We start from the raw sequence: 57,671 nt of genomic DNA on the forward strand, positions 1-57,671 counted from the left end.
CTTCATGCCTCATTCTCTCAAGAGTTGAGGCCTCCACGAAACCCGGTGCGATTCACCCCATCAACCACACTCCTGTTTTGGCAAGTGCGCAGCACGCGCAGCACGCGCAGGCCCATTAAGGGCCGAAGGCGTCAGGGATCAAAGCCGGATGGCCGCGACTCGGTATGAGGCGCGGGGCGCAGCACGCGAACCCGACGGCGGAACGCCGGGACGCACGGGGATTGCAGGCGCATGTCACTGCTCTCAACAGTGTCACATGACACTATTTATATAATGCAGAGGTGGAACATCAGATATGCTCATCGCTGAAATTCAATCATTTCGTATGCGCTCGTCCCTGACAATGTGCGCATTGGAGGCCAAATGTTCAGTCACGTTACTGTCGGAACCCAGGACCTTGAGCGGGCGGGCCGCTTTTATGATGCGGTGCTCGCCCCGCTCGGATTGAGGCAACGTGTCGTCACACCTGACGACGGCCCCCCGGCGCTCTGCTGGGTGTCCGGCGTCACGCCGCTGCCTCGCTTCTACGTCTATATGCCGCGCGACGGGTTGCCAGCGACGGTGGGCAACGGCAGCATGGCCGCTTTCCTGGCGCCCACTGCCGAGGCGGTGAAAGCGTCCTGGGCCTCCGGGCTGGCGAATGGCGGCACGGATGAAGGGGCACCAGACGAGCGGCCGCACTATGGCAAGGGCTACTTTGGCGCCTATCTGCGCGATCCCGATGGAAACAAGATCCACGTCGTTTATCGCGGCGACCTCCACCCGCATGCGGAACGGCCGCTGCTTTAGGAACACGTTCGATGATCACCAGCCAAATTGGGCTTGTCTACGACACCGATTTCCTCGCGACGGCCGCATTCCGCCCTTGTACTGGCGGCCTATACGGACCAAGGTTCTAGGCAGTGTTTATCTTCTCTACCTGGCGTTTCGAGCAGGCCGATCTGCTATGCGACAGACTTCCGACGTGATAAGAACGCAGACCGGACAGCCGCCCCCCACGCTACCCAATCAATCACACACCTGTTTTGGCAAGTGCGCAGCCCGCAAACCCGACGGCGGAACGTCGGGACGCACAGATACTGCGATCAGGCTTTCTCGTCAGGTTGCCGCTGTTCGATCTGCAACTGCGCTCGCTGGGTTGCCTGCTGCAATCGCTCCACCAGCACCGCACGCGGCGGCAAGGTGGTCAGGTACTCGGCAACGTGAATGCCAGACTTGTCCAACTCCAACAGTTCGATCTGTTCAGACTTCTTGCCCGTGCAGAGAATAATGCCCAGCGGCGAGGCTTCTTCCGGTTCCCGCTCGTGTTTGTCGAGCCAGCGCAAGTAAAGCTCCATCTGCCCCTTGTAGGCTGCCTTGAACTCGCCAACCTTCAATTCCACCGCTACCAGCCGACGCAGCTTACGGTTGTAGAACAGTAGATCAAGATGGAAATCATCGCCGTCGATCTGGATACGCTTCTGCCGGGCGACGAAGGTGAACCCGACGCCCAACTCCAACAGAAAGGATTCCATTTCGCGGATGATTGCTGCTTCCAGATCACCTTCCTGCCAGGTGTCGCGTAACCCCAAGAAATCAAGGATGTAGGGATCACGCATGACCAGCGCTGGCGACATACGTTGTGCATCACGCATCGTCGCCAGCTCTTGGGCAATCAACTCCTCCGGCTTCTTGGAAAGTGCCGTGCGCTCGTACAGCATCGAGTCAATACGCTCGCGCAGCGTGCGCACGCTCCAGCGTTCGGCACCGGCCATCTGCGCGTAGTAGTCTCGCTGCATCGGCTCCTTGAGGGCCAGCAGCAGGACGAAGTGCGACCAGCTCAATTGTCGCGACAGTGTCGCGACAATTGGCTCATCCGGGAAAGTGACGGCGAATTTGACCATCCGGCGCAGGTTTTTCTCTCCGAACCCACGCCCATAGTCCAGAGAAAGTTGGGCGGCCAGGGTCGGCAGGATTTCTTCACCGTACCCGGCCCGCTGCCCGGCCAGCACTTCCGTATGGATGCGGTGCCCGATGCGCCAGAACAGTAAGGTCAGTTCCGCATTGACCGCTGAGGCGGCGCGCTGGCGTGACGCCTCAATCAGCGCCTGGATCTCGCCCAGCAGCGCCGACGGCGCCGCGGACAACGAGATGGATGCCTTGCGCTTGCTCATACCCTCTCCTCCACGACAGGCCGTGTACCGATGATTGTCTTGCGCCGTTTCGCCACCAATTCGGCGGCCTCCCGCACCGGGGCATCCTCGGTGTGGACATAGCGCATGAACATTGCCACGGTTTTGTGGGCGGTCAGCGCCATACCAACCTTCACCGGAATGCCCGAGTTGGCAATGTCGGTGGCCGAGCGGTGGCGGATGCCATGCGTGCCAACGTGCGTTACACCAGCGGCTTTCAGGGTACGACTCCAACCGTTGTAATACTCACCCGTTGTCAGATGCTTCATCGGGCGACGAGGTGACGGCAGCACATAAATTGAGCCTTCATACCGGGGAGCTGTCGATAGCAGCCGATAGGCTTCCTCGCTCATCGGTTTGAACATGCCGCCGGTCTTGCTGTCCGGCCAGACCACGCGCCGGTTTTCCAGATCGACCCAACTCCACTCAAGCAACACTATCTCGGAGCGACGAGCGGCAAACTCGAACTGCAAACGAATCGCCAACGGGATAACTGGATGCTCCAGACCCTCGGTTTCCAGGTAGTCTAGATAGTGGAACAGCTTGCCCATTTCCTCATCGCTGATGAGGTGGGTCGCCTTGCCGTTGGGGTACATGGGCACATGACGGCACGGGTTAGTGCCGTCGGGACGATAGCCCCACACCTCAGCTAAATTGAACATCTTGCGCATCACGCTGAACGTGCGGTTTGCATCGGCTGGCTTATGCGCCATTTTCCTCATCATCGAAGCCACGTCCGGTCGCTTCACATCCTGTACTTTTATACGACCAAGCAGCGGGATGATGTTTCGGTCGATGACGCTCTGATAGCCTTTCTGTGTGCTGGGCTTATTGCGTTGGCTGGAGTGATCCTCCATGAACTTGACGCATAACTCTTTGACCGTGGGTGCATTGCGCGCCTGGGCCTTAGCGGCACCAGGATCGCCACCTCGGCGAACCTCGGACAGCCAGTTCTGCGCCAATGACCGGGCCTGCTCGACAGTCAGCTCCCCGTACAAACCCAAAGCAGGCTTGCGACGCTCTCCGGCGTTGGTTCGATACTGAAGCATGAACACCTTGCGACCTGTTGGGGTAATCTTGCACAGGAAGCCGGGAACAAGGGTGTCGCGCAGTTCGACGGGCTGCGCCTGGGGTTGTGCCGCATCGACTGCGGACTTGGTGAGTTTGATCTTAGCCATGATGACTCCTTGGAAAGACTCGGTTCCAGGAGCCTGATAGGAGTCAAGCGGACGGAAGCCGGGTCAAGTTTCAGAAAGCACCGGCATATGATGAATTGTCCTAAGCTATTGATAAACTTGCTGTATCGGGCTTGGGCGTAGTCCAGCGAATTTCGGTGCTGGAGTCATGGTGAAATAAAAAAAGGCGCCGGAGCGCCTTTTTTCGTTGCCATATATTACGCCGGGAAAGCGGGAGGGTTGACGCTGGCCAAGTCCTCCAGAATTCGCACAACCTGACAGCTGTAGCCGAACTCGTTGTCATACCAGACGTACAGGATGACCCGGTTGTCGTTACAGATGGTCGCCTCGGCATCCACCACACCGGCGTGGCGCGAACCGACGAAGTCGGTGGAGACCACTTCCTGACTGTTGGTGAAGTCGATCTGCTTGTGCAGTTCGGAATGCAGCGCCATGTGGCGCAGGTAGTCATTCACCTCGTCGCGATCGGTCGACTTTTCCAGATTCAGGTTGAGGATAGCCATGGACACGTTCGGCGTCGGTACGCGAATGGCGTTACCGCTGAGCTTGCCGGACAACTCCGGCAGCGCCTTGGCCACAGCCTTGGCTGCACCCGTTTCGGTGATGACCATATTCAGCGCGGCACTACGGCCCCGGCGATCGCCCTTGTGGAAGTTGTCGATCAGGTTCTGGTCGTTGGTGTACGAGTGAACGGTTTCCACGTGACCATTGATGATGCCGTACTTGTCATTGATTGCCTTGAGCACCGGCACAATGGCGTTGGTGGTGCAGGACGCAGCGGAAACGATCTTGTCTTCCGGCGTGATGGTACCGTGATTGATACCGTGCACGATGTTCTTCAGGTCACCCTTGCCCGGTGCCGTCAACACCACCCGCGAAACACCTGGGCACTTGAGGTGCTGGGACAGGCCTGCCTCGTCGCGCCACACACCGGTATTGTCCACGACAATCGCATCATTGATGCCGTAGGAGGTGTAATCGATGCTGCTCGGATCACCGGCATAGATCACCTGGATCTGGTTGCCATTGGCGGTCAGCGTGTTGTTCTCTTCATCGATGGTGATGGTGCCCTGGAAGGAACCATGAACCGAATCGCGACGCAGCAAGCTCGCACGCTTGGCCAGATCATTTTCAGCACCTTTGCGCACTACGATGGCCCGCAGACGCAGACCATCACCGGCGCCCGCCTTCTCAACCATGATGCGCGCCAGCAGGCGGCCAATGCGGCCAAAGCCGTACAGCACAACATCACGACCCTGCCGCTTCTCACCCTTGCGGCCAATGACACTGGCCAGCTCCTTACGCAGGAAGCTATCGAGATCCCCATTGCCTTCAGCAGCATACTTGCCGGCCAGGCGGGCCAGATCGATGGACGCAGGCCCCAGATCCAGGTCCAACAGGGCCTTGATCAGCGGAAAAGTGTCGTGTACCGACAACTCGTTGTCATCGATCTGACGAGCGAAACGGTGAGACTTGAGCAGACTGATAACGGAGCGATTAACCAGGCCGCGGCCATAGATGGAGGTGACCACATTGTGTTCACGGTACAAACGCCCAATCAACGGGATCATCGCTTCGGCTGTCGCTTCGCGGTCAGTCCAGTTTTCCAGACATTCATCGTATTTGGCTTGAGTCACGGCTGTTCCTTCCAGGTCATGGGAGCTAAAGGGCCAATATTATGCGGTGAGCGGACGATAGAGGCAATCACCGAACGCATAACGGCTGTTCCAGCCTATACCGGAACAGCCGTTACAGCACTCCCTCAGATCGATTTACGACGGGTAGTGTACAGCGACAACAACACGCCGCCGGCCAGCAGCCCGAAGGTAACACCCAAGGAAACACCCGCATGTATCTTGATATCCAGACCGTGCACCAGGATCTTCGCACCGATGAAGATGAGTACCAGTGCCAGTGCATACTTGAGATAGACGAAGCGATGCATCATGGCTGCCAGAGCAAAGTACAGCGAGCGCAGGCCCAGAATGGCGAAGATATTCGAGGTGTAGACGATGAACGGATCCTGAGTGATGGCGAAGATCGCCGGAACGCTGTCCACAGCAAACACCAGGTCCGCAAGCTCAATCAGTACCAACGCCAGAAACAGCGGTGTCGCAAACAACACCACCTTGCCGGCCTTATCGGGCATACGCACGAAGAACTTCGAGCCATGCAGATCATCGGTAACGCGGAAGTGCCGGCGAATGAAATTGACCATGCGATTCTGCGACAGATCGGGATGCGACTCCTCGTCCTTGCTGAAGAACATCTTGATACCGGAGAACAGCAGGAACACGCCGAACAAATAAAGAATCCATTCAAATTCCTGAACCAACGCAGCGCCCAATCCGATCATGATCGCCCGCAGGAAAATCACCCCGAGAATGCCCCAGAACAATACACGGTGCTGATATAGCCGCGGAATACCGAAAAAGCCGAGAATCATCGCCATGACGAATACGTTGTCCATGGACAATGACTGCTCGATCAGAAAGCCGGTATAGAACTCCAGCGCACTGGCCGAGCCCATCTGGAACCACACCCACAGTCCGAACAGCAGGCCGACGCAGAAATAGCCGCCATACAGCAGAAGGCTTTCGCGCACTTCAATTTCACGTTCTTCCCGGTGCAATACACCCAGGTCGAACGCCAGGACAGCAAACACGATGGAGAGAAAGAGCAGCCACTGCCAGGCAGCAGTACCGAGGAAGGGGGTGGTCAAAAACGAGATCAGTGGCTCCATAGGGGCCCTCCTGTCAAAGTTTGATAAACTTATGACTCCGACATCACGGTGGGACCAACCACCGCCAGAGGGGCCCGGCGTCATGCAACGGGCATGATATAACTGCGCTGCAAGTTCGACAAGCAGCGCTCAAATCAGCCATAAAACACCGGCAATCCCAGCAAGGATCGGCGCGGGAGGTTAAACTGTTCGTTTCGCGGAACAAGACAAGCCCACCAGCATGCCTGATACATCATTTCTGTTCGCTGCACCGCTGCACACCAACCTCGGCAGCAAAGCTGCCTGGGGCAACCTCCCAGCAGCAGCGCGCGCTCTGGCCATCGCCGAGGCGGCGGTCAAACACCCCGGGCTGAGCCTGGTCATCACCCGGGATACCGCCATGGCCGACCGCCTGGAGCAGGAGCTGCGGTTCTTCGCTCCGGATCTGCCGGTTGCCAGCTTCCCCGACTGGGAAACCTTACCCTACGACCGGTTCTCACCGCATCAGGACATCATTTCCCAGCGATTGCAGACGCTGTACCGTCTGCCCCAGGTGGGTCACGGTATTCTTGTCGTGCCCATGACTACCCTGCTGCACCGCATTGCGCCACGCCCCTTCCTCGGTGGCTCGGTGTTGATGCTGAAGATCGGTCAGCGACTCGACATCGATCAGATGCGTCAGAACCTGGATGCCGCCGGCTATCGCTGCGTGGACACTGTTTATGAACATGGTGATTATGCGGTGCGCGGTGCGCTGCTGGACCTGTTCCCCATGGGTAGCCGCCTGCCCTTCCGTATCGATCTGTTCGATGAGGAAATCGAGACCCTGCGCACCTTTGACCCGGAAAGCCAGCGCTCGATCGACAAGGTTGAACAGATCCACCTGCTGCCGGCACGTGAATTTCCGTTGGACAAGAGCGCGCTGACCGGATTTCGCGCACGCTTTCGCGAGCGGTTCGAGATTGATCACCGCCGCTGCCCGATTTATCAGGATCTGAGCGGTGGCGTGGTCCCGCCCGGCATCGAATATTACCTGCCCCTGTTCTTTGAAGAACTCGGCACGCTGTTCGACTATCTGCCAGACAACACACTGCTGTTCAGCCTGCCTGGTATCGAAGACGCGGCCTCCCAATTCTGGACAGACGTACGCACCCGCTTCGAAGAACAGAGCATAGACCCAACCAGGCCGCTGCTTGCCCCGGCAGAACTTTTTCTGCCGGTGGAAGAATGCTTCGCCCGGATCAAGAACTACCCGCGCATCATCTGCCACGACGCACCGCTGCCCGCCGGCGCCGGCGTCACCAACTTCGATTGCCGCCCGCCACCTGAACTGCCGCTGGACAACAAGCAGGAACGGCCGCTGCGTGAGCTGGAAGATTTTCTCGAGAGCTTCGCCGGGCGTTCGCTATTCGTTGTTGAAACCGCCGGCCGCCGGGAAGCTCTACTGGAGCTGCTGGCACGCATCAAGCTCAAACCCGAGCCGGTGGACAACTGGCGCGAGTTCGTCGATAGCGATATCGGCTGTGGGATCATTATTGCGCCTGTCGATGCAGGCCTACTGTGCAATGACCCTGCTGTCGCGCTGATTGCCGAAAGTCAGCTGTTCGGCCAGCGGGTAATGCAGCGCCGGCGGCGCGGCAAGGCCACTGATCTCGGCGACACCATCATCCGCAACCTGACCGAACTGCGCGAAGGCGCGCCGGTGGTGCATATCGACCATGGCGTGGGCCGCTATCGCGGCCTGGTCAATCTGAGTATCGAGGGTCAGGAGGCCGAATTCCTCAAGCTGGAATACGCCGAGGAGGCCACACTCTACGTGCCGGTATCCAACCTGCACATGATTGCTCGCTATACCGGTGCCGATGATGACAGCGCCCCGCTGCACCGGCTGGGTTCCGAGCAATGGCAGAAAGCCAGACGCAAGGCCGCCGAGAAGGTCCGCGACGTCGCCGCCGAGCTGCTGGATGTCTATGCCCGGCGCGCCGCGCGCAAGGGTTTCAGCTTCAGCCAGCCGGAACAGGATTATCAGACCTTTGCCGAGGCCTTCCCTTTCGAGGAAACCGCCGATCAGCAGGCTGCCATCGACGCTGTGGTAAAGGACATGACCGGCCCGCAGCCAATGGACCGTCTGGTCTGTGGCGATGTCGGCTTCGGCAAGACCGAAGTCGCCATGCGCGCGGCATTTCTCGCCGTGCACGGCGGCAAGCAAGTGGCGGTGTTGGTACCCACCACCCTCCTCGCCCAACAGCATTACAACAGTTTCAAGGATCGCTTTGCCGACTGGCCGGTGAAGGTCGAAGTCATCTCCCGCTTCAAATCCGCCAAGGAGGTCAAGGCCGCCATCCAGGAACTGGCCGACGGCAAGATCGACATTTTGATAGGTACCCACAAGCTGCTGCAGGGTGATGTTCAGTTCAAGGATCTGGGGCTGGTCATCATCGACGAGGAACACCGCTTCGGTGTGCGTCAGAAGGAGCGCCTCAAGACCTTGCGCAGCGAGGTGGATATTCTCAACCTCACCGCCACGCCTATCCCGCGTACCCTGAACATGGCCATGACCGGCATGCGCGACCTGTCGATCATCGCCACCCCGCCGGCGCGCCGCCTCTCGGTCAAGACTTTTGTCATGCAGCAGCAACCGGCGGTGATCAAGGAAGCGATATTGCGCGAATTGCTGCGCGGCGGTCAGGTGTACTTCCTGCACAACGAGGTGGAGACCATCGAGAAGTGCGCAGCCGACCTCGCGGAACTGGTGCCCGAAGCACGCATCGGCATCAGTCACGGACAGATGCCCGAACGTGCACTGGAACAGGTGATGCGCGACTTCTATCATCGCCGCTTCAACATCCTGGTGACCTCGACCATCATCGAAACCGGTATCGACGTACCCAGCGCCAACACCATCATCATTGAGCGGGCCGACAAGTTCGGCCTGGCGCAACTGCATCAGCTGCGCGGCCGTGTCGGCCGCAGCCATCATCAGGCCTATGCCTATCTGCTGACGCCGGCAGGCCGCAAGCTGACCGGTGACGCGGAGAAACGCCTCGAAGCCATCGCTGCAGCGCAGGATCTGGGAGCCGGCTTTACCCTCGCCACCCACGACCTGGAAATCCGCGGCGCCGGTGAACTGCTCGGCGAAGGCCAGAGCGGCCAGATCCAGGCGGTCGGCTTCAGCATGTACATGGATATGCTCGAACGGGCGATCAAGGCCATCCAGCAAGGCAAGGAGCCGGATCTGGAGAACCCACTCAACGGCGGCCCGGATATCAACCTGCGCCTGCCGGCGCTGATCCCGGACGATTATTTGCCGGACGTACATGCCCGCCTGACGCTGTACAAGCGTATTGCCAACGCGCAGAACGACGAAGACCTCAAGGATCTGCAGGTTGAGATGATTGATCGCTTCGGCCTGCTGCCGGAACAGGCCAAGACCCTGTTTCTGATCACCGCGCTGAAACTGCGCTGCGCCCCGCTGGGCATCAGCAAGATAGATGTAGGAGCGGAGCATGGCCGCGTCGAGTTTGCGGCTGACACAACGGTGGATCCACTGGTGTTGATCCGGCTGATCCAGGACAATCCGCAACGCTATCGCCTGGATGGCGGCAGCGTATTCCGTTTCAGCGCGCCCATGGCCGCACCTGCCTTGCGTCTGAATACGGTGGAAGCATTGATCGAGCGCCTGCAACAGTCGCCCGAGAAACCAGGCAAAGGAAAACGCCGATGAACCCGACTCGATATGCATTCCGCCTTCTGGCGGCCCTGACCTTACTGAGCTGCAGCGCACTGGCGCAGGCGCAGTATCTGGTGGAAGTGGTGGTTTTCAGCCAGCCCGGCGCGCAGATCGTGCCGGGAGCCTCGCCGGAGCATGATTGGGATTGGCAGGCCGTCTCGCTGGATGCAACAACCCGCAGCGACGTACGCAGCATCGACCGCACCCGATACAGCCTGGATAGCCAGACGAGCAAACTGGCGGCCAAGGGCTACACCATCAGATTGCATCGTGCCTGGACTCAACCGGCGGATAGCGACCTGACGGTTGCTCTTCATGAGGGCGGCAACCTGGCCGCGCCGAATGGAGGCTCGCTGTATCCGGTGCAGGGGGTGATCAGCCTGGATGGCGATCCGCTTACCGCGAAAGTCACCTTCTGGCTCAACCATGCCAGTGAGGGCATGGCTGAGCCGATCAGCGAGCGACTGCAGTCGACTCGCCGACTGCGAGCCAATGAGATTTACTACCTGGATCACAAGAGCATGGGCTTGCTGATTCGTATCAGCAAGCCCTGAGTCTCACAACAGGCCAGCACTCTGCAACGAAGCAACCAACTTCTGCCAACGCGGCTGCGCCTTGTAATCGACACCTTGCGCGCAGCGCGCAAGCAACTCCTGCGCCCGCGCCGATGGCTGCATGCCGCTGCGCTGCGCATGTACCAACGCCTGTTCGGCAGCCGCGCGATCATTGCATACCAGCAGCATGTCGCAACCTGACGCCAGCGCAGCATCTACCCGTTGAGCCATACCGCCCACTGCATGAGCTCCCGCCATGGTCAGATCATCACTGAAGATCACCCCCCGGAAACCCAGCTCGGCGCGCAGGATATCCTGCAGCCAGCGATGCGAGAAACCGGCCGGCAGACTGTCGACCGCGGGATAGACCACATGCGCCGGCATGATGCCATCCAGTACGCTTGCCAGCGCCGCAAAGGGTTTGAGATCAGACTCACGAATGCTCGCCTCGCTGCGTGAGTCCACCGGCAGATCGGTATGCGAATCCGCCTCTGCCCAGCCATGCCCCGGGAAATGCTTGCCGGTCGCCGCCATGCCGGCTTGATGTAAGCCGCGCACATAGGCTACAGCGAGCTGGATGACCTCCTGCGGATCACCGCCCAGCGAGCGATCACCAATCACCTGGCTGCGCCCATGATCAAGATCCAGCACCGGCGCAAAACTGATGTCGATACCGCAGGCGAGCATCTCGGTTGCCATCAACCAGGCGGCCGCCTCAGCCAGCTCCCCCCTGTCCGCCGAGGCACTCTCGGCGATACGGCCAAGCGCCGGCAAGCGCAATACATCGCGCCGCAGCCGTTGCACGCGCCCGCCTTCCTGATCGATCGCAATCAGCATCTCCGGGCGTACCGCACGAATGCTGCGCACCAGCTCGCGCACCTGAGCTGGCGCCTCGGTATTACGAGCAAACAGAATCATCCCGCCCACTTCCGGCTGCCTCAACAACTGGCGATCTTCCGGGGTCAGCCAGGTGCCGGCCAGATCCAGCATCAATGTGCCTTGCTTCAATGAAATGCTCCTGAGTAAGGTTATTCGATGACTACCGGGCAACCTGCCGGCGTCATATCAAAAAGTGTCAACATGTCGGAATTGCGCAGACGTATGCAGCCATGGGACAGAGGAATACCCATCGGCTGATCGTCACCTGTGCCATGCAGGTAGATATAGCGGCGCTGCGAATCACGATCAGCGCCACGATTGACGCCAGATTCTTCACCACATAGCCAGAGTATGCGAGTCAGTATCCAGTCCCGCTGCGGTTGCGCCTCAGCAAGCTCGGCCGACCAGACTTCACCGGTCGGCCGCCGCCCAATGAATACCGCGCCCAGCGGCTGCTCCGCACCAATGCGCGCCCGCACCCGATGTTGTCCACGCGGCGTGCAGCCGCTACCATTCATCTCACCCGCGCCATTCTTCGCTGTGGACACCGGATAGCTGCACAATTGCCGGCCCGCATGGAAGCCGGTCAGCATCTGTCGTTCAAGGGATATATGGATCAGGTCAAGCCGCATGATCAGCTCCGCTGCAAAGGGCACACGATAACGGATCACACGCCCTTAGGTAAGCCCCCGGGCTGGGGCTGGCCAAGCCCAGCTATACGGATTTCAGGGTATTACGTGGAAGCTTTCCAGCTTCATCCGGCAGAGCGCTGCCGGCACGCATACCGGCGGCAAGGAAAGGCACCATCTGGCGCAACACCTCTTCAGTCCCAGCCCGTTCGCCGTGCTCGGACTCAGCGATGGCCTTCAGCGCCTTCATGCTCGACAAGGTAAAGGCAGCGCTGCCCAGCATGAAGTGAACCCGCCAGAACAATACATCGACCGGCAGCTCCGGTGAGCTGTGCACCACCAACCCCATATAGCGCCTGAACACCTTGCCATAGACCTCGCCGAGGTACTTACGAAGATGCCCCTGGCTCTGGCTGAATGCCAGACCCAACAGGCGCATGAAGGTGGACAGATCATGTCCGCTGCGTGGTTTCACCGCCAACACCAGGCGCACCAGCATGTCCAGCAGCGACTCCAGGCCCAGCTCGGGGCTGCCGGCCTGCTCATTGCGATCGAGTTCCTGCTCCAGGCTGCTGACAAAGGGATCGAGAAAGCGGGTGAACACGGCCTGGATCAGCGACTTCTTGGAGCCGAAATGATAGTTCACCGCAGCCAGGTTGACTCCCGCCTTGCTGGTGATCAGGCGCAACGAGGTTTCGGCAAAACCTTTCTCGGCAAATAACTGCTCCGCAGCATCGAGGATGCGCTCAACTGTTTCAGACTGGGCCACTGACTACTCCGACGCTTGGGGTCATATGTTTGAAACATACGTTTCAAACGACATCACTGTCAACTCTGTCATTTCACCACAGCCGTACCCTGCTGCAAATACGGAAACGAACTTGCCCTCCCCCCCGAACTGTATATAATCACAGGGACTGTATAAAAACACAGGCTATAAGAAATGCAAAAACTGACGGCACGGCAACAGCAGGTACTGGATTTTATCAAAGCGCACATGAGCAGCAATGGTTATCCGCCTACACGCGTTGATATCGCCAAGGAACTGGGCTTTCGTTCCCCCAACGCGGCAGAAGATCACCTGAAGGCACTTGCACGAAAAGGCGCCATTGAAATGATTCCAGGAGCCTCCCGCGGTATTCGCCTGCCCGCCGACAGCGATATGCAGGCAGCCGAAGATGCACTGCCGATCATCGGTCAGGTGGCGGCTGGCGCCCCCATCCTGGCAGTGGAAAACATCGAAGATCATTGCCGTATCAACCCCTCTTTCTTCAGCCCACGCGCCGACTATCTGCTGCGCGTACGCGGCATGAGCATGAAGGACATCGGCATTTTTGATGGCGACCTGTTGGCAGTGCATCGTACCAGCGAAGCCAGAAATGGCCAGGTGGTAGTCGCTCGGATTGGCGATGAAGTGACGGTCAAGCGCTTCCACAAACAGGGACGCAAGGTATCACTGATTGCAGAGAACCCTGATTTCGCACCCATCGAAGTGGATCTGCGCGAACAGGAACTGATCATCGAAGGGTTGAGCGTGGGTGTTATACGCCACTGAAGGAGCAGGCCATGCAGTATGCGCGAAATAGAAATTCAGCGGCACAGCCCGACTTATTGCATCACGCGCTGATGTCCTCGCGCCTGAAGGCGCAAAGCCTGACAACAGCCGCCATGCCCGACTGCGAGCCCGACAACGTCGGCTTCAGCGAAATCTGCCTGAATGGCGCACCGCGTCAATGCCTGCAATGGCTGGCGCCGGTACTGCGCGACCTCAGTCAGGCCAACATGCCAGGCTGGCTGACACTGATTGATCCGCCATTGCCGGTCAGCCAGAAGTGGTTGCGAGCAGCTGGACTGGACCCGCAGCGCATACTCATCATTCGCCCCACGCATGGCATGGACGTTGTGGATCTGTGTTGTGAGATTCTGCAACTGGGCCACAGCCATGCGGTAGTAAGCTGGCTACCGACCTCGCCTGGCATTGCTCATCGACTGGAAATGGCCGCGCGCTCAGGTCATTGCGCGAGCCTGAATATCCGCATGGGGAATGCAGAAGCCACTCCGGCACAACATGGCCGCCTGTAGTAGCTGTTCAGGATCTACCTGGAGATGGTAGCCGGGCTGGACTGCCCGGCTCTATCAGGGGGCGCTCAGTGCAACACGCGATGCTCGTCAAAATCCAGATCCGGATCTTCTTCCATGATCTGACCCGCCATCTGCATGCCAGCACCGATCATCGCCTTGGCCACTTCCACGTAGTTGCCCTGCAGGAAATCCCTGGCTTCCTCGGAGAACTCAATGGTCAACAACGGCTTGCCCTCCTCGTCCGGACGGCGCAAGGCAACCGTACCGTCGGCAAGCTCTATGATCTCGAGAAAGGGTGAAGGCATTTTTGTCTCCTGTCAGTCAAGCGGCGCAGTGTACCACAGTGACAGTTCCAGCCCGAGCGCTGCTCACCATTCCCGCATGCTTTCCCGGTAGCGGTCGAGCAGTTTCGACAGCACCTCAATCGCTACGCGCGCCTCAGCCAAACCCCATTCACCACCAGCAGCTGCTGTGCTGGCAATCAGGGTGCCGGCCTTGAGCGGCTCAGTCACAGCAGCGCCTGGCGGCGCATGTAATTGGCGCCATGCCAGTAACATACCCGCAAGCCAACTGCTGCTGTCGCCGCTTTGCAGTGCCAGCTCGCTCAGCTCGGGACTGAGAAACTCGCCATCGCCGATGGCACTCAGCATTTGTTCAACCGTGCTCGTATCCCAGGGCGCCAGGTTATAACGCCCGGACACTTCAACGATCAGCGACTGCGTCGCGCGATAGGCGTGGAACAGGGTGTGTTCCCGGTGATAACGGGCCATGGTCACGGCGTCCAGCGCCGTGGAGGCGCTGGACGCCTCCCAGGACGCCAGCGCCAGCCGAGCGAAGGTCAGCGCTTGGTTGGTGCGGATATAGGCTTCATTTGCCATGCGGGCGTCGCTCAGCTTTTAGTCTTGGCCTTGCCCTTGCGTGCGTCATCGATATTCCATTTCTTGCCATCGTGGAATGCTCGCCAGCCGCTGGGCTTACCTTCAATTTCGCTCTGCACATACTGCTCCTTGCTCTTGCGACTGTAACGAATCACCGTCGGGTTGCCGTCCGGATCAGCAACCGGCGCATCCAGCAGGAAGTGGTATTTGGGGTCAATGGCATCGCGATGCGACAACAGCTCCTTGACCAGTGGCGCACGGGTCTCCCGGTTTTTCGGGAACTGGCTGGCAGCCAGGAACAGTCCGGACGCGCCATCACGCAGCACATAGACATCATCCACCTTGTCGCAGCGCAGCTCCGGCATCAATACCGGATCCATCTTCGGCGGCGCCGCTTCACCACTCTTCAGCAGCTTGCGGGTGTTCTTGCAAGCACTGTTGGTACAGCCGAAGTACTTGCCGAAACGGCCCGTCTTGAGCTGCATCTCACTGCCACATTTGTCACATTCAATCACCGGACCGTCGTAGCCCTTGATCTTGAACTGTCCCTGCTCGACTTCGAAACCGCTGCAGTCCGGATTGTTACCGCACACATGCAGCTTGCGCTGTTCGTCAACCAGATAGCTGTCCATTGCGGTGGAGCAGATCGGGCACCGGCGCTTGGCACGCAGAATGCGCGACTCACCTTCATCATCATCCGCTGCCACTTCGTTACCAGGCACCAGATTCACCGTGGACTTGCAACGCTCCTTGGGCGGCAGAGCATAGCCCGAGCATCCCAGGAAAACGCCGGTGGAGGCGGTGCGGATCATCATCGGGCGACCGCATTCAACACAGGGAATATCTGTTGGTGTCGGCAGATTGCTACGCATACCCTGCCCCGGCTCCGCGGCACTGGCCGCCTTGAGCTTGAGACTGAAATCCGCGTAGAACTTATCCAGCACCTTCTTCCATACCACCTCACCATGAGCAACATCATCGAGCGACTCTTCCATGCGCGCAGTGAAGCTGTAATCCATCAGGTTGGGGAAGCTTTCATTCAGCCGCTCAATGACAATATCGCCCATCTTTTCGGCATAGAAACGCCGATTGTTCAGCGCAACGTAGCCGCGCTCCTGGATGGTGGAGATGATCGACGCGTAGGTGGAAGGACGGCCGATACCGCGCTTCTCCAGCTCCTTGACCAGGCTCGCCTCGGAATAGCGCGCCGGCGGCTTGGTAAAGTGCTGCTTGGGATCCAGCTTGACCAGCTCCAGGACATTGTCGACCTGCATGTCAGGCAGCACTTCGTCCTCGCCACCCTTGCCCAGCGGCGGCAACACTTTGGTGAAGCCGTCAAACTGCAGAATACGCCCACGCGCACGCAGCTCGAAATCGCCAGACTGCACTGTGATGGTGGTCGACAGGTACTTGGCCGGTGGCATCTGACATGCCACAAACTGGCGCCAGATCAGCTCATACAGACGCTCGGCATCGCGCTCCATACCCTTGAGCTCGGTGGATTTGAGCTTCGCATCGGAAGGACGAATAGCTTCGTGAGCTTCTTGGGCATTGGCTTTGCTGCCATAGACGTTTGGCGTTTCAGGCAGATACTGCGTGCCAAAGCTCTTTTCAATATATTCCCGCGCCATGTTGACGGCGTCGGCCGACAGAAAAGTCGAGTCGGTCCGCATGTAGGTGATATAGCCAGCCTCATACAATCGCTGAGCCATCATCATGGTCTTCTTCACGCTGAAGCCCAGGCGCGTACTCGCAGCCTGCTGCAGCGTGGAGGTAATGAAGGGTGCGCCAGGCTTGGTGCTGGTTGGCCGCGCATCACGCTTGACCACCTTGTAGCCGGCACCTTGCAGCTGCTCCAGCGCCTTGTCGGTCTGCTGCTTGTTCAGCGGGCGGAAGGTCTCGCCATTTTCCTTGACCACCTCAAAGCGCACGGACTCGCTTTTCGGGGTATTCAGGTTGGCATGAACTTCCCAGAACTCTTCTGGAATGAATGCACGGATCTCGCGCTCACGATCGACGATCAATTTAACCGCAACCGATTGTACCCGTCCGGCAGACAATCCACGGGCAACCTTCTGCCACAGCAGCGGTGACACCATGTAGCCCACGACACGGTCCAGAAAGCGACGCGCCTGTTGCGCATTGACCCGGTTCATGTCCAGCTCGCCCGGTTTGGCGAAAGCTTCCTGAATGGCCTTCTTGGTAATCTCGTTGAACACCACCCGGCGGTAGCGGCTATCGTCGCCACCAATGGATTCGCGCAGGTGCCAGGCGATGGCCTCCCCTTCGCGGTCCAAATCCGTTGCGAGATAGATGGTGTCGGCTTCCTTGGCCAGACGACGCAGTTCGTCGATGACCTTTTCCTTGCCGGGCAGAATTTCGTAATGCGCCTTCCAGTCGTTTTCGGGATCGACACCCATACGATTGACCAGCTGCATTCTGGCCTTGGTCTGTTTGTCGACTTCCGATGCAGAGGCAGCTTTGCGCGTCCCCTTGGGCTTGCTCTCGGTCTTGCTGCTGCCGCTGGTGGGCAGATCGCGGATGTGTCCGATACTCGACTTCACCACGAAGTCATTGCCAAGATACTTGTTGATCGTCTTGGCCTTGGCTGGTGACTCCACAATGACCAGTGCTTTTCCCATGGGTAACAATATTCCTCAATCAATCAAATCGGCCTGCGCCCGACGGGGGCGAGGCGCCAACAGTGCCTGGCTAGGGCGCACAGGCTGTCTGGAGGGCCAGAGCCTACACGTCTTCGCTGATAAAGGTAAAGCGTGGAAGTGTTTTGCCATCCACGATCACCTCTTCAATGAACATCCCCAGCGGTCGCACCCAGATGTCGAATTCGCCATACAGAGTACGATAGACCACCAACAGCTCTTCGGTTTCGGAATGTCGCGCAACGTCGATTACCTGATAGTCCTTGCCTTTATAGTGGCGGTAGCGGCCTGGCTTTATTGTCATGGTTGATCTCTGTTTCTTTGGGGGCTGGGGGCTTACGTGCAGGACAGCATTTGCCGGTCCGGGTCAGGCAGAGGCGCCGTAAATACGTCCCAGGCGGCGTTTGCCGACTGGCCCTGGCGGACCGTTTGATGGCAGGGACGCCATCAACGAGCTTACAGGGACGTACTTGCAGCGTGTCCGCCATGGCCAGTCGGCAAATGCAGTCCTTGCACAAACCCACAGCCACGGAGCGTTATTTACTCAAATACCGCATCCCCTCCTCAAGACCCGCCAACGTCAGAGGATACATATGCTCCTCCATCAGATCCTGAATGATGCGGGTTGAGGTGGTGTAACCCCAGGCGTCTTTCGGATAAGGGTTGATCCAGATCATCTTCGGATATTTCTCGCGCAGGCGCGTGATCCAGACGTGGCCGGCCTCCTCGTTCCAGTGCTCCACGCTGCCACCGGGCTGGGTGATCTCGTAGGGCGCCATGGCCGCATCACCGACAATCACCACCTTATAGTCCGCACCGTACTTGTGCAGCACATCCATGGTCGATATGCGCTCATTGGTACGCCGCATATTGTCCTTCCAGACTGACTCATAGAGACAGTTGTGAAAATAGAAGTACTCCAGATGCTTGAACTCGGTACGGCAGGCCGAGAACAACTCCTCGCAGACCTTGATGTGCGCATCCATCGAGCCACCGATATCGAACAACAACAGCAACTTCACCGCATTGCGCCGCTCCGGACGCATCTGGATATTCAGCAGACCGCCGTCACGTGCCGTGTGGTCGATGGTGCCGTCGATATCCAACTCTTCTGCTGCACCGGTACGAGCGAACTTGCGCAGGCGACGCAAGGCCACCTTGATGTTACGCGTGCCCAGCTCAACCTGATCGTCCAGATTCTTGTACTCGCGCTGCTCCCACACTTTGGCCGCACGCCCCTGACGCTTGCCCGCATCACCGACCCGGACACCCATAGGGTTATAGCCGCCGGAGCCGAAGGGACTGGTACCACCGGTACCGACCCACTTGTTGCCGCCAGCGTGACGCTCCTTCTGCTCTTCGAGGCGCTTCTTGAACTCCTCGATCAGCTTGTCCAGACCGCCCAGCGACTTGATCTGCTCGCGCTCCTCGTCGGTCAGCAGGCGCTCGAACTCCTTGCGCAACCAATCCTCCGGTATCAGCGCTTCCAGCAGCTCGTTCAGATCCTGCAGACCATTGAAGTATGCGCCAAAGGCCCGATCGAACTTGTCGAAGTGGCGCTCGTCCTTGACCATTACCGTGCGCGCCAGATAGTAGAACTCGTCCATGTCAGCAAACACGACGTGTTTTTTCAGCGCATTAATCAGATCCAGCAGCTCGCGTACCGATACCGGCACCTTGGCTGCGCGCATCTCATTGAACAGACCCAATAACATAGGGCTTCCCCCGTTAGCGGTTCTGTCGGCGCGTCATGAAGGCCAGACGCTCAAGCAATTGCACATCCTGCTCATTTTTCACCAATGCCCCGTACAGCGGCGGGATGGCCTTGGTCGGGTCGCGGTCACGCAGTACAGCCTCGGGAATCTCGTCGGCCATCAGCAGCTTGAGCCAGTCGACCAGCTCGGAGGTGGACGGTTTCTTCTTCAAGCCCGGCACCTTGCGCACGTCGAAGAAGATATCCATCGCTTCGCTCAGCATATCCTTCTTGATGTTCGGGTAATGTACGTCGACGATGCGCTGCATGGTCTCGCGGTCAGGGAAGGCGATGTAATGAAAGAAGCAGCGACGCAGGAAGGCATCGGGCAGCTCCTTCTCGTTGTTCGAGGTGATGATGATGATCGGGCGCTGTTTGGCCTTGATGGTTTCGTTGGTCTCGTAGACGTAGAACTCCATCTTGTCGAGTTCCTGCAGCAGGTCGTTGGGAAACTCGATATCGGCCTTGTCGATCTCATCAATCAGCAGAATGGCACGCTCTTCGGACTCGAACGCTTCCCACAGCTTGCCCTTCTTGATGTAGTTGCGCACGTCGTGCACCTTGTCGACACCCAGTTGGGAGTCTCGCAGACGGCTTACCGCGTCGTACTCGTACAGCCCCTGATGCGCCTTGGTGGTGGACTTGATATGCCAGGTGATCAGCTTGGCACCCATGGATTCAGCCAGTTGTTCAGCGAGCATGGTCTTGCCGGTGCCCGGCTCGCCCTTGATCAACAGTGGGCGCTCGAGAGTGATGGCGGCATTAACGGCAAGCTTGAGGTCGTCTGTGGCGACGTACGACTGAGTACCTTCGAACTTCATGGGGGAATTCCTTGGGGACAGGCCCGGACACGCCGGGTATTCACGTTATTTTCACAGCCCCGGACTATAGCCCGCCCCTCGAATGGGTGTAAACGCACAAGCGGGATTCACTTAGTGAATGGCGAGCAGAATCACTCCTGATCTTCCTCCAGAGCGCGCTCAAATCGGGGGGAGAATGCCTCGACGAAGGCGTTGCGCAGTATCTGGATGAACGCCTGGAATGCGCTCATTTCAGCGTTATCCAGACTACCGGTCAACTCGATGCGGGTGGCGAATTGATCCTTGCTCTGGTTCTGCAGCACTTCTTGGCCGCCGTGAACGATGGCCTCCCATAAACCGCGGAAGAAGCCCTTGTCCTCATTGCGTATATCCTGATCCATATCGAACACATCCACGTTGCGCATGAGCGGCTTCACATAACCGGTCAACTGGCGCTCTTCCACATCAATCTCCATCGTCAGGTCGCCCTCCCCCGCGCGGAAATCGAACTTGCCATAAGCGCTGGAAAAATCATTGATACGGGTTAGATCCAGGCCGAGCATTCGCAACTGCAGGTCCAGGTTATCGACCCTGCCCAGCGGGTCGAAATGCGCCGCAGCTTCAACTGCCGCATGGTCGAGAAAGTTGGCCGTCCCCTCCATGCTCGCGCTGCGCTGACCTTGTGCGTCCGGAGCATTGGTCAAATTTCGCACAGTCAGCTGGATGTCATTGGCGTTGATGTTGACCGGCGGATCACTGGAGAAGTTGCGGAAGAACACGGCGCCGTCATGCACATTCACCTCATTAAGACGCACCGGCACCATCTCTTCCAACTGGGCGCGCCAGTCGACACCCTCACCGGTCTGTTTCTGCGCTTCCGACTCGCCATCGACGAAGTTTAGCTCCGGTTCATGAAGATCGACCACGCCGATCAAGATGCCTTCCTTCCAGAGCGCGCGCATGCGTATCTTGATGTCCGTGACCGGCAGAGTGACGAAGGGCACTTGGTTTTCGCCCTCGGTCTTGGCGATCACCAGCTCGTTGATCCGATAGGCACCATTCCACCAGGTCATATCCACATCTTCTATATGACCTTGGTACTCGCCCATATCGGCAAGCTTGTCGTTCAGGAAGTTACGCACCAGATATGGCAGCATCAAGTGCAGGATGATCAGCAGCAATGCCAGCACAGCTACCGTTACCATGGAAATATGCAGGGTCTTGTTCATATTTAAAGGGACTGGTGCACCCGGCTGGAGTTCCACCGATTGACGCCCTCGCGTGTCGGGCATAGGCTGAATCCGCCCCACATCACAAGGAGAAGCGCCATGAGTCATGTTTTCGCAGATTATTCCCAGTCCATCGGCAACACGCCACTGGTTCGAATCAATCGTCTCGGACCCCAGGACGTCACCATTCTGGCCAAGGTCGAAGGGCGTAACCCCTCGCACTCGGTGAAATGTCGCATTGGCGCCAACATGATCTGGAACGCCGAATCCAGAGGGCTGCTGAAAGAAGGCATGACCATAGTCGAGCCGACATCCGGCAACACCGGCATCGGTTTGGCCTTTGTAGCTGCCGCGCGGGGCTATCGGTTGATTCTGACCATGCCTTCTTCCATGAGCCTGGAGCGTCGCAAGGTGCTCAAGGCGCTGGGTGCAGAACTGGTGTTGACCGAGCCAGCCAAGGGTATGAAAGGCGCAATCGAAAAGGCCACTGAAATAACCCAGGCGGCCCCCGACACCCACATTCTGCTGCAGCAATTCGAGAACCCGGCCAACCCGGAGATCCATGAAAAAACCACCGGCCCGGAGATATGGAACGATACCGAAGGCGGTATTGATGTACTGGTATCCGGTGTAGGTACCGGCGGCACCCTGACTGGCGTGGCTCGCCATATCAAGCACACCCGCGGCAAGGCCATCACCGTTGTCGCGGTGGAGCCGGTAAGTTCGCCGGTAATTACCCAGGCCATGGCCGGTGAGGAAATAAAGCCCGCACCGCACAAGATCCAAGGAATCGGTGTCGGATTCATCCCCGGCAACCTTGACCTGAGTCTGGTCGATCGAGTGGAACTCACCACCGATGAGGAAGCCAAGGACATGGCCCTGCGCATCATGCGCGAAGAAGGTATCCTGTGCGGCATCTCATCCGGAGCCGCCATGGCCGCCGCAGTGCGCATGGCCCAGGAGCCGGAAATGCAGAACCAGACAATTGTCGTCATTCTGCCCGACTCCGGCGAGCGCTATCTGTCCACCATGCTGTTCAGCGAGCTGTTCACCGATCAGGAAATGCTGCCCTGATATCCTGAGTTGCGATACCGGAGGTTCGCGCCGGTATCGATTCCAGCTGCGATACTTCCGCCGGCTCCGTCGAATGGCTATCCTGAACGCATCCGATACGTTACAGGCCTTCCCTCATGTCAGACACCGCCACGCACATTGCCCAACGCCTGCTGGATGCATTCGATGATTATCGAGCCGCATTCCGCGATCTGACCGAAGGGGCTCGCACCCGTTTCGAATTGGCCCAATGGACCGAGATACAAGAAGCGTCCACTGCGCGCATCAACCTGTACGATGACCGTATCTACGCGACCAGGGACACCTTGTCGGCCGACCCGCTATGTCGCGACATTCTCGATGCAGACTGCTGGCCCGCCATCAAGCAGGCCTATATAGAACTGATTGAAGACCGGTTTGATGATGATCTGGCCGAGACCTGGTTCAACTCGGTGTTCTTCAAGATGCACCGCCACGATCAGATCAGCGACCGAACCATGTTTGTACACAGCACCCGCCCGCCGGTGCGCAAACCTTCACGCATACAGCTGACGCGCGGCTTTATTTCCGGCGGCTGTTTGAGCAGTCTGGCCAGACAGATTCTCGACGAATATGCCTTCGATGCGCCCTGGGCAGACTTCGAGCGTGACTGCCAGCTGATCATCCGCTGCATGAAGCAGGGCCTGCCGGACTGGGCGCAGCTGGATCATGGCCTGACCGTGGAGCTGATCCAGCCGGTGTTCTATCGCAACAAGGGGGCCTATCTGGTCGGACGTGTCCTGAGCCAGGGCGAACAATGGCCCTTCGTGTTGGCGCTGGTGCATCGAGAGAATGAAGGTATCAGCGTGGATACATTGATCACCGACGAATCAGAGGTCTCCATCATATTCTCCTTCACCCGCTCCTATTTCATGGTCGATGTGACGGTGCCCGAAGAAATGATCGGCTTTCTCAAGCGCCTGCTGCCGGGCAAACAGATCGCCGAACTCTATACCGCCCTCGGCTTCTACAAGCAGGGCAAGTCGGAATTCTACCGCGCGCTGATCGACTACATGGCCCGCACACCCGAAGACAAGTTCGTCATGGCCGCTGGGGTCCGGGGTATGGTCATGACCGTATTCACCCTCCATGGCTTCAATACGGTATTCAAGATCATCAAGGACAAGTTCTCGCCCTCGAAGAATATCAGTCGCTCCACTGTCATCGAGAAATACCGACTGGTGAAACGCCATGACCGTGTCGGCCGCATGGCCGACACCCAGGATTTCGCCGATTTCCGCTTCGCCCGGGACAGCTTTGAACCTGAGTGCCTTAAAGAACTCCTGGAAGTCGCCCCCTCTACAGTGATCGACCGAGGGGACACCATCCTGATCCGTCAATGCTGGACGGAGCGACGCATGACGCCGCTCAACATCTATCTGGAGACCGCCAGCGAGTCCCAGACCCGCGAAGCGTTGATCGATTACGGCCAGGCTATCAAGGAGCTGGCGGCCGCCAACATCTTTCCCGGCGACATGCTGCTGAAAAACTTCGGCGTCACCCGGCATGGCCGAGTGGTCTTTTATGATTACGACGAAATCAGCTACCTGACCGAGGTCAACTTCCGGTATATCCCTGAGGCCCTCTATCCGGAACAGGAGATGGCCTCGGAACCCTGGTACTCCGTCGGGCCGCATGATGTGTTTCCCGAAGAGTTTCCAGTGTTCCTGTTTGCCGATGTGCGTCAGCGCAAACTGTTCTTCCAGCTGCATGGCGAGCTGTTTGATGCGGCTTTCTGGAAAGGCCTGCAACAGCAGATTCTTGATGGCAAGGTGATTGACGTCTACCCCTATCACCGCCTGCAGGACAGGGACGAACAGAGCTGAAAACAACCTTTGGAAAATTATCCGACGAAAGGCGTGCTATTTCCCCAAACTGACGTATACTGAATTTCGTTCGTTTTGTTCCAGTAAGGCCTGCAAGTATAACTTGACTTGGCCAACATTACGGGGCAAAGTGAGCGCGTAGGTTTTCAAGAGATAGAGTAGTAGGCTGCAAGCGCACTTTTAGTTCGTAAGTTTGTCATTCTCGCAATCTTTGATTCCCACGCTTTAATTGAGCTTTGCTCAAGTATTTCAATTTGATAGGAATTATCTGAAATGGCAACTGGTACAGTTAAGTGGTTCAACGACACTAAAGGCTTCGGCTTCATTACTCCGGACGGCGGCGGTGACGACCTGTTCGCCCACTTCTCCGAGATCAAGGTTCAAGGCTTCAAATCCCTTGCCGAAAACCAGAAGGTGTCTTTCGACATCACTACTGGTCCTAAGGGCAAGCAAGCTGCGAACATTCAGGTTATCTAATTTTTTAGAAACCTGAATAGAAAAACCCGGCTCCGGCCGGGTTTTTTAATGCCTGTCATTCCAGCAACAGACCTGGACTGAAAAATCACTCGCCTGCACCGCCCCGACATCGTACCCTATGCCCCATGATCCGAGGGCGACAGATGTAGCACCCATTCTGCTCGCAACCCCCTTTCAGGCGTCCAGATAAAGAGGTTCTCGCAGTGGACAGCAGCAACCAGAAACAGACCGACTCACTTCACCTGAGTTTATTCCGCGCCGCAGAGGCCATCGTCAGTGAGCTTGGCGCATCCCAGCTGACCTTCACTACATTGAGTGAGCGTACCGGTGTCGACGAAGCCACACTGAGCACTCTCTTTCCGGACCGCGAAGCCCTGCTCGCCGCCATGATCGAGCACCGCCTTGAACGCTTCCGTGTACGCTGGGGCGCTTATGAAAGCGTGCTGCCCGATGAGCCCATGCGCGAACTTAAGGCGCTGCTACTGAGCAACATGAGCGAATCCACCGAAGAAAAGAACCTCGACTCGGCCATCTTTGCCGCAGCGGCCAGTAACCCGGCACTGTTGCAGACCACCTCGGACGATGTTCAAGGGTTGTTCGATATCCTCGAGAAGTCACCGCTGGGGCTGGCTCAGGCGGCCGTGCTGTTTTTCTCGGTACGCGGATACCGCCTGTTCGAACAGGTCGGCATCTGCCCCATGACCGATAGTCAGCGCACCGAGTTTCAGGAACAGATCATGCGCCTGGCGCGCATCATGTACGAACAGAACAACGAAGAGTAATCAGGCGGCGGAGCGCTCTGCCGTGCTCCGCCAATACCGCCAGGCCAGGCGCAGGCAAACAAAGCCGATATAAGCCAGTGCGGCCAGCGCCATTGCCAACGCCAGATCCCCCAGCAGTTTCGACGCCAGATCACCGGTGTCCAGCAGTACGTCCAGCGCCAAACCGATGGCGGCAGGAGCCAGCCATGGCTCCAACGGCTCTACCCTCGAGGGGGTAAACAGAATCACCGCCATCACCAACCACAGCGGCTCGCGCACAAACCACCACCCTATCCAGCGGGTCAATTGGGTCCAGACCAGCCAACAACAGGCTGCAGCGGCAAGATAAATCATCCACACTGTCTGGTATTCCGACTCGTTGAACATGTTGTTTGACCGGTTGGGAATGAACGAGCGTCTATAATAGCTTTTTTGTCCCTGGAGTCCTACAACCATGCCGTTATCAACTCGCCGTGATGCGACGCCTGACCCCTATGCCTGGCTGGAACAGCGCGACCTCGACGAAGTGATCAATCATCTGAATGAGGAAAACAGCCACACCGAACAGTGGCTGAGCACCCATAACGATCAACGGACAACCTTGTTTGAGGAAATCCGCGGGCGTATCCGCGAAACCGACCTGTCCCTGCCTGCCGTCTGGGGGCCGTGGCTGTATTATCAGCGCACCGAAGCCGGAGCCGAATATCCACGCTATTTCCGCTGCCCTCGTCCGGCCGATAACGGCCTGAAAACCGACCCGGCGCAGGAAGAACTGCTGCTGGATCTGAATGAACTGGCCGGAGAAGGCTTTCTGCAGCTCGGCGACTTCGCCATCAGCCCCGATCACCAATGGCTTGCCTACAGCCTCGACCGCCAGGGTGACGAAACCTACTGCTTGTACCTCAAGCACCTGACCAGCGGCAACATCAGCGAGCTGCCGCTGGATCAGGCCGACGGCAGCCTGGTCTGGGCCAATGACAGCGTCACTCTGTTTGCCGTCAGCATGGATGAAGCTTCCCGCCCAGCCACGCTCTGGCGGCTGCAGCTGGGAACCCCCGCGGTCCGCGTCTATCACGAAGCGGATCAACGCTTCTATCTGCACGCCTACCGCAGCAGCTCAGAGCAATGGCTGGTGCTTGCCAGCGACAGCAAGAATACCAGTGAAGTGCGCGTGGTATCAGCCGAGCAACCTGCCGGGGACTGGCAACTGCTTGATCGACGCACCACCGGGCATGAATACCATGTCGACCATGGCCCCGATGGGCTGCTGATCCGCAGTAATGACCGCGGCGAGAACTTTGCCCTCTATCGCACCGACCCTCATCACCCGCTGCGGCGCAATTGGGAGCTGCTGGTAGATGTCGACCCAGCGCGCACACTGGAAGATTTCAGCGTCCAACAACATGGACTGTTGCTGCATTACCGTGAAGCGGGCCTTACCCGCCTGGAAGTCCGCCCGGCAACCGGCGACCACTATGATGTCAGCATGCCGGACGCGGTCTACAGCCTGCATGTGCAAGGCGGCGAGGAATACGCCAGCGAGCATATACGGTTACGCTATGAATCACTGAATCGCCCCGCCCAGGTGCGCGCACTGCATCTGCCCAGCGGTAGCCAGAGCACCCTGAAGGAAACGCCGGTCGAAGGCCTCTTCAACGCCGATGACTATGAGGTGCGCCGCGAATGGGCAACCGCGCCGGATGGCAGGCAGATACCGATCAGCCTGGTGGGCCGGCCCAGCAGGCTGGCCGCGCCGACCCCACTCTATCTATATGGCTATGGCGCCTACGGCGCCAGCATGGATCCGTGGTTCTCGCATGCGCGCCTGTCATTGCTCGACCGCGGCTGGGTATTCGCCATCGCCCACGTGCGTGGCGGTGCCGATATGGGCGAAGCCTGGTACCAACAGGGTAAGCTCGAGCACAAGAACAATACCTTCAGCGACTTCATCGCCTGCGCCGAGCACCTGACCGCCAAACAGTACACCGACAGCAACAAGCTGGTCATCGCTGGCGGCAGCGCCGGTGGGCTACTGATCGGCAATGTCGTCAACCAGCGCCCGGAGCTGTTCGCCGCAGCGGTTGCCGATGTGCCCTTCGTCGATGTATGGAACACCATGAACAACCCCGCCTTGCCGCTGACCATCGGCGAATACGAAGAGTGGGGCGACCCGAATGAACCAGCAGTGGCAGAGCGAATCAAGTCTTACGCGCCTTATGAGCAAGTCACGGAACAAGCCTACCCGGCCATGTTCGTTACCGCCGGCTATCACGATATGCGTGTGCAATATTGGGAAGCCGCAAAATGGGTAGCCAAACTGCGGCACAGCAAGACCGATGACCGGCCACTGTTATTGCGTACCCAAATGACCGCGGGCCATGGCGGTGCCAGTGGACGCTATCAATCAATGAAGGAGCTGGCCGAGGAGTACAGTTTCCTGCTGGCGGTCATTGAAGCCCGTTGAGTCCGCGGGGCGCACTTCCTCCAGGTGCGCCCCTTCGCACCACCAACCAACCTATTGATACCGGCAACAAGCGGCCGACACCTCAGGCAACCATTGAAATACCCCGTCGCAGTCACCACCTCTGTATAACAACATTTGAAATAAGGGTGCTTCATGACTGATCAGGACGCCGTGCCGGACTACATCGAGCAGGAGCAGGCCGACCATCCCGGAACCGGGTTGGCAGTGCCAGACCAACGCCTGCCAAACAAACTGTATCTGCTCCCCATCACCAACCGGCCGTTCTTTCCAGCGCAGGTCATGCCGGTGGTGATAAATGAGAATCCATGGGCAGAGACCATCGAGCGAGTCGCCAGCACTCCCCATCACGCGCTTTCACTGTTCTGGGTGGATCAGCCGCTGCCGGCTGACGGTGCGCTCGATCCGGAACTGCTGCCCAAGACCGGTTGCGCGGTAAAAATCCACCAGGCCGTTAAGGAGGACGGCAAGATCCAGTTCATTGCCCAGGGGCTGACCCGGGTGCGGATCACCCGGTGGCTGAGCCGCAAGCCGCCCTATCTGGTGGAAGTTGAGTACGCTGACTCTCCCAGCGATGAGCGCGATGAAGTGCGCGCCTATGCCATGGCCCTGATCAACTCGATCAAGGAATTGCTACCGTTGAACCCACTGTACAGTGAGGAACTGAAGCACTACCTGAATCGGTTCAGCCCGAATCAACCCTCACCCTTGTCCGACTTTGCCGCGGCACTGACCTCGGCCAAGGGCAGCGAACTGCAGGATGTACTCGATACTGTTCCCGTGTTGCGACGCATGCAGAAGGTGCTGGTACTGCTCAAGCAGGAAATCGATGTGGCCCGTCTGCAAGGCGAGATCAGCGCTGAGGTCAACCGCACCATCAGTGATCAGCAGCGCAAGTTCTTCCTCAAAGAGCAACTCAAGGTCATTCAAAAGGAGCTGGGGCTGTCCAAGGACGACCGCACCGCCGATATCGAACAGTTCCGCGAGCGCCTGGTCGGCAAACAGCTGCCTGAGGGGGCGCAGAGCAAGATCGACGAAGAGCTCAACAAACTGTCGATCCTGGAAACCGGCTCTCCGGAATACGCCGTCACGCGCAACTACCTGGACTGGGCCACCGCCATGCCGTGGGGCATTACGCATGCCGACAAGCTGGATATCAAGCGCGCTCGACGCATTCTGGACCGCGACCATGATGGCCTGGAGGACGTCAAGCAGCGCATCCTCGAGTTCCTCGCGTTAGGTACCTTCAAGGGTTCTGTGGGCGGCTCGATCATTCTGCTGGTCGGCCCGCCCGGGGTGGGCAAAACCAGTATTGGTCACTCCATCGCCGAGAGCCTGGGTCGCCCCTTCTACCGCTTCAGTGTTGGCGGTATGCGTGACGAGGCCGAGATCAAGGGCCACCGGAGGACCTATATCGGTGCCATGCCGGGTAAATTCGTGCAGGCGCTGAAGGACGTCAAAGTGATGAACCCAGTGATCATGCTGGACGAGATCGACAAGCTCGGCAGCAGCCATCAGGGCGATCCAGCTTCGGCCCTGCTGGAAACACTGGACCCAGAACAGAACAACCAGTTCCTCGACCACTATCTGGATCTGCGCCTGGATCTGTCCAAGGTGCTGTTCGTCTGTACTGCCAATACTCTGGACAGCATTCCCGGGCCGCTGCTCGACCGCATGGATGTCATTCGTCTGTCCGGCTATATCGCCGAGGAAAAGCTGGCCATTGCCAAGAATCATCTATGGCCGCGCCAGCTGGAACGTGCGGGCCTGCGTAAGAGTCAGCTACGTATCACCGACAAGGCGCTGCGTCAGGTGATTGAAGGGTACGCCCGGGAAGCCGGGGTGCGCAACCTGGAGAAACAGCTGGCAAAAGTGGTACGCAAGTCGGTCATGAAGCTGCTTGAGGAGCCTGACCAGAAGCTGAGTATCAAGCCGGAGAACCTGCAAGAGCTGCTCGGCACGCCGGCCTTCCGCACCGAGAAAACGCTCAAGGGAGTCGGCGTGGTAACCGGGTTGGCCTGGACCTCCATGGGCGGAGCTACCCTGCCGATCGAAGCCAACCGGGTACACACCCTGAATCGGGGATTCAAACTCACCGGCAAGCTGGGTGAGGTGATGAAGGAATCGGCGGAGATTGCCTACAGCTATCTCTGCGCCAACCTGCGGGAGTATCAGGCGGACACGGCGTTCTTTGACGAAGCCTTCGTACACATGCACGTGCCCGAGGGCGCGACGCCCAAGGATGGCCCCAGTGCCGGGGTCACCATGGCCAGCTCCCTGCTCTCCCTGGCTCGCAACAAGGCACCCAGAACGGGCATCGCCATGACCGGGGAAATAACTCTAACCGGGCAGGTACTGCCGGTGGGCGGCATCCGCGAGAAAGTCATTGCGGCGCGCAGGCAGTCCATCTTCGAACTGATATTGCCGGAAGCCAACCGGGGCGATTATGAAGAGCTTCCCGACTATCTGCGGGCAGGCATGGCCATCCATTTCGCGGCACGTTATAGCGATGTCGCCAAGGTATTATTTGCCTGATGGAGAGCCCTTGAACCCAAGGCGTCCTCCGGACGTCCTGGGTTTCGGTTTTTGTGAAGGGCGACTCACTGCAGCGGCGGCCAACAACCCTGCCCTCTGATCCGCCAGAATCTATCCGCTACCCCGTTCAATCAGCCTTGCGCAGGGCACTCCCAGGCAGCTCGAAATGACTGGTGAAGTCTTCATTCAGCTCGCCAAAGCCGGGCGCACCGATTTCGCACCCATCCAGACCCAGCATGGCGTGTTCGAGATGTGAACTTTCTTCCAGCGAATCAGCGACGCGAGACTCAGCCACGGAGGTTGATTGCAAAATCGGTTGTGCCCTGCCAAGACAGTCACAAGTTGAGGTAAACTGTCGACTTTGCCGACCCAGCTGGACCCTTCCATGAGCGATGTAGACAAGCTGTTTGCAGCCCCGCTGCCGCAGGTCAGTGATTTTGTTTTTGATCACAACGTGGCGCGGGTATTCCCTGACATGATCAAACGCTCCATCCCCGGATATCCCACCATAGTGGAAAACATCGGAGTGATTGCAGCCCAGTACGCCCAGCCCAGCACCCTGATCTACGATCTGGGTTGCTCGCTCGGTGCCGCCACCCAGTCCATGCGTCGGCATCTGGCCGGCGGGGACAGCCGGATCATCGCAGTCGACAATGCCGAAGCCATGACCGTACGCTGCCGCGAGTATCTCGCCGCGCAGGATTCAATGATGGAAGAGCTGGTACCGACGACCGTCGTGCATGACGATATTCTGCAGCTGCCACTGGAACCCTGTTCGGTGGTGGTGCTGAACTTCACGCTACAGTTCATCGCCCCCGAACATCGCCTTGAAATGCTCACCCGCATTCGTCAGGCCTTGCTGCCCGGTGGCGTCCTGATTCTCTCGGAAAAATTCCGTTTTTCCGATCCAGCTACGCAGCAGCACCTGGAGCAAGTGCATTACGCCTTCAAGCGTGCCAATGGTTACAGCGAGCTGGAAATTGCCCAGAAGCGCAGCGCCATTGAGAACATCATGCTGCTGGACACCCAGGAAGCGCATCTGGAACGCCTGCAAAGCGCCGGCTTCAGTCATGCCTGCAGTTGGTTTCAATGTCTCAATTTCGGTTCAATAATGGCTTACGCGTGATCGATTACTCACCCTTATACCGCGACCTCAACAATACCCCTCTGAAAGATTGGCTGGCCGACCTGCCAGCCGCATTGGAACGCCGACTGGCGGATGCGCGCCGGCATGGCGACCTACCGCGCTGGCAGGCCTGCCTGGAGCAGCTACCGGACCTGCTGCCCAGCACCCTGGATCTGCAGCAGGCAGTACGCATCGGCCTGGCTGATGAACTGACCAGCGTTCAGCGCCAGACCCTGGGCGACGCGCTTCGGGGACTGCACCCCTGGCGCAAGGGGCCGTTCGAGCTGTTTGGTGTGCACATCGATACCGAGTGGCGTTCGGACTGGAAATGGGACCGCGTCGCACCGCATCTCGATCTTCAGGGCAAGCGCGTTCTGGATGTGGGTTGCGGCAACGGTTATCACATGTGGCGTATGTGGCAGGACGGCGCGAGCATGGTCATCGGAGTCGACCCGAACTTGCTGTTTCTCACCCAGTTCGAAGCCATCCGTCGCTACCTGCCCGACGCGCCGGTATGGCAGCTGCCGTTTACCCTGGAAGAGCTGCCCGAACCCACCGGCGGTTTCGATACGGTTTTTTCCATGGGCGTGCTGTATCACCGTCGCTCGCCATTGGATCATCTGTTGCAGCTGAAGGCCTGTTTGCGCCCCGGTGGCGAGCTGGTGCTGGAAACCCTGGTGATCGAAGGTGACGAGCAGCAGTGCCTGATACCCGAAGACCGTTATGCACAGATGCGCAATGTATGGTTCCTGCCGTCGGTAGCCATGCTGGAACGCTTTCTGCGCCGCTGTGGATACACGGATGTGCGCTGTGTCGACGTGAACCGCACCAGCCAGGAAGAACAGCGCAGTACCGAGTGGATGCGTTTTCAGTCACTGCCGGATTTTCTCGACCCCGGCAATCCACTGCTCACCTGTGAAGGCTATCCAGCACCACTGCGCGCCACCCTGTTGGCCACCCGCCCCTGATATCCGTCAAGCTCCGCAGCAGCCTGCAGCACCGCGCAGGCTGCTGATCCAGCCCAGGGCCAGCCATGCCGGTGGAATATCCGGCCAGTCATTGTCACCCAGACCCGCTAGATCGTAGCCCGCCACCCCCGAACGCGCCAGCAGCCGTTCCAGCCACCATTGCAGACAGGCGCCGTCACCCATGACATGCCGATTGGCCATATCAGCCCGTAAACGTATGGGTAGCGACTCGAACAGCAGACTGTCGATGGCCGGAAATATCTTGCGCTCATTGTCCAGGTAGGCGGAACGCGCTGCCGGAGCCAGCTCCAGCAGCCGAGCCAGCGTCTCGAGTTGCGCGGCATATTGCCGATGACTGTGCAGCGGGTCCAACCGCTGTCGCCAATCCAGCTCAAGCCGTTCCACGGCTTCAACCAGCGCCAAGGCGCCAGCCGCAGGCGCATCCAGCAGACTGCCCAGCAATTGCCGTTTCTGCAGCGGCAGCGATTGCAGCAGCAGAGCAAGCTCGGCGCTGCTCGACCCCGGCTCCGGTTGCCAGTTACCCAGTCCAGCATCAAGCAGTCCACCCGCACGAGCGCAGCGCGCCGGCCAGGTAGCTGGCTGCAGTTGCGCTCGCAATTGCGACCAGTGCTCGGTTAAAGTGTCTTTCTGCCGGCCCAGCCAGCGCTCTGCCTGCATGCGCCGGCGTGATTTATACTTTGTCATCCGTTACCTTGCCCAATCTTTCCCTGATGCCCTGGATAATGCCACGATTGTCTTCGGCAAGCATGTCCCGGTTCGATAATGGAGTAGCACGACATAAGTCCAACGTAAAATGCCCGAGCCGCGCACTATAGAGCCCCACGCCGACACCCTGCCCCACCCGTGCGGCGAGTTTTTCCAACACTCCCGACAGCAAACTGTCGCTGAGCGCCCCGATGGCCATTTCGCTGCCTCCCGCCAGGGCGATGTTTCTCAGGACATGCCGTGCCAAACGCCAGCTGCTCAGTTGGGTCATGGGTAACCCGTAGCATATGGCGACACGTTGCATCATGCGTACGTTACGCCATACCACCAGCAGCAGATCGACTGTCACCCAGGGGCTGGTTGCCACCAGCAGGCCGGTGCCCACAGCTTCCCGGCGCAGCATACGCCGGGCCTGAGCATCCAGTGGTTGATAGAACAACAGGTTCAACCGACGGCTGACTTCCTCGGCGCTGTGCGAAGTATCCAGATCCGCACAGGCAGCCGTCATACGCGCCTGTAATGGTGTGCCCTGATACAACGCCTGCAGTCGATCAAGCCAATCCACGCTCAAGCGTTCGCGCGGGTCCGCCAGGGCCGCCTGCATTTCCAGGCGCAACTGCTCCAGGTCGGTCAGCCGCGCCCGTTGGCGGCGCACATCCAGCCAAGCCTTGAGGCCAGTCCCGGCCAACGCCAACCCCAGCAGACCGACCAGCGTTCCCGCCAGTGGCTGCCACTGCCACGCTGCGAGCGCCCATTGACTCCACTCGAGTGCAACGCCACCCAGCACCACTGCACCGACCAGTTTGGCCAGACGGCTCGGCCAGCGGCTGCGTGGCGGTGCGTTCAGCAATCCCGGTTCGGGCAGCTCAGCCGCAACCGCCTGCTCCCGAGGCGTCAGGATGACGTCACCGAGTATCCGCGTACGCAGAGTATCTTCAGTGACAACAGGCTCACTCAGGGTTTCCAGAATCCGGGTCTTGGGTTGATCATTCACAGCGCGTGTCCCTCCACCATCCAACCGATCAGCTCGTCCATACGATAATGCGGGAACGGCTCATTACGGTGCAGCCCGGCGGGCGGGCGTAGTTGCAGCAGTTCCGGGCCACCGATTTGCAGATCCAGCGGAAGATGCTCGGGAACCCCACCCGGCTGATAACGTACCCAGCCACTCTGCCCCTCCAGCCCCGCGACCAGCGCATCACCTTCCTGTCGCGTGGCGCGTACCGCCGCCAGCGGAAATCCGCGTACCTGCACACCACCGTGGCGTACATCCGCCAGACTGTCGGTCAACAGATCCTCCAGACATTGCTGCACTGCGCGCTGCTGGCTCGGCGCGACCTGATCCACCTTGGTAGCGCACACCGCCAGCTGACTGATACGCGGTCGAAACAACCGGCTCAGTAAGCTGTCCCTGCCATAGCGGAAGCTCTGCAGCACCGACTCCAGCCCCGCTTTCAGGTCCGCGAGAGCAGGCTGTCCGGCATCCATAGGTCCGAGCATGTCGACCAGCAGAATCTGTCGGTCCAGCCGGCTGAAATGTTCGTCATAAAAGCCCTTCACCACATAGTCGCGATAGTAGCGGAAGCGCGCTTCGCAGGCCGACCACCAGCTATCCGCTGCGCCCTGAGTGTGGCGATTGGCACTGAGCAACGGAATAAACAGCAGCATCTCGGCAGCGATGCCGCTACCCGGCAACAGAAAACGTCCCGGCTGGTTACGGGACAACCCCGCCTCGCTGCGGCTACGTTGCAGGAAGTCGGTCCAGGCAGCGGCCAACTCGGCGAGTTGCGCTGCATCCTGCGGGGCCTGCGGATCAATCGCTGCAAGAGCCTCACGCAGCGGGCCGGCAATACTGCGCCGCGGCTCGGCATCCAGCCAATCGCGCATTTGCTCACACCACTGCCCGTAGTCCATAGCCAGCAATGGCAGGTCAAGCAGCCATTCTCCGGGATAATCGAGAATTTCGACACGCAACGAGCGGCTACTCTGTACTCGCTTGAGCAGACCGGTCTGGCGAAAGCGCAGATCTATCACCACCCGCGACAGATCTCGAGTGGATTCTGGCCAGCGCGCCGGCTCGCCAGCGAGGGCTTCCAGCGCCTGCAGGTAGGCGAAGGGTTGCTCCACGCCATCGCGCTGCCAACGCACCGCTTCCAATCGGTCAAATGGTGCGCGCCGCGACAGCAGCCCGCGCTGATGATTCTCCAGCTGGTTGATCAGACTGGTAATGAAAGTCGTCTTGCCCGCCCGACTGAGCCCGGTCACCCCGATGCGCAGGTGCGGGCTACCCAGACTGGCGGCTTGCTGACGAACGTTTTCCAGCCACTGCGGTTGTTTTATTCCTGGCATGCAGGCACTCCCGGAATGATTTATGGTCTATGGGCAGTATCGCACAACAAGGCTAGGGAAAAATTCAATGGCACACGCAGACACGCACAGCAAGGCCGTAGGTTACCTGCTGTGGATTTTCGGATTCATGGGCGCGCACCGTTTTTACTATGGCAAACCCTGGACCGGCACCCTGTATTTCTTCACTCTGGGACTGTTCTTCATCGGCTGGATCGTCGACCTGTTCCTGATCCCGTCCATGGATGATCATGCTGACCAGCGTTTTCGCAGCGGTCGGGTCAATTTCAATCTGACCTGGATACTGCTGACGTTTCTCGGGATCTTTGGCGCCCATCGTCTGTACATGGGCAAATGGATCACCGCCATCATCTACTTCTTCACCGGCGGCCTGTTTCTGATAGGCGTGTTGTATGATTACTGGACGCTCAACGAGCAGATTTCAGTGAAGAATATGGAAAAGGCCTGGTAATACCAGGCCCTTCTTTATAACGGATCGTTGCGGGTCAGCAGCTCATCGGGAAGGTGCACGATCCAGCCTTCCTGCTGCGGTGGCATCTGCAGGTGATAGCCTTGCTCTTTCAGATTGGCGAGCACTTGCAGAATGTCTTCGCGCGCCAGCTTGCGCTCCTCAGTGAGCACCATGTCCATGGCATGCTCAGGCTTGCCAAACAGTTTCAACAATGGCTCCGGCACCTCAGTTATGCCTTTCTCTCTCGGCACGTACAAATACATGCCGTCCTTGCGCGTGCTTCGATAGATGGAACACAGCACCTTCATGCGGATTGCCCCTTGGTGGAGAATTGATTTGCCAATGCCAACAGCTCTTCGCCCATCAGCTCACGTCGCCAGCCAGTCAGCTCCTCCGGCAACGAATAGGGGCCGCACGGATAGCCGGTGCGTACCATGGCTTCGAGCACTTTCTTGCGCAATACGATCTCACTCGCTATACCCAGGCGCTCGGCATGCTGCTGGCCGACCTTGCGCAGCGTCTTCAACAGCCGATTGGCATCCGCAGGCAGAGGTTCCGGTACCGGCTGTGGCCATTGTTCCTGCGGCACCGTCTGCCCCTGACGAATCAGATCCAGAATAGTCTGACCATCCTGGCGAACCGTGCGCGGATGCATATCTTCCATGCGCGCCAACGCCTGCAGTGAATCGGGTTGCCGCTGCGCCAGTGGACACAGCGTAGCCTCCCTCACCAGTCTATTACGCGCCTGGTCGCGCTGCCGCGCCTGACGCTCACGCCAGTCACACAACACCTGCAGAATAGCCAGCTCGGCGGGCTTCAGCCGCCAGGCCTGCTTGATCCGGTGATAGGCTTCGGCGGGCTCTACCATCACCCGGGCATTGGCTACCATGTCGGCGCTGTCTTCCAGCAGCCAGCCGGTGAGACCTGCAGCCTCGATGCGCGGCGCCAGCAACTTGTAGACTGCTGCAAGGTGCACCGTATCGTCGGCAGCATACTGCAGCTGCCGATCGCTCAACGGCCGCTGCAGCCAGTCGGAGCGGGTCACATCCTTGGGCAGTTCGATATCCAGCAGCGCATGCACCAGTCGCGAATAGCCCATGGAAAAATCCATACCCAGAAAAGCGGCAGCCAGCTGCGTATCGAACAAAGGGGCAGGCAGAGCGCCACAAAGATGTAGGAAAACTTCCAGATCCTCACCACAGGCGTGCAGCACTTTGACTACCGTGGGGCTTTCCAGCAACGCGACCAACGGCGACCAGTCGGTAATTGCCAACGGATCGATCAGAAAGGCACGCTCGCCGTCGCCAATCTGAATCAGCCCCGGGATCGGGAAGAAGGTTTCCGTGCGGACAAACTCGGTATCCACTGCCACAAATGGTAACTGCAGCCACTGTTTGCACCAGTCGGCCAGCTCGGCGTTCTGGTCGATCATGAGAGGACGAGCCTCGGTTGAGGTCATAAAATATTGGTTCCTTGGCTTAGGCGCACAGTATAACCGACCCGTTCCTTCGCGCGGACGGCAACTTTCAGTGGATATGCATAACCAGCTATTTTCTTTGACCAGGGGTCAAGGTTGACGCACATCAACCGATATAGAGCCATGGCCTTATAGTATGCGCTGCCAGAAGGTCAGTCGGAGGCAGTATCCACCAAGGAGTCAGCATGGCGTTTTTTCAGCACCTACAGCTCAAATACAAATTTTGGGCGGTCAACAGCGTGACCTTTACCAGCACTCTATTGCTGGTACTCGCAGCGCTCTGGGTGGAGCAGGACCGCATTCATACGGTGCGTCAGGACATGGCCCGCGAGATGATTCTGTCCAGCACCACGGACACCGCCCCCACCGGGCTGCGCTGGCTGAACCCAGCCTCCTCCGCAGGCACTGCAAGGGGGGCGGCGCAGTGGATTCCAGCCAGCCAGCTGAATGCGCCAGCGGCAGCTACCCTGCATGGCGCCTGGCTGGCCAGTCGTGACGGCAAAGCACAGCTGCTCGGCGTCGAGCGACAGGATTATCTGAGCCTGCTGCAGGACCGCGCATCGCTGTATGCCATCGTCGTACTGCTGTTGATGCTCGGCGTGCTGGGCGTATCCCAGCTACTCATATCCTTCATCACCCGCAACATTCTCACCCTCCGCGATGTCATGCTCACGGTTCAGCAAACAGGTGATCTGACCTTACGGGCTTCCGTTGACTCACGGGATGAAGTCGGTGCCATGGCGCAGGCTTTCAACGCCATGCAGACCGCCCAGCAAGACGTGGTTGGCACCGTGCGCCAGGCCGCCAGCCAACTGGAACAGGGTACCGATGAAATGGCTCGGCTGATGACTGGGGTAAAAGACGGCATGGTGACCCAGCAAGGCGAAACTGACATGGTGGCTGCCGCGGTCAATGAGATGAGCGCCACAGTCCAGGACATTGCCGGCAACACAGCTGTCACCCGTGACCAATCCACCCAGGCGGATACCCTGGCGCGTGAAGGACAGAATCAGGTGCTGCGTGTCAGCCAGACCATTACCGGCTTGGCCGCCAGCATCGAGCGCTGCACACTGCATATGCAGACACTCGAAGGGCACAGCCAGGAGATCAGTGGCGTCGTACGGGTGATCCGCGAGATCGCCGAACAGACCAACCTGCTCGCTCTCAATGCCGCCATCGAAGCTGCCCGAGCCGGCGAATCCGGCCGCGGCTTCAGTGTGGTTGCTGACGAAGTGCGTGCCCTGGCGCAACGTGTACAAAGCTCCACAGACGAAATTCAACGCATGATCGAGGCTCTGCAGGGCGGTACCCATGATGCCGTAACGGATATGCAGGACAGCGCCCGCCTGACCCACGAATCGGTCGAACAGGTGGAGCAGGCAGGCTCTGCACTAGCGGAAATCACTGCATCGGTGAGCCAGATCAGTAACGGCAACAGCGAAATTGCCTCCGCCGTCGAGCAGCAGAGCGAAGTGGCCGAGTCCATTACCCAGAGCATTATCCAGATTCGAGATGTAACCGAGCAGACTGTGATGCAGACCGTGCAGAGTGCTGCTACCAGCGAACAGCTGGCAGCGCTGGCTCATCAGTTGAATGCCGCCGTGGGACGACTGAAGACCTGAGTCAGAGCTTCCCCTCAGAAAAAGCTGAGGGGGAGCTCTGCTAATTACTGCAGAGCAATGCGTGCACGATTGTTTTCGATAGTCGCCGGGCCGATGCCCTTGACCACAGCAAGCTGCTCCACCGACTCGAACTGGCCATTTTCCTGGCGATGGGCAACGATGGCTTCGGCCTTGGCCATGCCGATACCTGTCAGGCTTTCGGCGATCTCGGCCGCGCTGGCATTGTTGATATTGACCGTTATCATGGGTTCAGTAACGGTTTCGGCGAATACCGGCATGGCAAGCCAGGCGGACAAACTGAGGATGACAGCAGCAAGAATACTTTTCATGATATTTCTCCATTGAATTGAGGGGAACCGCACATCAAGGGAGAAACCCGAACAACAATCAAACGATAACGCTTCCCTGCGGCACCCGGTCAAACTAGCTCCAATAGCGGGGCAGCAACAGTGCTTAAAGGCGAATGTGTGAAGAATCTCTCACAACAACGCCGTTTGTCATCCAGATGATGACAGGTTAACGCCAAAGATGGCATTATGCCTTCATCGCTACTCATCGGAAAAGGATAGCCACGTGGACGACGCCATACCTCTGCTGGTATGCGACGATTCGAGCATGGCCCGCAAGCAGCTGATCCGCAACCTGCCACCCAGCTGGCCATTACAGATCACCCAGGCAGAAAATGGCCTCCTCGGCCTGGAAGCGATTCGCAGTGGCAAGGGGCGTATCGTGCTGCTCGATCTCACCATGCCCGAGCTGAATGGTTTCGATGTACTTGCACGCATACGCGACGAAGGTTTGCAGGCCGATGTCATCGTCATCTCCGGCGATGTTCAGCAAGAAGCCATACGCCGGGCCAAAACCCTTGGAGCCCTGGCCTTCCTGCGCAAACCGGTCAACCCGATGGAGCTGGAAGCGGCGCTGCTTGCCTTGGGCCTGGAGTTCCCAGCTCTGGCATCTCAGCCTCCGGATTTCGCGCCGCGCTGCCTGCCCTCGGTCAACTTTCGTGATGCCTTTCGCGAACTGGCCAACATTGCCATGGGCCGCGCTGCAGAGTTGCTTGGGCGCGTTCTGAATGTCTTCATCCGCCTGCCAATTCCCAACGTCAATATCCTGGAAGTGGGCGAATTGCAGATGGCCCTGGCTGATGCTCAGGGCACCCAGCAGGTCTCGGCTATCTGTCAGGGCTATATTGGCGGCGGTATTGCCGGTGAGGCTCTGCTGATCTTCCATGACTCGGAAATCAGTGACGTGGCCGGCCTGCTGAACAGTCAGATGGACGCCACATCCCATCTGGAGCTGTTGCTCGACCTCGCAGCCATCATTACCGGCGCCTGCCTCAACGGACTCTCTGAACAACTCGGCATCCAGCTGTCAGTGGGACACCCGTTGCTGCTCGGCCAACACTGCGCCATTGATGAGCTGATTCGTCTCAATCGTCCGCGCTGGAAGCAGACCCTGGCGGTCGAGATCAGCTATGCCCTGGAGAACCACGATATCCAGTTCGATCTGATATTGCTGTTCACCGAGGACTCGGTGCCCAGACTGCAGCGGAAAGTCGAGCTGCTGGCCTGATGTTCACTATGCACAGGAAGAAACAGTCATGACGACGTCACTCGATATCAGCGAACTGCACTGGATGCTGGATATAGTCCAGAGCATCGATGTCGGTGTGGTTGTCCTGGACCGGGATTATCGGGTACAGGCATGGAACAGCTTTATGGAAAACCACTCCGGTATGTCCGCCAGCCGGGTGTCGCAGCAGTCGCTGCTCGACCTGTTTCCGGAAATCGACCGCCCCTGGTTCATCCACAAGGTCGAAACTGCCATCATGCTTGGCATCCGCACTTTCACGATCTGGGAACAACGCCCCTATCTGGTGCGTTTCAAGAGCTATCAGCCGATCACCGGCCTGGCCGATGAGATGTACCAGAACGTCACCATCCTGCCCCTGAGTACGGTCAGCGCAGCATCCGACCACGTGTGCCTGATCATCTATGACGTAACCAATGTGGCAACCAACAAGCGTCAGCTGGAGACCGCCAACGTCCAGCTTCAGGAACTGGCTCTGCACGATGGCCTGAGCGGGTTGCTCAATCGCCGGCACTGGGAGAACTGCCTGGAGCGTGAATTCGCCCGCCACACTCGCCATAACAGTCCGGCCAGCCTGGTGCTGTTTGATATCGACCACTTCAAGAAGCTGAATGACAGTCACGGCCACCGGGCGGGGGATGAAGTCATCCGGCAGGTCGCCAGAGTGACCCGTCAGCTGGCGCGGGAGAGCGACTATGCGGGCCGCTACGGTGGTGAAGAGTTCGTCGTTCTGCTGCCCGATACCAGTCTGGAAGGTGCCAGTCAGTTTGCCGAGCGGCTACGCTGCAGTATCGAACAGTTGTATATCGATTATGAAGGTCTGATCCTGACTTGTACCGTCAGTATGGGCGTGGCCAGCATTCAAGAGAACATGCCAGGGTACGGCATGCTGATAGAGGCAGCGGACCGCGCGCTGTATCGGTCCAAGGCCAAAGGCCGCAACCGCACTACCTTGAGTGAAACCGGGGAGCTTGCCCTGTAGCCCTACAGATTAAGGCTCACTCCCCAAGCCCCCTAGCTGCGGGCTGCATCCAATCCGCGCTGCAGATCCGCACGCAGGTCAGCGACCTCTTCCAGGCCGACCGCCAGACGAATCAGCCCTTCACGGATACCTGCCGCCTCCCGCGTTTCGACACTCAGTCGACCGTGGGTGGTACTCGCCGGATGGGTAATGGTGCTCTTGGCATCACCCAGATTGGCGGTGATGGAGATCAAGCGTGTGGCGTCGATGAACCGCCATGCGGCCTCGCGACCACCACGAACTTCAAAACTGACCACAGCACCAAAAGCGGCCTGCTGCGACTTGGCCAGGGCATGCTGTGGGTGACTGGGCAGCCCGGCATAGTAAACATGCTCGATGTCCGGCTGTTTATCCAGCCACTCGGCCAGCTCCTGAGCGGCAGCACAATGGGCAGCCATGCGCAGACGAAGAGTTTCCAACCCCTTGAGGAACACCCAGGCATTGAACGGGCTCAATGTCGGGCCCGCGGTACGCAGGAAGCCAACCACCTCCTGCATATGCTCCTTGCGACCGGCAACGATGCCGCCCAGGCAACGACCCTGCCCGTCGATATACTTGGTGGCAGAATGGATGACGATATCGGCACCCAGGTCCAGCGGCTTCTGCAAGGCAGGCGTGCAGAAACAGTTATCCACGGCGAGCAACGCGCCCTGCTCTTTTGCTACTGCTGCCAGCCCGCGGATGTCCACCAGCTCGGCCAATGGATTGGATGGGGACTCAACAAAAAACAGACGGGTATTGGGTTTGCAGGCAGCACGCCAACCAGCCAGGTCGGCCAGGGTGACATAGTCCACTTCCACACCGAAACGCTTGAAGTACTTGTCGAACAGACTGACGGTGGCACCGAAAACACTGCGCGACACCAGAATATGATCCCCGGCACTGCACAGGCTCATCACGGTAGCCAGAATCGCTGCCATGCCGGAGGCGGTGGCTACCGCCTGCTCCGCATTCTCCAGCGCAGCAATGCGCTGCTCGAAGGTGCGGACGGTTGGATTCATGTAACGTGAATAAACGTTGCCGGCGCGTTCGCCGGAAAAGCACGCAGCGGCGTCACCGGCGCTGCGGAACACATAGCTGGAGGTCAGGAACAGCGCCTCGCCATGCTCCGCCTCAGGGCTGCGATGCTGGCCGGCACGCACCGCCAGGGTATCAAAGCCTGCCTCTTCAAGATCGCTGTCCAGACGCCCGGGCTGCCAATCGGAAATCATCTTTGCCTCCACTAAATCAGTTGTTGTGCAGGCCGATATTGGCGTTTTCGACATCGGTCATGGCCATCACCGCGTCGTTGCGTGATTGCTCGATTTTGCCCAGATAGGCTTCATTGATGTCGCCGGTGACATACTCGCCATTGAACACCGAGCAGTCGAACTCACCGATCACCGGATTGCCTTCCCTCACCGCCTCAACCAGATCTTCCAGATCCTGATAGACCAGCCAGTCAGCGCCGATCAGCTCGGCTACTTCCTCGGTGGTACGGTTGTGGGCAATCAGCTCATGGGCCGATGGCATGTCAATTCCATAAACGTTCGGGTAGCGCACCGCCGGGGCGGCCGAGCAGAAATACACATTCTTCGCTCCGGCTTCGCGGGCCATCTGAATGATCTGCCGGCAGGTGGTGCCACGGACGATGGAGTCATCCACCAGCAGCACGTTCTTGCCGCGGAATTCCAGCTCCATGGCATTGAGCTTCTGGCGCACCGACTTCTTGCGTGCGGCCTGGCCAGGCATGATGAAGGTACGACCGATATAACGGTTCTTGACGAAGCCCTCGCGGAACTTCACGCCCAGACGGTTTGCCAGCTCGACCGCCGACGTGCGGCTGGTATCAGGGATCGGAATGACCACATCGATGCCATGCTCCGGACGTTCACGCAGAATCTTCTCGGCCAGCTTCTCACCCATGCGCAAGCGCGCCTTGTAGACCAGCACACCATCGATGATGGAGTCGGGACGGGCCAGATAGACATGTTCAAAGATGCAGGGTGCATACTTCGGATTGGTCGCGCACTGGCGGGTGAATATCTCGCCGTTCACCGTGATGAAGACTGCTTCGCCGGGAGCCAGATCGCGGATGATCTCGAAGCCGAGCACATCCAGAGCGACACTTTCCGAGGCGACCATGTACTCGACACCCAGCTCGGTTTCACGCTTGCCATAGACGATCGGACGGATCCCGTTGGGGTCCCGGAAGCCTACGATACCGTGGCCGGTAATCATCGCCACCGCGGCATAACCACCTCGACAACGATCATGCACCGTACGCACTGCGTTGAAGATATCTTCTTCGGTCGGATTCAACTTGCGCTCGCGGGCCAGCTCATGGGCGAACACATTGAGCAGCACCTCCGAGTCGGAATTGGTGTTGACGTGGCGCAGATCCGATTCGTAGAGTTCCTTGGACAACTGCTCGACGTTGGTCAGGTTGCCATTGTGCGCCAGGGTAATGCCGTAGGGCGAGTTCACATAGAACGGCTGCGCCTCGGCTGAGGTGGATGAGCCCGCCGTGGGATAACGCACATGTCCCAGACCCATGGTGCCAACCAGCCGCTGCATGTGTCGCTGATGGAACACATCCCGCACCAGGCCATTGTCCTTGCGCAGGAACAGTCGCTCTTTATCACACGTCACGATGCCGGCGGCGTCCTGGCCGCGATGCTGCAGGACGGTCAAGGCATCATAGAGCGCCTGATTGACGTTCGACTTGCCCACTATGCCAACAATGCCACACATGCCTTACCACCTTTTTCGTTGAAAATAAAAAACACCGGCAGCAGCTGTCGTCCACGCCCGGTATCAGCGACCGACCAGACCGAGAATTAAATTCTTCGACCAATCAGCCACCAGCAGAAAATGAGGAATAAGAGCCGACTCCCGCCACCAGACATCCGCCTGAACCGGTGCAAGGCTCAGCAAGCCGACAACCACCACAACCAGCAACACACCGCGCGCGGCGCCGAATACCATGCCGAGAAAGCGATCAGTACCGGTCAGCCCGGTCACCAACACCAGTTGGCCGATCAGATAATTGATCAGACCACCGAGAATCAAGGTCAATACAAAAAGAATGGCACAGGCCGTGATCACCCGGATGGACGGCGTATCAATATAGCCTGTCAACAGATCAGCCAGTGCCCCGCCAAACATCCAGGCAACCAGTCCGGCGATGACCCAGGTCAACAGCGACAACGCTTCCTTGACGAAGCCACGGGTCAGACTGATCAGAGCGGAGACGGCAATTACAGCGATTATGGCCCAGTCAACGCCGGCTAGTGTCACGGTAAGGCATCCAATAACGAAAAAAGTATTCTACCAGAGCCATGCATCGCATCGAAACAGGCAATCGAAAACAGCGCTACAAAAGCTCCACCGGCATGCTCAGCATTACTCACGCCGGTGGGTTTCAGCGGACGCGGTTGCTATCGTCCTGGGCCAGGATCAGGCCCTTGCTCTGATGACGACGCTGCAGCTCATCGCGCACTTTGGCAGCAGCCTCTCGGCTTTCCAGCGGACCGATGAAGACCCGCACGATAGTTTTGCCGTCCGACTGAGCGGAGCGGGTGTAGGCGTTGTAACCCTGGCCAGCCAGCGTCTGCCGGAAGCTGTTCGCGTTCTCGGCACTGGAGAAACTGGCCTGCTGAATCACCCAGCCGCCCGCTGTGGCGGCTGCCGCCGCCGGCGGCTGGGCAGGTGTCTTGGCTGGTTCGGGCTCTGCCGCCGATGGCTCTGGTTCGACAATCACCGGCGCAGCCGGCTCGATGGATGCGGTTTGCGGTAGCGGCATTGCCTCACTCTCATCCACCGCAGGCTGTGGAATGTCCGGCACCTGGGCGGGCTCGGGCAGCGCCGGCGGCACCGCGGCCGTGATCTCCCGCTCATTCAGCACCGGTGCTTCAGGCACTTCCACTTCGACCTGTTCGGTCTCATCCTGTCCGGACAGCAGCATGGGTAGAAATACTACCGCTGCCACCACCAACACCAAGGCACCTATGATGCGCTGCTTGAGGCCTTCGTCCATTATCTATCTCCGCCGGTCTGATCGTTAAGCCAGAGTATGGCCTCGGAAACACAGAAAAACGACCCGAAAATCACGATTTCCGTTTCAGCCGTCGTGTTATCCAGCTGGTACGCAATTGCCTCACCGATAGAGGCGAAGGCAGCAGCCGTTTCGCCGGCCGCGCTTAACTGTTCAGCGAGATCCTGCGCAACATACGAGCGCGGGCTAGGTAAAGGCGCCACTGCCCAGGAGTCGAACTGACCACGCAGTTGCTCCAGAATACCGTCGAGATTCTTGTCTGCCAGCAAACCGAATACCGCAAGGCGGCGAACCGGTCTGGTTGCCAGATGCGCCGCAAGAAAGGCAGCAGCCTGAGGGTTATGTCCCACATCCAGACATAGCTCACGCGACTGCCCCTTCCAGAGCAACTCACGTTGATCCAGACGACCCGGAACGAAGGCATCGACCAGGGCCGCAGCGATGTTCTCGTCAGACATATCCAGGCCAGCAGCCCAGAAAGTCTGGACAGCTGAACACAGATTATCGCGAGGCAGACGGACCGGCGGCACATCGATATGCCGTCCGGACTGCTCTGCGCTCTTGCCGAACAGTGCCCAATGCCCTTCTCTGCCCGGTGTCCAGCCATACTCGCGGCCTCGCTGCAACATGTTCACCTGCAACGCATTGACCTGCTGTAGAAAGCGCGGCGGCAGATCGGTTTCCGAGCAGACCAGCGGACGCCCCTGACGCAGGATGCCGGCCTTCTCATAGCCTACCGAGTCACGGTCGTCGCCCAGATAGTCACTGTGGTCCAGACCAATGCTGGTGACCACGGCCACATCGGCATCCACCACATTGACCGCATCCAGACGGCCGCCCAATCCAACTTCCAGCACCACGGCATCCAGCCCGGCACGCTTGAACAACCAGAGCGCAGCCAGGGTGCCAAATTCGAAGTAGGTCAGGGAAATGGCGCCACGCGCCTGGTCGATAGCCACAAAGGCGGCACACAGATCTGCATCGCTGACCGGCTGGCCGTCAATACTGACACGTTCGTTGTATTGCACCAGGTGCGGTGATGCATAGCAGCCACTGCGCAAGCCGGCGTACCGCAACAGGCTATCCAGTGCAGCGCAGGTCGAGCCCTTGCCATTGGTACCGGTAACGGTGAAGACCAACGACGCTGGTTCCAGCACCGCAAGGCGGGAAGCCACTTCGGCCACCCGTTCCAGCCCCATATCGATTTCTGCCGGATGCAGTCGCTCCAGTCGCGCCAGCCAGTCGGCCAGCCCCAAGGCCGGCATCAGGCTTCGCCAGTCACTTCCGCGTCTGCTATCGGCAGCTCGGGTTCACTCGTTACCGGGGCCGGCTGGTTGGTCAGCAATGCCAGGATGCTTGCCAACCGGTCGCGCATCTCATGGCGCGGAACGATCATGTCCAGCGCGCCGTGGGCCAACAGAAACTCGCTGCGCTGGAAGCCCGCAGGCAATTTCTCGCGCACGGTCTGCTCGATGACGCGCGGTCCGGCAAAGCCGATCAATGCATTGGGCTCAGCCACGTTGAGGTCGCCCAGCATGGCCAGACTGGCAGACACGCCACCATAGACTGGGTCGGTCATGACCGAGATGAAGGGAATACCTTCCTCTTTCAGACGCGCCAAAGCAGCACTGGTCTTGGCCATCTGCATCAGTGAAAACAACGCTTCCTGCATCCGCGCACCGCCGGAGGCAGGGAAGCAGACATAGGGAATACGTTCACGCAGAGCGATTTCGGCACCGCGGACGAATCGCGCACCAACCACGCTGCCCATGGAGCCGCCCATGAAGTTGAACTCGAAGGCACTGGCTACCAGCGGCATGCCCTTGAGAGAGCCTTGCATGACGACCAGTGCATCCTTCTCACCGGTCTGCTTCTGGGCTGCAACCAGGCGATCCTTGTACTTCTTGGTATCGCGGAACTTGAGCTTGTCGACCGGCTCCAGCTCAGCGGCTATTTCAGTACGACCATCGGCATCAAGGAAAATATCGAGACGGCGCCGCGCATTGATCCGCAGGTGATGGCTGCATTTGGGGCAGACCTCCAGATTCTTTTCCAGCTCGGGGCGGTACAGCACCGCGTCACAGGACGGGCACTTGCGCCACAGCCCTTCGGGCACGCTGCTCTTCTGCGCTTCGGAACGCACGATGGAAGGAATCAGTTTATCCACCAACCAGTTGCTCATTGCCAATCCTTATCTGTTGTCTGCTTCACCAAAATAGTCGAATTCGCTGTCGCTCAGCGATCCATGGCTGTCCGCATCTCGCGGATGACTGCTGTGATGCCGGCCCGGGCCTGTACAGGATCACCCACATGCGCGGCAATCTGTTTGACCAAGACTGAGCCGACCACCACGCCGTCCGCTACAGCGCCAACGGCAGCGGCAGCGGCGCCATCGGCAATACCGAAACCGACACCGATCGGCAGATCGGTAACAGTTCGCAGCTGCTCCAGCTTTTCTGCTACTTCGGTGACGTTCAGCGCAGCCGATCCGGTCACACCTTTCAATGAAACATAATAGACATAACCGCTTGCCAGCTCACAGATTTTACGTGCACGGGCCAGGGTAGTGGTCGGTGCCAGCAGGAAAATGCAGTCCAGACCGTACTCACGGAACAGCGGCACGACCTCTTCAGCTTCTTCCGGCGGCAGATCCACAGTCAGCACACCATCAATTCCCGCTTCCGCTGCCTGCTTGGCAAAGGCCTGATAGCCCATGCGCTCCATCGGGTTCAGATAGCCCATCAGTACCACCGGGGTGGTCTGGTTGGTGGTGCGAAACGCACGGACCATATCCAGTACATCACGCAGGCTGACGTTGTGCGCCAACGCCCGCTCCATGGCCAGCTGGATAACCGGGCCATCAGCCATAGGATCGGAAAAGGGAATCCCCAGTTCAATCACATCAACCCCAGCCTCGACCAGCTCATGCATCAACGGCAGGGTCATTTCCGGGTTCGGGTCACCGGCGGTGAAATACGGGATCAGCGCCTTGCGGCCATTGGCGCGCAAGGTATCAAAACACTGTTTAATTCGGCTCATGTCATACCTTCAAATGCTGATGCCGTCGATACCGGCGACAGTATGGATGTCCTTGTCGCCGCGACCGGACAGGTTCACCACGATGATCTGGTCAGGCCGCATTGTTGCAGCCAGCTTCATCGCATAGGCAACGGCGTGACTGGATTCCAGTGCCGGCATGATGCCTTCAACCTGGGTCAACTCGCGGAATGCAGCCAACGCCTCAGTGTCGGTGGCGTCAACGTAATCAACTCGCCCGATATCCTTCAACCAACTGTGCTCTGGTCCCACACCAGGGTAATCGAGGCCAGCGGATACCGAATGAGTCTCGATGATCTGCCCGTTCTCATCCGACATCAGATAAGTACGATTGCCATGCAACACGCCAGGCAGACCGCCATTCAAGGGCGCCGCGTGGCGTCCGGTATCGAGCCCGTCACCGGCGGCTTCGACGCCATACATGGCGACGCTCTGGTCTTCCAGGAACGGATGGAACAGGCCGATGGCGTTGGAGCCACCGCCCACGCAGGCAACCAGCGCATCAGGCAGACGGCCGGCCTGCGCCAAGCACTGTTCACGAGCCTCGCGGCCGATCACACACTGGAAGTCACGGACCAGCTTGGGATAAGGGTGTGGGCCGGCAACGGTGCCTATGATGTAGAAAGTGTCATCGATGTTGGTCACCCAGTCGCGCATGGCTTCGTTCATCGCATCTTTGAGCGTCTTGGAACCGGAGGTGACCGGAATCACCTCGGCGCCCAGCAGCTTCATGCGATACACGTTCAGTGCCTGTCGCTTGACGTCCTCAGCGCCCATGTACACCTGGCACTTCAGGCCCAGGCGCGCAGCAACCGTAGCCGTAGCCACGCCGTGCTGGCCAGCGCCGGTCTCGGCAATCACCCGGGGCTTGCCCATATGCTTGGCCAGCAGGGCCTGACCAATAGTGTTGTTCACCTTATGCGCGCCGGTGTGGTTCAGGTCTTCACGCTTGAGCCATATCTGCGCACCACCAACTTTTTCGGTCAGCCGTTCGGCGAAGTAAAGCGGTGATGGCCGACCTACATAGTGAGCCAGATCGCGATCGAACTCGGCCTGGAAGTCGGGATCTTTTGACAGCTTTTCATACAGAACTTCGAGTTCTTCGAGAGCATCCATCAGCGTCTCGGAAACAAAGCGGCCGCCGTAGGGACCAAAGTGGCCACGCTGATCGGGCACGCTTGCATAATCGATAGGGGTTGAATCAGACACGCTTCACCTCATGAATAAAAGCGTTGATTTTGTCGACATCCTTGATTCCCTTGGCAGCTTCGACGCCACCACTGACATCCACTGCCCATGGCGCTGTCATGTCGATGGCCTGGCGCACATTGTCCGCCTGCAGGCCTCCCGCCAGCACCAGCGTCCAGGAACGTTGTGAAGGAATCATCGACCAGTCAAAGGTCTCTCCGGTACCACCCGGCACGCCGGGCTTGTAACTGTCCAGCAAAATGCCGCTGGCGCCTGGCCAATTGGCGGCCAGCGCATTCAGGTCATCCCCAGGGCGCACCCGCACCGCCTTGAGGTAGGGCCGGGCAAAGCGCTGGCAGAAAGAATCAGGTTCATCGCCATGAAACTGCAACAGATCCAGTGGCACCTGCTCCAGTACGGCATGAATGGCAGTTTCAGACGCATCGACGAACAGACCGACCACAGTGACAAAGGGCGGCAGCGCCTGAGCGATGGCCCTGGCCTGATCGATGCTGACTGCACGCGGGCTGGCGGCATGAAATACCAGACCAATGGCATCAGCTCCGGCCTGAGCTGCCGCCAGAGCATCCTCCACCCGGGTAATGCCACAGATTTTGATACGCGCCATAGGCAAATCACAGACTCTGAATGGGTAAGGCAGACGATAGTAGCAGATCAGCCCAGAGGGCGTCAGTCAGTCCGATTCATTGAGTGCCGATAGAAAATGCGGGCCCAGATAGCGTTTGGGCAGGTCGAAATGCTCGGCATAGGTGACATCGACCAGATATAAACCATACGCCGGCGCGGTCAGCCCGCCGGTCCGACGATTGCGCGCATGCAATATCTCACCGGCCCAATCGATCGGTCGCTCGCCACAGCCTATCTGCATCAGCACGCCGGCAATGTTACGCACCATATGGTGTAGAAAGGCACTGGCACGGATATCCAGCACAATGAACTTGCCGAAACGTACCAGCTTGAGATGGTGAATGGTCTTTACCGGAGATTTGGCCTGACAGGCGACAGCCCGATATGACGTGAAGTCGTGCTCCCCCACCAGCACCTGCGCGGCTTCCTGCATGCGCTCGATATCCAGCGGCCGATAGTTCCAGGTAACTTCACGTCCAAGCTGCGCCGGACGCACCGGATCGTTGTATATCACATACCGGTAGCGCCGTGCCTTAGCCGAAAAGCGTGCATGGAAATCCATGCCCACCGGCTTGGCCCAGACCAAGCTGATATCGTGAGGAAGATTGGCATTGGCGCCATGGAACCAGTTCATCGGCTCACGCTTGGCCGTGCTGTCGAAGTGGATGATCTGACAGGATGCATGCACTCCGGCGTCGGTACGCCCCGCACAGAACAGCTGGATCGGATGGTTGGCGACCCGCGACAGGGCCTTCTCGACGGCCTCCTGAACACTCCGTACGCCGGACTGCTGACGCTGCCATCCGCGATAGGCTGTGCCGCTGTATTCAACGCAGGCAGCCACCCTTGAAACAACAGCGGCCGCCTCGGAGGCGGCCGCATCTACAGTTGTACTACTCATCTATCAGCCAATCTGCCCTATCATTTCGCGAGCGTCCTGCTGCTGTTGTTCGTTCCCTTCTTCAACCACTTCGGCGAGGATATCACGCGCACCTTCTTCGTCGCCCATGTCGATATAGGCTCGGGCAAGATCCAGTTTGGTGGCGCACTCATCGGTATCCGACAGGAAGTCGAAGTCATCATCATCCAGGCTGTCGGCTGGCATGCGTTCCTCATTGAAGGCAGTTCCAGATCCCGCGCTCGCGTCATCCTGCACAGACGCCTGGTCGGCATTATCGTCGCCGGCGGCTTCCTCTGCATGCATGACCGATTGCAACTCGACCTCGAAACCAGCCAGATCTTCATCGGTGAGCGTGAAGTTGTCATCGCCTTCCGCTGTTTCCGCGTCGTTCCGTGCAGCCAGATTCATCGCCTCGAACTCGGCCAACAGGTTATCCGCCTGCAGCTCGTCATTCAGATCCAGCTCGAAGTCATCGTTCGGTGTCGCCATTTGAGTTTCGAGCGGCTCCACGGAGTCCGGGGTGCTCTCGAACATGTCCATATCCGTGCTTGCCGATGCAGGGCCTGACAGCTCTTCATCCAGATCGAAGTCCAGATCGAAGCCGACTTCCTGCTCATCGGCCGAATCCGCCAGTGAAGCCGCTGCGTCCTTTTCCAAGCCGAAATCACTGAAGTCGAATTCGTCTGCACCTGTATCCAGTGCAATGGCTTCGCCATCGTTCTCGATCGCAGGAGCCTCGTCCAGGAACTCTACCGGAGACTCCTCTTCCGCCGCTTCACTGCCATCAATCATCAACGCTGCCCCTGTCATCAGGCCAGCCGCCATCAGAGGATAACGGGCATTCATCATTTCCACCGAGGCATCCGCCACACCCATGCGGCGCAAAGCTTCAGCCTGAGCGGAGTAGCCCTGTGGATTTTCCCGCAGCGCTTCAACCTCCATCATCTTCAGGCGCAGGTCGGTACGTTCCGGCTCCTCATAGATGGCTGACTGCAGAGCATCGGCAGCCTGATCCAGCTTGCCATAGGCGATCAGAGCATCTGCTTCGACCAGCGGGTCCTCGGCGATGCCCACATTCTCCTGCTCATTCTGCGCATTGGCCAACGCCACATTGAAATCACTTTCGTCGCTTTCGCTGCTCTCGTCGCTGGATACGGACTGAGCGATGAAGTTGTCAGCCAGCTCGGCTTCACGACGGGCATTGCGGCGGGCAACTGCCATCAGAATCAACAGCAATAGCAACAGGGCTACAACACCGGCGCCCAGCAACAGGCTCTGGTTCTGCATGAACCGCTGCAGCAGGGCTTCCGGTGATTTACTGTCCATTCGCGCCTCCTCGCCAGCCGGTACAATCGGTGCTGGTTGCACCGGAGTAATGGCGCTGTCGGGCTGCGCAGGTGATTGTTCGGCTGGAGTAGCCAGCGGCGCTACGGCTACCTGTTCTTCGTCAGCATTCGTCTCCCCGGCATCTTCAGTCTCACCGGATTCGGCGTCAGTCTCCGCTGCAGCCTCTGACTCCACCGAGAGATCGGCTTCAACCGGCTCGTCGGCCAGCGCCGGGGTGTCTACCAGCGCAGTGTCAATCTGGGCATTTTCTTCCGGAACCGGCAGGATATCGGGTAGCTCGCCATTACCGCTCAGCTCGCTCTGGAGCGCAGCCAGTTGCGCATCCTTGAGTTCAAGCAGGCGCTGCAACGTTTCCAGCTGGCCCTGAATATCGGCCAACCGCTCATTGAGCTCATTCTTTTCCCGCTCGGTGGAATCCAACTGTTCCTCGGTACGGTCCAGGGCATCACGCAGGCCACCGTTCTCGCCATCTGCTGCCGAGTCGGTGTTGTTCTCACTGGCCTCGTCAGTACCGGAAACCAGACGCAGGGAGTCTTCGTTGCGCGTTTGTGCAGGTGCCGCACCAGCCACGTCCCGCTCACGCGCATCCAGCTGCCGTGGCGCCGGCTCGGTAGCTGGCCGACGATTCTGCCAGGCAGCCGTCTGGCTGGCGACCTGCGCCACTGCATCAGCGCTGCTGCGCGTAGCGGCCTGCTCTGCAGTCGGCAAGGTCAGCGTCTGGTCAGCTCTGAGACTGTTGATATTACTACCGATAAAGGCGGTGGGATTCAGATCCTGAATCGCCAGCATGGTCTGGTGCACACTGGCACCTTCCGGGCGACTCTTCAGGGCGATATCCCACAGGGTATCGGCACGCGAGGTCTTCCACTCACCGGAAGCCGGGCCGGCAGACGCGTTCGCCGAAGCAGCAACGCCAGACGCCGCGCTGGCGGCCGGCTGGGATGCGGATGATACTGGAGCTGGACGGGTTATATTGCCGGAAGCTGAACTCGTCGGACGGGCTATAGGGGCACTGGCGGCGACAGGCGCCGGCTGATACAGAGGCGGATCCAGCAGCAAGGTGAATTCACGCAACACCCGTCCGGAGGGCCAGCGCACTTCCATCAGGAAGTTCAGGTAGGGCTCCTTGACCGGGCGGGTCGAAGTCACCCTGATGACGGCTTTGCCGTCTTGCCTGACAACTGGAGTAAACGTCAGGTCGGTGAGGAAGAACGAACGATCGATGCCGGCCTTGCCGAAGTCATCGGGCGACGCCAGTACCGAGCGAATTTCACTGCTGCTGAGATCGCGGACCTGCAGCAGCTCAATTTCGGCATCCAATGGCTGATTCAAGGCTGACCGCAGGTTAATCTCTCCAACCCCCAGCGCCTGGACCATATTGGATGACATCAGGGCACTAGCTGCGGCGACAGCCAAAACCAGTTTGCGAACCATAGCGAAGATCCTTTGCTTTATCGTTTTACACGCGTCCATGAACTCCATCACCGCACTACCGGTTCTCCTCCCACCGGCAACCGGCAATCTGACATCAGTCAAACCAAATCAGTGTCTGCCCGGACAATCCTTGAGTGATTGTTACAAATCCGCAGCAAGTATCGATTACAAATGGTCTTTTATCAATAACTCTGCGACAGCAAGGCTGTTAAGTGCGACACCTTTGCGAAGATTATCAGACACAAGCCACATACTGATACTGATCGGATCAAAAGAATCCTGCCGTAGCCGACCCACCCAGACCTGATCGGTGCCGGTGGCGTCGGCTACCGGTGTGGGATAACCGCCGGCAGCGGGTTTATCGAGCAATTTGATGCCGGGAGCCTTGCGCAGCAGGGTCGCGGCACGCTTGGCAGTCAGCTCTTCGCGTGTGCGGATCTGCATCACCTGGGCGCTGCCAAAGAACGTCGGCACCAGAACACAGGTAGCGGATACCGGCAACTGAGGCAATTCCAGTATGCGGCGAACATCCTCAGCCAACTGCAGCTCTACCTGACTATTGCCGTTTTCGTCCACCTCACCGATCCGCGGTATCAGATTGAATGCGGCCTGCTTCTCCAGCTTGCCCTTCTCCGCCGGCTGACCATTGAGCAGACGACCAGTCTGCAGCGCCAGAGCTTCGACCTCGTCACCACCCAGAGTCGACATGGACTGATAGGTAGCCAGGGTAACGGCCTGCAAACCCGCCTGAGCAACCAAGGGCTGCAAGGCAGTCACTGTCTGTACTACCTGAGCATCCGGGCAGGCAACAATACCGCCACGCGCACGCACACCCTGCAGCGCCGCAGGGTTTACATCGGCCACTACCAGCGGGACGGATGTGTCATGCCGGAACGCACCGCCGGCATCCACCACCAGACAGCCGGCCGCAACCGCCTGCGCTGCCCAGCCCGTCGCCAGCTCGGGGTCGACGAACAACACCAGCGCCACCTGTGAAAAATCAAATCGCTCCAGCGGCTCGACACGCTGACTCTGCCCCTTGAGCATGGGCCGGCTACCGGCACGATCTTCGATATCCAGCAGATGAATCCGAGCGAAGGAAAAGTCATGATCATCCAGCACATTCAGCAGTGCTTCACCTGCCAGGCCGCTCACACCTACAATCGCCACATCACCGGTCTTGCTCATAAATACTCTTTTCTCGAATGAATCCTGAAAACACAAAGGGCACCCCCGCCAAACGGGGGTGCCCCAATTATTGGTTCCTGCCCGGAGAGAGAGTCAACCCTCGAGCAGAATCCGCAGCATGCGCCGCAGCGGCTCGGCAGCGCCCCAGAGCAGCTGGTCACCCACGGTAAAGGCCGACAGGTACTGCGCCCCCATGTTGAGCTTGCGCAGGCGGCCGACCGGCACTTTCAGCGTTCCGGTCACGGCAGTCGGAGTGAGGTCACGCATAGTGGCCTCTTTTTCGTTCGGAATCACTTTCGACCAGGGGTTGTGCGCATCCAGCATGGCTTCGATATCCGCCAGCGGCACATCCTTGTTCAACTTGATGGTCAGCGCCTGACTATGACAGCGCATGGCGCCAATACGCACACAGATCCCGTCGACCGGAATCGGACGAGCACTGCGACCGATGATCTTGTTGGTTTCTGCCTGGGCCTTCCACTCTTCGCGGCTCTGACCACTGGGCAGCTGCTTGTCGATCCAGGGGATCAAGCTGCCGGCCAGGGGAACACCGAAGTGCTCGGCTGGGAAGCTGTCATCACGCAGGGTTGCAGCAACCTGACGATCGATATCCAGGATGGCACTGGCCGGATCAGCCAGCTTGTCGGCAACCGAACCGTTGATCACACCCATCTGATTGATCAACTCGCGCATATTCTGCGCACCGGAGCCACTGGCTGCCTGATAAGTCATGGCAGTCATCCATTCGACCAAGCCATTCTCGAACAGACCGCCAAGCCCCATCAGCATCAGACTGACGGTGCAGTTGCCTCCGACGAAGGTCTTGATACCGTCACGCACGGCCTGATCGATGTTCCGACGGTTGACCGGATCCAGCACGATGATCGACTCATCTTCCATGCGCAGCGCGGAGGCAGCGTCGATCCAGTAGCCTTTCCAGCCTTCAGCGCGCAGCTTGGGGTAGACAGCGTTGGTGTAATCGCCACCCTGACAGGTGATGATGATGTCCATGGGCTTGAGGGCTTCGATGTCGTAAGCATCCTTCAGCTCGGGAATCCCCTTGCCGATGTCCGGTCCGGTGCCACCCACGTTGGATGTGGTGAAAAACACCGGATCAATGGATGCAAAATCATTCTCTTCACGCATGCGCTGCATGAGCACGGAACCCACCATGCCCCGCCAGCCGATCAAACCAACTTGTTTCATAACTACAACCCCCCGTGGGGTGAAAATTCCTGACAGTTGTACCCGGCCAGTGCCGGGTACAAATTAAGCAATGCGACAGGTTACAGGTTTTTCAACGCCGAGACCACGGCGTCACCCATTTCCCGAGTGCCAACCTGACGGCAGCCAGCGGCCATGATGTCACCGGTGCGCAGGCCCTGGTCCAGCACCTGACTGACCGCTTTCTCGATGGCATCGGCTGCAACGGCTTCAGCAAAACTGTAACGCAGCATCATTGATACCGAGAGAATGGTGGCCAGCGGGTTGGCAATGCCTTGCCCGGCGATATCCGGCGCACTGCCGTGACAGGGCTCGTACATACCCTTGCTCTGCGCATTCAAGGAGGCCGATGGCAGCATGCCGATGGAGCCAGTGAGCATGGATGCCTGATCCGACAGAATGTCCCCGAACATGTTGTCGGTAACGATCACATCGAACTGTTTGGGCGCACGGACCAGCTGCATGGCGGCGTTGTCGACATACATGTGCGACAGCTCGACATCCGGGTAGTCCTTGGCCACTTCCTCCACCACTTCGCGCCACAGCTGACTGGACGCCAGCACGTTGGCCTTGTCCACCGAGCACAGCTTCTTGCTGCGCAGGCGGGCCATGTCGAAACCGACAGTGGCGATGCGGCGGATCTCGCTTTCGCTGTAGGGCAAGGTGTCATAGGCCTGACGCTCGCCATTATCCAACACCCGGCGCTCACGCGGCTGACCAAAGTAGATACCACCGGTCAGCTCACGAACGATAAGGATATCGAGGCCGGAAACCACCTCGGGTTTGAGGGTGGACGCCTCGGCCAGTTGCGGATACAGCAGCGCCGGACGCAGGTTGCCGA

General features: G+C 58.8%; 53 protein-coding genes (1 of these 53 running past the window's edge). 17 read left to right on the forward strand and 36 right to left on the reverse strand.

Annotated features, from left to right (window positions below; genetic code table 11):
• Window positions 1–363 precede the first annotated feature (363 nt).
• Window positions 364–789: a VOC family protein gene (locus tag INT39_RS11875; RefSeq protein ID WP_193074145.1), complete on the forward strand. Its 426-nt coding sequence runs from the start codon at window positions 364–366 to the stop codon at window positions 787–789.
• A gap of 296 nt (window positions 790–1,085) precedes the next feature.
• On the opposite strand, the gene INT39_RS11880 is transcribed toward INT39_RS11875, so the two are convergent.
• The 4 genes from INT39_RS11880 to INT39_RS11895 all read right to left on the reverse strand — a co-directional run bounded on the left by INT39_RS11880 (window position 1,086) and on the right by INT39_RS11895 (window position 6,110).
• Window positions 1,086–2,153: a PDDEXK nuclease domain-containing protein gene (locus INT39_RS11880; RefSeq protein WP_193074146.1), complete on the reverse strand. Its 1,068-nt coding sequence runs from the start codon at window positions 2,151–2,153 to the stop codon at window positions 1,086–1,088.
• A complete protein-coding gene (locus INT39_RS11885) occupies window positions 2,150–3,349 on the reverse strand; it encodes a tyrosine-type recombinase/integrase (protein WP_193074147.1) in 1,200 nt (399 codons plus the stop codon). Before INT39_RS11885 ends, INT39_RS11880 begins: the two co-directional genes overlap by 4 nt.
• A 215-nt stretch (window positions 3,350–3,564) precedes the next feature.
• Entirely contained in the window at window positions 3,565–5,004 is a 1,440-nt protein-coding gene (locus INT39_RS11890; protein ID WP_193074148.1) for a glyceraldehyde-3-phosphate dehydrogenase, read from the reverse strand.
• Between the two features lie 125 nt (window positions 5,005–5,129).
• Window positions 5,130–6,110: a TerC family protein gene (locus INT39_RS11895; RefSeq protein WP_193074149.1), complete on the reverse strand. Its 981-nt coding sequence runs from the start codon at window positions 6,108–6,110 to the stop codon at window positions 5,130–5,132.
• Window positions 6,111–6,330: 220 nt separating this feature from the next.
• Between INT39_RS11895 and mfd the strand changes: the two genes are divergently transcribed.
• Window positions 6,331–9,813, forward strand: coding sequence for a transcription-repair coupling factor (mfd, locus tag INT39_RS11900; protein ID WP_193074150.1), 3,483 nt, complete (start codon window positions 6,331–6,333; stop codon window positions 9,811–9,813).
• Window positions 9,810–10,373 carry a CsiV family protein gene (locus tag INT39_RS11905; protein WP_193074151.1) on the forward strand — a complete coding sequence of 188 codons (564 nt, stop codon included), beginning with the start codon at window positions 9,810–9,812 and terminating at the stop codon, window positions 10,371–10,373. The genes mfd and INT39_RS11905 overlap by 4 nt, the downstream gene beginning before the upstream one ends.
• 3 nt (window positions 10,374–10,376) lie before the next feature.
• Here INT39_RS11905 and nagZ read toward each other — a convergent pair whose 3' ends face one another.
• From nagZ to INT39_RS11920, 3 genes are all read right to left on the reverse strand, one after another.
• Window positions 10,377–11,363 (reverse strand): beta-N-acetylhexosaminidase, encoded by a 987-nt coding sequence (gene nagZ, locus INT39_RS11910; protein ID WP_193074367.1) that lies wholly within the window; start codon window positions 11,361–11,363, stop codon window positions 10,377–10,379.
• 38 nt (window positions 11,364–11,401) lie between these two features.
• On the reverse strand, window positions 11,402–11,887 hold the full coding sequence (locus tag INT39_RS11915) for a L,D-transpeptidase family protein (RefSeq protein ID WP_193074368.1): 486 nt from the start codon (window positions 11,885–11,887) through the stop codon (window positions 11,402–11,404).
• Between the two features lie 79 nt (window positions 11,888–11,966).
• Window positions 11,967–12,650: a TetR/AcrR family transcriptional regulator gene (locus tag INT39_RS11920; RefSeq protein ID WP_193074152.1), complete on the reverse strand. Its 684-nt coding sequence runs from the start codon at window positions 12,648–12,650 to the stop codon at window positions 11,967–11,969.
• A gap of 174 nt (window positions 12,651–12,824) precedes the next feature.
• On the opposite strand from INT39_RS11920, the gene lexA reads away from it, so the two are divergent.
• Both lexA and INT39_RS11930 read left to right on the forward strand, forming a co-directional pair.
• The gene (gene lexA, locus INT39_RS11925; protein WP_193074153.1) at window positions 12,825–13,436 is read left to right on the forward strand and encodes a transcriptional repressor LexA; all 612 of its coding nucleotides are present in this window, start codon (window positions 12,825–12,827) and stop codon (window positions 13,434–13,436) included.
• Window positions 13,437–13,447: 11 nt separating this feature from the next.
• Complete coding sequence (locus tag INT39_RS11930; protein WP_193074154.1) at window positions 13,448–13,963, forward strand: SulA-like leucine-rich domain-containing protein; 516 nt, start codon at window positions 13,448–13,450, stop codon at window positions 13,961–13,963.
• A gap of 65 nt (window positions 13,964–14,028) precedes the next feature.
• Here INT39_RS11930 and INT39_RS11935 read toward each other — a convergent pair whose 3' ends face one another.
• The 7 genes from INT39_RS11935 to INT39_RS11965 form a co-directional block, all read right to left on the reverse strand.
• Window positions 14,029–14,268 carry a hypothetical protein gene (locus tag INT39_RS11935; RefSeq protein ID WP_193074155.1) on the reverse strand — a complete coding sequence of 80 codons (240 nt, stop codon included), beginning with the start codon at window positions 14,266–14,268 and terminating at the stop codon, window positions 14,029–14,031.
• Window positions 14,269–14,331: 63 nt separating this feature from the next.
• A complete protein-coding gene (locus INT39_RS11940) occupies window positions 14,332–14,841 on the reverse strand; it encodes a DUF6586 family protein (RefSeq protein ID WP_193074156.1) in 510 nt (169 codons plus the stop codon).
• A gap of 11 nt (window positions 14,842–14,852) precedes the next feature.
• Window positions 14,853–17,483 carry a type I DNA topoisomerase gene (gene topA / locus INT39_RS11945; protein WP_193074157.1) on the reverse strand — a complete coding sequence of 877 codons (2,631 nt, stop codon included), beginning with the start codon at window positions 17,481–17,483 and terminating at the stop codon, window positions 14,853–14,855.
• 103 nt (window positions 17,484–17,586) lie between these two features.
• Entirely contained in the window at window positions 17,587–17,805 is a 219-nt protein-coding gene (locus INT39_RS11950) for a DUF1653 domain-containing protein (RefSeq protein ID WP_193074158.1), read from the reverse strand.
• A 232-nt stretch (window positions 17,806–18,037) separates the two neighbouring features.
• Complete coding sequence (locus tag INT39_RS11955) at window positions 18,038–19,216, reverse strand: vWA domain-containing protein (RefSeq protein WP_193074159.1); 1,179 nt, start codon at window positions 19,214–19,216, stop codon at window positions 18,038–18,040.
• A 13-nt stretch (window positions 19,217–19,229) separates the two neighbouring features.
• On the reverse strand, window positions 19,230–20,075 hold the full coding sequence (locus INT39_RS11960; RefSeq protein WP_193074160.1) for an AAA family ATPase: 846 nt from the start codon (window positions 20,073–20,075) through the stop codon (window positions 19,230–19,232).
• Window positions 20,076–20,206: 131 nt separating this feature from the next.
• Window positions 20,207–21,283, reverse strand: coding sequence for a DUF748 domain-containing protein (locus INT39_RS11965; protein WP_413468922.1), 1,077 nt, complete (start codon window positions 21,281–21,283; stop codon window positions 20,207–20,209).
• Window positions 21,284–21,382: 99 nt separating this feature from the next.
• On the opposite strand from INT39_RS11965, the gene cysK reads away from it, so the two are divergent.
• From cysK to INT39_RS22825, 4 genes are all read left to right on the forward strand, one after another.
• Complete coding sequence (gene cysK / locus INT39_RS11970) at window positions 21,383–22,357, forward strand: cysteine synthase A (protein WP_193074161.1); 975 nt, start codon at window positions 21,383–21,385, stop codon at window positions 22,355–22,357.
• A 116-nt stretch (window positions 22,358–22,473) separates the two neighbouring features.
• Window positions 22,474–24,201 (forward strand): bifunctional isocitrate dehydrogenase kinase/phosphatase, encoded by a 1,728-nt coding sequence (aceK, locus tag INT39_RS11975; protein WP_193074162.1) that lies wholly within the window; start codon window positions 22,474–22,476, stop codon window positions 24,199–24,201.
• 273 nt (window positions 24,202–24,474) lie between these two features.
• Window positions 24,475–24,678 carry a cold-shock protein gene (locus INT39_RS11980; protein WP_090273045.1) on the forward strand — a complete coding sequence of 68 codons (204 nt, stop codon included), beginning with the start codon at window positions 24,475–24,477 and terminating at the stop codon, window positions 24,676–24,678.
• Window positions 24,679–24,881: 203 nt separating this feature from the next.
• Entirely contained in the window at window positions 24,882–25,460 is a 579-nt protein-coding gene (locus INT39_RS22825) for a TetR/AcrR family transcriptional regulator (protein ID WP_193074163.1), read from the forward strand.
• Here INT39_RS22825 and INT39_RS11990 read toward each other — a convergent pair whose 3' ends face one another.
• Window positions 25,461–25,826 carry an MFS transporter gene (locus INT39_RS11990; protein ID WP_193074164.1) on the reverse strand — a complete coding sequence of 122 codons (366 nt, stop codon included), beginning with the start codon at window positions 25,824–25,826 and terminating at the stop codon, window positions 25,461–25,463.
• A gap of 67 nt (window positions 25,827–25,893) precedes the next feature.
• On the opposite strand from INT39_RS11990, the gene INT39_RS11995 reads away from it, so the two are divergent.
• On the forward strand, window positions 25,894–27,903 hold the full coding sequence (locus INT39_RS11995) for a S9 family peptidase (protein ID WP_193074165.1): 2,010 nt from the start codon (window positions 25,894–25,896) through the stop codon (window positions 27,901–27,903).
• A 153-nt stretch (window positions 27,904–28,056) separates the two neighbouring features.
• A complete protein-coding gene (lon, locus tag INT39_RS12000) occupies window positions 28,057–30,456 on the forward strand; it encodes an endopeptidase La (protein WP_193074166.1) in 2,400 nt (799 codons plus the stop codon).
• 127 nt (window positions 30,457–30,583) lie between these two features.
• On the opposite strand, the gene INT39_RS12005 is transcribed toward lon, so the two are convergent.
• Window positions 30,584–30,751: a hypothetical protein gene (locus tag INT39_RS12005; protein ID WP_193074167.1), complete on the reverse strand. Its 168-nt coding sequence runs from the start codon at window positions 30,749–30,751 to the stop codon at window positions 30,584–30,586.
• A gap of 90 nt (window positions 30,752–30,841) precedes the next feature.
• Between INT39_RS12005 and cmoA the strand changes: the two genes are divergently transcribed.
• Complete coding sequence (gene cmoA, locus INT39_RS12010; protein ID WP_193074168.1) at window positions 30,842–31,582, forward strand: carboxy-S-adenosyl-L-methionine synthase CmoA; 741 nt, start codon at window positions 30,842–30,844, stop codon at window positions 31,580–31,582.
• On the forward strand, window positions 31,546–32,550 hold the full coding sequence (gene cmoB / locus INT39_RS12015) for a tRNA 5-methoxyuridine(34)/uridine 5-oxyacetic acid(34) synthase CmoB (RefSeq protein ID WP_226944749.1): 1,005 nt from the start codon (window positions 31,546–31,548) through the stop codon (window positions 32,548–32,550). Before cmoA ends, cmoB begins: the two co-directional genes overlap by 37 nt.
• 6 nt (window positions 32,551–32,556) lie before the next feature.
• Here cmoB and INT39_RS12020 read toward each other — a convergent pair whose 3' ends face one another.
• Genes INT39_RS12020 through INT39_RS12030 form a run of 3 tightly spaced genes read right to left on the reverse strand, consistent with a single transcriptional unit; the run spans window position 32,557 to window position 35,625 of the window.
• Window positions 32,557–33,255 (reverse strand): hypothetical protein, encoded by a 699-nt coding sequence (locus tag INT39_RS12020; protein WP_193074169.1) that lies wholly within the window; start codon window positions 33,253–33,255, stop codon window positions 32,557–32,559.
• Complete coding sequence (locus tag INT39_RS12025; RefSeq protein WP_193074170.1) at window positions 33,242–34,270, reverse strand: TIGR01620 family protein; 1,029 nt, start codon at window positions 34,268–34,270, stop codon at window positions 33,242–33,244. The genes INT39_RS12020 and INT39_RS12025 overlap by 14 nt, the downstream gene beginning before the upstream one ends.
• Window positions 34,267–35,625 (reverse strand): YcjX family protein, encoded by a 1,359-nt coding sequence (locus INT39_RS12030; RefSeq protein WP_193074171.1) that lies wholly within the window; start codon window positions 35,623–35,625, stop codon window positions 34,267–34,269. The genes INT39_RS12025 and INT39_RS12030 overlap by 4 nt, the downstream gene beginning before the upstream one ends.
• A 67-nt stretch (window positions 35,626–35,692) precedes the next feature.
• On the opposite strand from INT39_RS12030, the gene INT39_RS12035 reads away from it, so the two are divergent.
• Window positions 35,693–36,094: an NINE protein gene (locus INT39_RS12035; RefSeq protein ID WP_193074172.1), complete on the forward strand. Its 402-nt coding sequence runs from the start codon at window positions 35,693–35,695 to the stop codon at window positions 36,092–36,094.
• A gap of 14 nt (window positions 36,095–36,108) precedes the next feature.
• On the opposite strand, the gene INT39_RS12040 is transcribed toward INT39_RS12035, so the two are convergent.
• Window positions 36,109–36,402, reverse strand: coding sequence for a YcgL domain-containing protein (locus INT39_RS12040; RefSeq protein WP_193074173.1), 294 nt, complete (start codon window positions 36,400–36,402; stop codon window positions 36,109–36,111).
• The gene (gene rnd / locus INT39_RS12045) at window positions 36,399–37,553 is read right to left on the reverse strand and encodes a ribonuclease D (RefSeq protein ID WP_413468921.1); all 1,155 of its coding nucleotides are present in this window, start codon (window positions 37,551–37,553) and stop codon (window positions 36,399–36,401) included. The genes INT39_RS12040 and rnd overlap by 4 nt, the downstream gene beginning before the upstream one ends.
• 203 nt (window positions 37,554–37,756) lie before the next feature.
• Here rnd and INT39_RS12050 point away from each other — a divergent pair, with 203 nt between their 5' ends.
• Window positions 37,757–39,193 (forward strand): methyl-accepting chemotaxis protein, encoded by a 1,437-nt coding sequence (locus tag INT39_RS12050; RefSeq protein ID WP_193074174.1) that lies wholly within the window; start codon window positions 37,757–37,759, stop codon window positions 39,191–39,193.
• A 44-nt stretch (window positions 39,194–39,237) separates the two neighbouring features.
• On the opposite strand, the gene INT39_RS12055 is transcribed toward INT39_RS12050, so the two are convergent.
• Entirely contained in the window at window positions 39,238–39,522 is a 285-nt protein-coding gene (locus INT39_RS12055) for a ComEA family DNA-binding protein (protein ID WP_193074175.1), read from the reverse strand.
• Between the two features lie 244 nt (window positions 39,523–39,766).
• Between INT39_RS12055 and INT39_RS12060 the strand changes: the two genes are divergently transcribed.
• Both INT39_RS12060 and INT39_RS12065 read left to right on the forward strand, forming a co-directional pair.
• Window positions 39,767–40,768, forward strand: a complete 1,002-nt coding sequence (locus tag INT39_RS12060) for a response regulator (protein WP_319021353.1) — start codon at window positions 39,767–39,769, stop codon at window positions 40,766–40,768.
• Between the two features lie 28 nt (window positions 40,769–40,796).
• Window positions 40,797–41,768 carry a sensor domain-containing diguanylate cyclase gene (locus INT39_RS12065; protein ID WP_193074177.1) on the forward strand — a complete coding sequence of 324 codons (972 nt, stop codon included), beginning with the start codon at window positions 40,797–40,799 and terminating at the stop codon, window positions 41,766–41,768.
• 32 nt (window positions 41,769–41,800) lie between these two features.
• On the opposite strand, the gene INT39_RS12070 is transcribed toward INT39_RS12065, so the two are convergent.
• The 14 genes from INT39_RS12070 to leuB form a co-directional block, all read right to left on the reverse strand.
• Window positions 41,801–43,018: an O-succinylhomoserine sulfhydrylase gene (locus INT39_RS12070; RefSeq protein ID WP_193074178.1), complete on the reverse strand. Its 1,218-nt coding sequence runs from the start codon at window positions 43,016–43,018 to the stop codon at window positions 41,801–41,803.
• 16 nt (window positions 43,019–43,034) lie between these two features.
• The gene (gene purF, locus INT39_RS12075) at window positions 43,035–44,540 is read right to left on the reverse strand and encodes an amidophosphoribosyltransferase (protein WP_193074179.1); all 1,506 of its coding nucleotides are present in this window, start codon (window positions 44,538–44,540) and stop codon (window positions 43,035–43,037) included.
• 63 nt (window positions 44,541–44,603) lie between these two features.
• Window positions 44,604–45,086 (reverse strand): CvpA family protein, encoded by a 483-nt coding sequence (locus tag INT39_RS12080; protein ID WP_193074180.1) that lies wholly within the window; start codon window positions 45,084–45,086, stop codon window positions 44,604–44,606.
• 124 nt (window positions 45,087–45,210) lie between these two features.
• Window positions 45,211–45,825: an SPOR domain-containing protein gene (locus INT39_RS22680; RefSeq protein WP_193074181.1), complete on the reverse strand. Its 615-nt coding sequence runs from the start codon at window positions 45,823–45,825 to the stop codon at window positions 45,211–45,213.
• Window positions 45,825–47,108, reverse strand: a complete 1,284-nt coding sequence (gene folC / locus INT39_RS12090) for a bifunctional tetrahydrofolate synthase/dihydrofolate synthase (protein WP_193074182.1) — start codon at window positions 47,106–47,108, stop codon at window positions 45,825–45,827. Before folC ends, INT39_RS22680 begins: the two co-directional genes overlap by 1 nt.
• The gene (gene accD / locus INT39_RS12095) at window positions 47,108–48,025 is read right to left on the reverse strand and encodes an acetyl-CoA carboxylase, carboxyltransferase subunit beta (RefSeq protein WP_193074183.1); all 918 of its coding nucleotides are present in this window, start codon (window positions 48,023–48,025) and stop codon (window positions 47,108–47,110) included. The genes folC and accD overlap by 1 nt, the downstream gene beginning before the upstream one ends.
• A gap of 53 nt (window positions 48,026–48,078) precedes the next feature.
• On the reverse strand, window positions 48,079–48,882 hold the full coding sequence (gene trpA, locus INT39_RS12100) for a tryptophan synthase subunit alpha (protein WP_193074184.1): 804 nt from the start codon (window positions 48,880–48,882) through the stop codon (window positions 48,079–48,081).
• Window positions 48,883–48,891: 9 nt separating this feature from the next.
• Complete coding sequence (gene trpB / locus INT39_RS12105) at window positions 48,892–50,109, reverse strand: tryptophan synthase subunit beta (protein WP_193074185.1); 1,218 nt, start codon at window positions 50,107–50,109, stop codon at window positions 48,892–48,894.
• Window positions 50,102–50,722, reverse strand: a complete 621-nt coding sequence (locus tag INT39_RS12110; protein ID WP_193074186.1) for a phosphoribosylanthranilate isomerase — start codon at window positions 50,720–50,722, stop codon at window positions 50,102–50,104. The genes trpB and INT39_RS12110 overlap by 8 nt, the downstream gene beginning before the upstream one ends.
• Window positions 50,723–50,782: 60 nt before the next feature.
• Complete coding sequence (truA, locus tag INT39_RS12115; protein ID WP_193074187.1) at window positions 50,783–51,637, reverse strand: tRNA pseudouridine(38-40) synthase TruA; 855 nt, start codon at window positions 51,635–51,637, stop codon at window positions 50,783–50,785.
• A 3-nt stretch (window positions 51,638–51,640) separates the two neighbouring features.
• Window positions 51,641–54,418 carry a FimV family protein gene (locus INT39_RS12120; protein ID WP_193074188.1) on the reverse strand — a complete coding sequence of 926 codons (2,778 nt, stop codon included), beginning with the start codon at window positions 54,416–54,418 and terminating at the stop codon, window positions 51,641–51,643.
• A gap of 165 nt (window positions 54,419–54,583) precedes the next feature.
• Window positions 54,584–55,606: an aspartate-semialdehyde dehydrogenase gene (locus tag INT39_RS12125; protein ID WP_193074189.1), complete on the reverse strand. Its 1,023-nt coding sequence runs from the start codon at window positions 55,604–55,606 to the stop codon at window positions 54,584–54,586.
• A 93-nt stretch (window positions 55,607–55,699) separates the two neighbouring features.
• The gene (asd, locus tag INT39_RS12130; RefSeq protein WP_193074190.1) at window positions 55,700–56,812 is read right to left on the reverse strand and encodes an aspartate-semialdehyde dehydrogenase; all 1,113 of its coding nucleotides are present in this window, start codon (window positions 56,810–56,812) and stop codon (window positions 55,700–55,702) included.
• An 80-nt stretch (window positions 56,813–56,892) separates the two neighbouring features.
• Window positions 56,893–57,671: the 3' portion of a 3-isopropylmalate dehydrogenase gene (leuB, locus tag INT39_RS12135; RefSeq protein ID WP_193074191.1), read on the reverse strand. Its footprint extends 304 nt past the window's final position; 779 of the gene's 1,083 nt are visible here — the last part of the coding sequence; the start codon falls outside the window, past its right edge — the gene reads right to left on this strand; its stop codon occupies window positions 56,893–56,895.

Source organism: Pseudomonas sp. FME51 (assembly GCF_014897305.1).

Coding starts and splice junctions, on each gene's coding strand:
- lexA (WP_193074153.1), top strand. CDS start 12,825: ATGCAAAAACTGACGGCACGGCAACAGCAGGTACTGGATTTTATCAAA.
- INT39_RS12125 (WP_193074189.1), bottom strand. CDS start 55,606: ATGAGCAAGACCGGTGATGTGGCGATTGTAGGTGTGAGCGGCCTGGCA.
- cmoA (WP_193074168.1), top strand. CDS start 30,842: ATGAGCGATGTAGACAAGCTGTTTGCAGCCCCGCTGCCGCAGGTCAGT.
- INT39_RS11935 (WP_193074155.1), bottom strand. CDS start 14,268: ATGCCTTCACCCTTTCTCGAGATCATAGAGCTTGCCGACGGTACGGTT.
- INT39_RS11990 (WP_193074164.1), bottom strand. CDS start 25,826: ATGTTCAACGAGTCGGAATACCAGACAGTGTGGATGATTTATCTTGCC.
- aceK (WP_193074162.1), top strand. CDS start 22,474: ATGTCAGACACCGCCACGCACATTGCCCAACGCCTGCTGGATGCATTC.
- lon (WP_193074166.1), top strand. CDS start 28,057: ATGACTGATCAGGACGCCGTGCCGGACTACATCGAGCAGGAGCAGGCC.
- INT39_RS11980 (WP_090273045.1), top strand. CDS start 24,475: ATGGCAACTGGTACAGTTAAGTGGTTCAACGACACTAAAGGCTTCGGC.
- INT39_RS12050 (WP_193074174.1), top strand. CDS start 37,757: ATGGCGTTTTTTCAGCACCTACAGCTCAAATACAAATTTTGGGCGGTC.
- INT39_RS11955 (WP_193074159.1), bottom strand. CDS start 19,216: ATGTTATTGGGTCTGTTCAATGAGATGCGCGCAGCCAAGGTGCCGGTA.
- INT39_RS12040 (WP_193074173.1), bottom strand. CDS start 36,402: ATGAAGGTGCTGTGTTCCATCTATCGAAGCACGCGCAAGGACGGCATG.
- INT39_RS12030 (WP_193074171.1), bottom strand. CDS start 35,625: ATGCCAGGAATAAAACAACCGCAGTGGCTGGAAAACGTTCGTCAGCAA.
- cysK (WP_193074161.1), top strand. CDS start 21,383: ATGAGTCATGTTTTCGCAGATTATTCCCAGTCCATCGGCAACACGCCA.
- asd (WP_193074190.1), bottom strand. CDS start 56,812: ATGAAACAAGTTGGTTTGATCGGCTGGCGGGGCATGGTGGGTTCCGTG.
- accD (WP_193074183.1), bottom strand. CDS start 48,025: ATGAGCAACTGGTTGGTGGATAAACTGATTCCTTCCATCGTGCGTTCC.
- INT39_RS11995 (WP_193074165.1), top strand. CDS start 25,894: ATGCCGTTATCAACTCGCCGTGATGCGACGCCTGACCCCTATGCCTGG.
- INT39_RS11885 (WP_193074147.1), bottom strand. CDS start 3,349: ATGGCTAAGATCAAACTCACCAAGTCCGCAGTCGATGCGGCACAACCC.
- INT39_RS11880 (WP_193074146.1), bottom strand. CDS start 2,153: ATGAGCAAGCGCAAGGCATCCATCTCGTTGTCCGCGGCGCCGTCGGCG.
- INT39_RS11965 (WP_413468922.1), bottom strand. CDS start 21,283: ATGAACAAGACCCTGCATATTTCCATGGTAACGGTAGCTGTGCTGGCA.
- mfd (WP_193074150.1), top strand. CDS start 6,331: ATGCCTGATACATCATTTCTGTTCGCTGCACCGCTGCACACCAACCTC.
- INT39_RS11895 (WP_193074149.1), bottom strand. CDS start 6,110: ATGGAGCCACTGATCTCGTTTTTGACCACCCCCTTCCTCGGTACTGCT.
- INT39_RS11940 (WP_193074156.1), bottom strand. CDS start 14,841: ATGGCAAATGAAGCCTATATCCGCACCAACCAAGCGCTGACCTTCGCT.
- INT39_RS11960 (WP_193074160.1), bottom strand. CDS start 20,075: ATGAAGTTCGAAGGTACTCAGTCGTACGTCGCCACAGACGACCTCAAG.
- INT39_RS12070 (WP_193074178.1), bottom strand. CDS start 43,018: ATGATTTCCGATTGGCAGCCCGGGCGTCTGGACAGCGATCTTGAAGAG.
- INT39_RS11905 (WP_193074151.1), top strand. CDS start 9,810: ATGAACCCGACTCGATATGCATTCCGCCTTCTGGCGGCCCTGACCTTA.
- INT39_RS11875 (WP_193074145.1), top strand. CDS start 364: ATGTTCAGTCACGTTACTGTCGGAACCCAGGACCTTGAGCGGGCGGGC.
- INT39_RS12020 (WP_193074169.1), bottom strand. CDS start 33,255: ATGACAAAGTATAAATCACGCCGGCGCATGCAGGCAGAGCGCTGGCTG.
- INT39_RS12065 (WP_193074177.1), top strand. CDS start 40,797: ATGACGACGTCACTCGATATCAGCGAACTGCACTGGATGCTGGATATA.
- INT39_RS11930 (WP_193074154.1), top strand. CDS start 13,448: ATGCAGTATGCGCGAAATAGAAATTCAGCGGCACAGCCCGACTTATTG.
- INT39_RS12055 (WP_193074175.1), bottom strand. CDS start 39,522: ATGAAAAGTATTCTTGCTGCTGTCATCCTCAGTTTGTCCGCCTGGCTT.
- folC (WP_193074182.1), bottom strand. CDS start 47,108: ATGCCGGCCTTGGGGCTGGCCGACTGGCTGGCGCGACTGGAGCGACTG.
- cmoB (WP_226944749.1), top strand. CDS start 31,546: ATGTCTCAATTTCGGTTCAATAATGGCTTACGCGTGATCGATTACTCA.
- trpA (WP_193074184.1), bottom strand. CDS start 48,882: ATGAGCCGAATTAAACAGTGTTTTGATACCTTGCGCGCCAATGGCCGC.
- INT39_RS11950 (WP_193074158.1), bottom strand. CDS start 17,805: ATGACAATAAAGCCAGGCCGCTACCGCCACTATAAAGGCAAGGACTAT.
- rnd (WP_413468921.1), bottom strand. CDS start 37,553: ATGACCTCAACCGAGGCTCGTCCTCTCATGATCGACCAGAACGCCGAG.
- INT39_RS12035 (WP_193074172.1), top strand. CDS start 35,693: ATGGCACACGCAGACACGCACAGCAAGGCCGTAGGTTACCTGCTGTGG.
- topA (WP_193074157.1), bottom strand. CDS start 17,483: ATGGGAAAAGCACTGGTCATTGTGGAGTCACCAGCCAAGGCCAAGACG.
- truA (WP_193074187.1), bottom strand. CDS start 51,637: ATGAGTAGTACAACTGTAGATGCGGCCGCCTCCGAGGCGGCCGCTGTT.
- INT39_RS22680 (WP_193074181.1), bottom strand. CDS start 45,825: ATGGACGAAGGCCTCAAGCAGCGCATCATAGGTGCCTTGGTGTTGGTG.
- nagZ (WP_193074367.1), bottom strand. CDS start 11,363: ATGCTGGATCTGGCCGGCACCTGGCTGACCCCGGAAGATCGCCAGTTG.
- purF (WP_193074179.1), bottom strand. CDS start 44,540: ATGTGTGGCATTGTTGGCATAGTGGGCAAGTCGAACGTCAATCAGGCG.
- INT39_RS12120 (WP_193074188.1), bottom strand. CDS start 54,418: ATGGTTCGCAAACTGGTTTTGGCTGTCGCCGCAGCTAGTGCCCTGATG.